The organism is Micromonospora sp. NPDC048170, from assembly GCF_040652795.1.
Taxonomy (GTDB): Bacteria; Actinomycetota; Actinomycetes; order Mycobacteriales; family Micromonosporaceae; genus Micromonospora.
Map to the genome: position 1 here is coordinate 511,848 of NZ_JBEZMR010000002.1, position 54,451 is coordinate 566,298.

At 73.2% G+C, this 54,451-nt stretch carries 59 protein-coding genes and 4 tRNA genes (2 of these 63 only partly in view); 31 read left to right on the forward strand and 32 right to left on the reverse strand.

Features of this window, described 5'->3' with window-relative positions; translation table 11 throughout:
- Positions 1–527 carry the 5' portion of an ABC transporter substrate-binding protein gene (locus tag AB0D32_RS05875; protein ID WP_357085376.1) on the reverse strand. It extends 823 nt beyond the left edge of the window, so 527 of the gene's 1,350 nt are visible here — the first part of the coding sequence; the start codon lies at positions 525–527; the stop codon falls past the left edge of the window.
- A gap of 156 nt (positions 528–683) precedes the next feature.
- Between AB0D32_RS05875 and AB0D32_RS05880 the strand changes: the two genes are divergently transcribed.
- Both AB0D32_RS05880 and AB0D32_RS05885 read left to right on the forward strand, forming a co-directional pair.
- Positions 684–1,073, forward strand: a complete 390-nt coding sequence (locus AB0D32_RS05880; RefSeq protein WP_357085378.1) for a hypothetical protein — start codon at positions 684–686, stop codon at positions 1,071–1,073.
- 42 nt (positions 1,074–1,115) lie between these two features.
- Positions 1,116–1,823 carry a DUF2786 domain-containing protein gene (locus tag AB0D32_RS05885; protein ID WP_357085380.1) on the forward strand — a complete coding sequence of 236 codons (708 nt, stop codon included), beginning with the start codon at positions 1,116–1,118 and terminating at the stop codon, positions 1,821–1,823.
- 86 nt (positions 1,824–1,909) lie between these two features.
- Here AB0D32_RS05885 and AB0D32_RS05890 read toward each other — a convergent pair whose 3' ends face one another.
- Positions 1,910–2,428, reverse strand: coding sequence for an SRPBCC family protein (locus tag AB0D32_RS05890; RefSeq protein ID WP_357085382.1), 519 nt, complete (start codon positions 2,426–2,428; stop codon positions 1,910–1,912).
- A gap of 226 nt (positions 2,429–2,654) precedes the next feature.
- Here AB0D32_RS05890 and AB0D32_RS05895 point away from each other — a divergent pair, with 226 nt between their 5' ends.
- Entirely contained in the window at positions 2,655–3,683 is a 1,029-nt protein-coding gene (locus AB0D32_RS05895; protein ID WP_357085384.1) for a hypothetical protein, read from the forward strand.
- 139 nt (positions 3,684–3,822) lie between these two features.
- Here the strand turns inward: AB0D32_RS05895 and AB0D32_RS05900 are convergent, their stop codons facing one another.
- From AB0D32_RS05900 to AB0D32_RS05940, 9 genes are all read right to left on the reverse strand, one after another.
- Positions 3,823–4,131, reverse strand: coding sequence for a hypothetical protein (locus AB0D32_RS05900; RefSeq protein WP_357085386.1), 309 nt, complete (start codon positions 4,129–4,131; stop codon positions 3,823–3,825).
- Between the two features lie 240 nt (positions 4,132–4,371).
- Positions 4,372–4,445 (reverse strand) — tRNA-Phe (locus AB0D32_RS05905).
- 97 nt (positions 4,446–4,542) lie between these two features.
- Positions 4,543–4,619, reverse strand: a tRNA-Asp gene (locus tag AB0D32_RS05910).
- Positions 4,620–4,651: 32 nt separating this feature from the next.
- Positions 4,652–4,724 (reverse strand) — tRNA-Glu (locus tag AB0D32_RS05915).
- A gap of 154 nt (positions 4,725–4,878) precedes the next feature.
- A complete protein-coding gene (locus AB0D32_RS05920) occupies positions 4,879–5,670 on the reverse strand; it encodes a polysaccharide deacetylase family protein (RefSeq protein WP_357085388.1) in 792 nt (263 codons plus the stop codon).
- A gap of 42 nt (positions 5,671–5,712) precedes the next feature.
- The gene (locus tag AB0D32_RS05925; RefSeq protein WP_357085390.1) at positions 5,713–6,696 is read right to left on the reverse strand and encodes a MerR family transcriptional regulator; all 984 of its coding nucleotides are present in this window, start codon (positions 6,694–6,696) and stop codon (positions 5,713–5,715) included.
- Entirely contained in the window at positions 6,686–7,306 is a 621-nt protein-coding gene (idi, locus tag AB0D32_RS05930) for an isopentenyl-diphosphate Delta-isomerase (RefSeq protein WP_357085392.1), read from the reverse strand. The genes AB0D32_RS05925 and idi overlap by 11 nt, the downstream gene beginning before the upstream one ends.
- A gap of 34 nt (positions 7,307–7,340) precedes the next feature.
- Positions 7,341–8,819: a phytoene desaturase family protein gene (crtI, locus tag AB0D32_RS05935; RefSeq protein WP_357085394.1), complete on the reverse strand. Its 1,479-nt coding sequence runs from the start codon at positions 8,817–8,819 to the stop codon at positions 7,341–7,343.
- Between the two features lie 30 nt (positions 8,820–8,849).
- Complete coding sequence (locus tag AB0D32_RS05940; RefSeq protein WP_357085396.1) at positions 8,850–10,004, reverse strand: polyprenyl synthetase family protein; 1,155 nt, start codon at positions 10,002–10,004, stop codon at positions 8,850–8,852.
- Positions 10,005–10,068: 64 nt separating this feature from the next.
- On the opposite strand from AB0D32_RS05940, the gene AB0D32_RS05945 reads away from it, so the two are divergent.
- Positions 10,069–11,007 (forward strand): phytoene/squalene synthase family protein, encoded by a 939-nt coding sequence (locus AB0D32_RS05945; protein ID WP_357085398.1) that lies wholly within the window; start codon positions 10,069–10,071, stop codon positions 11,005–11,007.
- A gap of 98 nt (positions 11,008–11,105) precedes the next feature.
- Complete coding sequence (locus AB0D32_RS05950; RefSeq protein ID WP_357085400.1) at positions 11,106–12,581, forward strand: FAD-dependent oxidoreductase; 1,476 nt, start codon at positions 11,106–11,108, stop codon at positions 12,579–12,581.
- Between the two features lie 68 nt (positions 12,582–12,649).
- Here the strand turns inward: AB0D32_RS05950 and AB0D32_RS05955 are convergent, their stop codons facing one another.
- Positions 12,650–13,414 (reverse strand): crotonase/enoyl-CoA hydratase family protein, encoded by a 765-nt coding sequence (locus AB0D32_RS05955; RefSeq protein ID WP_357085402.1) that lies wholly within the window; start codon positions 13,412–13,414, stop codon positions 12,650–12,652.
- A gap of 176 nt (positions 13,415–13,590) precedes the next feature.
- On the opposite strand from AB0D32_RS05955, the gene AB0D32_RS05960 reads away from it, so the two are divergent.
- Both AB0D32_RS05960 and AB0D32_RS05965 read left to right on the forward strand, forming a co-directional pair.
- A complete protein-coding gene (locus AB0D32_RS05960) occupies positions 13,591–14,442 on the forward strand; it encodes a Rieske 2Fe-2S domain-containing protein (RefSeq protein ID WP_357085404.1) in 852 nt (283 codons plus the stop codon).
- Between the two features lie 449 nt (positions 14,443–14,891).
- The gene (locus tag AB0D32_RS05965; protein WP_357085685.1) at positions 14,892–15,680 is read left to right on the forward strand and encodes a prepilin peptidase; all 789 of its coding nucleotides are present in this window, start codon (positions 14,892–14,894) and stop codon (positions 15,678–15,680) included.
- Positions 15,681–15,737: 57 nt separating this feature from the next.
- Here AB0D32_RS05965 and AB0D32_RS05970 read toward each other — a convergent pair whose 3' ends face one another.
- The gene (locus AB0D32_RS05970; protein WP_357085406.1) at positions 15,738–16,373 is read right to left on the reverse strand and encodes a phosphatase PAP2 family protein; all 636 of its coding nucleotides are present in this window, start codon (positions 16,371–16,373) and stop codon (positions 15,738–15,740) included.
- A gap of 171 nt (positions 16,374–16,544) precedes the next feature.
- On the opposite strand from AB0D32_RS05970, the gene AB0D32_RS05975 reads away from it, so the two are divergent.
- Together AB0D32_RS05975 and AB0D32_RS05980 are read left to right on the forward strand one after the other, a co-directional pair.
- Entirely contained in the window at positions 16,545–18,938 is a 2,394-nt protein-coding gene (locus tag AB0D32_RS05975) for a glycosyl hydrolase family 65 protein (RefSeq protein ID WP_357085408.1), read from the forward strand.
- Between the two features lie 75 nt (positions 18,939–19,013).
- Entirely contained in the window at positions 19,014–19,505 is a 492-nt protein-coding gene (locus tag AB0D32_RS05980; protein WP_357085410.1) for a GNAT family N-acetyltransferase, read from the forward strand.
- Here the strand turns inward: AB0D32_RS05980 and AB0D32_RS05985 are convergent.
- The 3 genes from AB0D32_RS05985 to AB0D32_RS05995 all read right to left on the reverse strand — a co-directional run bounded on the left by AB0D32_RS05985 (position 19,449) and on the right by AB0D32_RS05995 (position 22,209).
- Positions 19,449–19,955, reverse strand: coding sequence for a hypothetical protein (locus tag AB0D32_RS05985; protein ID WP_357085412.1), 507 nt, complete (start codon positions 19,953–19,955; stop codon positions 19,449–19,451). The two genes, AB0D32_RS05980 and AB0D32_RS05985, sit on opposite strands and share 57 nt — an antisense overlap.
- Before the next feature lie 159 nt (positions 19,956–20,114).
- Positions 20,115–21,311 carry a hypothetical protein gene (locus tag AB0D32_RS05990; protein ID WP_357085414.1) on the reverse strand — a complete coding sequence of 399 codons (1,197 nt, stop codon included), beginning with the start codon at positions 21,309–21,311 and terminating at the stop codon, positions 20,115–20,117.
- Between the two features lie 190 nt (positions 21,312–21,501).
- Positions 21,502–22,209: a TetR/AcrR family transcriptional regulator C-terminal domain-containing protein gene (locus tag AB0D32_RS05995; protein WP_357085416.1), complete on the reverse strand. Its 708-nt coding sequence runs from the start codon at positions 22,207–22,209 to the stop codon at positions 21,502–21,504.
- A 113-nt stretch (positions 22,210–22,322) separates the two neighbouring features.
- Between AB0D32_RS05995 and AB0D32_RS06000 the strand changes: the two genes are divergently transcribed.
- The 6 genes from AB0D32_RS06000 to AB0D32_RS06025 all read left to right on the forward strand — a co-directional run bounded on the left by AB0D32_RS06000 (position 22,323) and on the right by AB0D32_RS06025 (position 27,723).
- The gene (locus AB0D32_RS06000; protein WP_357085418.1) at positions 22,323–23,306 is read left to right on the forward strand and encodes an NAD(P)-dependent alcohol dehydrogenase; all 984 of its coding nucleotides are present in this window, start codon (positions 22,323–22,325) and stop codon (positions 23,304–23,306) included.
- A gap of 215 nt (positions 23,307–23,521) precedes the next feature.
- Positions 23,522–24,784: an ATP-binding protein gene (locus AB0D32_RS06005; protein WP_357085420.1), complete on the forward strand. Its 1,263-nt coding sequence runs from the start codon at positions 23,522–23,524 to the stop codon at positions 24,782–24,784.
- Entirely contained in the window at positions 24,781–25,428 is a 648-nt protein-coding gene (locus tag AB0D32_RS06010; RefSeq protein ID WP_357085422.1) for a response regulator transcription factor, read from the forward strand. Before AB0D32_RS06005 ends, AB0D32_RS06010 begins: the two co-directional genes overlap by 4 nt.
- Before the next feature lie 99 nt (positions 25,429–25,527).
- Positions 25,528–25,995, forward strand: a complete 468-nt coding sequence (locus AB0D32_RS06015; RefSeq protein ID WP_357085424.1) for a hypothetical protein — start codon at positions 25,528–25,530, stop codon at positions 25,993–25,995.
- 214 nt (positions 25,996–26,209) lie between these two features.
- The gene (locus AB0D32_RS06020) at positions 26,210–27,052 is read left to right on the forward strand and encodes a hypothetical protein (RefSeq protein WP_357085426.1); all 843 of its coding nucleotides are present in this window, start codon (positions 26,210–26,212) and stop codon (positions 27,050–27,052) included.
- A 122-nt stretch (positions 27,053–27,174) separates the two neighbouring features.
- Positions 27,175–27,723, forward strand: a complete 549-nt coding sequence (locus tag AB0D32_RS06025; RefSeq protein ID WP_357085687.1) for a tyrosine-type recombinase/integrase — start codon at positions 27,175–27,177, stop codon at positions 27,721–27,723.
- Positions 27,724–27,771: 48 nt separating this feature from the next.
- On the opposite strand, the gene AB0D32_RS06030 is transcribed toward AB0D32_RS06025, so the two are convergent.
- The 4 genes from AB0D32_RS06030 to AB0D32_RS06045 form a co-directional block, all read right to left on the reverse strand.
- Complete coding sequence (locus tag AB0D32_RS06030; protein ID WP_357085428.1) at positions 27,772–28,029, reverse strand: Txe/YoeB family addiction module toxin; 258 nt, start codon at positions 28,027–28,029, stop codon at positions 27,772–27,774.
- On the reverse strand, positions 28,026–28,301 hold the full coding sequence (locus AB0D32_RS06035) for a type II toxin-antitoxin system prevent-host-death family antitoxin (protein ID WP_357085430.1): 276 nt from the start codon (positions 28,299–28,301) through the stop codon (positions 28,026–28,028). The genes AB0D32_RS06030 and AB0D32_RS06035 overlap by 4 nt, the downstream gene beginning before the upstream one ends.
- 165 nt (positions 28,302–28,466) lie before the next feature.
- Positions 28,467–28,538 (reverse strand) — tRNA-Lys (locus AB0D32_RS06040).
- A 167-nt stretch (positions 28,539–28,705) separates the two neighbouring features.
- Positions 28,706–30,028, reverse strand: a complete 1,323-nt coding sequence (locus tag AB0D32_RS06045; protein WP_357085432.1) for a M23 family metallopeptidase — start codon at positions 30,026–30,028, stop codon at positions 28,706–28,708.
- 273 nt (positions 30,029–30,301) lie between these two features.
- Here AB0D32_RS06045 and AB0D32_RS06050 point away from each other — a divergent pair, with 273 nt between their 5' ends.
- Positions 30,302–31,384 (forward strand): NAD-dependent epimerase/dehydratase family protein, encoded by a 1,083-nt coding sequence (locus tag AB0D32_RS06050; protein WP_357085690.1) that lies wholly within the window; start codon positions 30,302–30,304, stop codon positions 31,382–31,384.
- Positions 31,385–31,530: 146 nt separating this feature from the next.
- Here the strand turns inward: AB0D32_RS06050 and AB0D32_RS06055 are convergent, their stop codons facing one another.
- Positions 31,531–32,730: a GNAT family N-acetyltransferase gene (locus tag AB0D32_RS06055; protein ID WP_357085434.1), complete on the reverse strand. Its 1,200-nt coding sequence runs from the start codon at positions 32,728–32,730 to the stop codon at positions 31,531–31,533.
- A 71-nt stretch (positions 32,731–32,801) separates the two neighbouring features.
- The gene (locus AB0D32_RS06060) at positions 32,802–33,521 is read right to left on the reverse strand and encodes a protein phosphatase 2C domain-containing protein (protein ID WP_357085436.1); all 720 of its coding nucleotides are present in this window, start codon (positions 33,519–33,521) and stop codon (positions 32,802–32,804) included.
- 63 nt (positions 33,522–33,584) lie between these two features.
- Between AB0D32_RS06060 and AB0D32_RS06065 the strand changes: the two genes are divergently transcribed.
- A complete protein-coding gene (locus AB0D32_RS06065) occupies positions 33,585–34,622 on the forward strand; it encodes an AAA family ATPase (RefSeq protein ID WP_357085438.1) in 1,038 nt (345 codons plus the stop codon).
- A 100-nt stretch (positions 34,623–34,722) separates the two neighbouring features.
- Here the strand turns inward: AB0D32_RS06065 and AB0D32_RS06070 are convergent, their stop codons facing one another.
- On the reverse strand, positions 34,723–35,283 hold the full coding sequence (locus tag AB0D32_RS06070; protein ID WP_357085440.1) for an XRE family transcriptional regulator: 561 nt from the start codon (positions 35,281–35,283) through the stop codon (positions 34,723–34,725).
- A gap of 55 nt (positions 35,284–35,338) precedes the next feature.
- Between AB0D32_RS06070 and AB0D32_RS06075 the strand changes: the two genes are divergently transcribed.
- Positions 35,339–36,679: a benzoate/H(+) symporter BenE family transporter gene (locus AB0D32_RS06075; RefSeq protein WP_357085442.1), complete on the forward strand. Its 1,341-nt coding sequence runs from the start codon at positions 35,339–35,341 to the stop codon at positions 36,677–36,679.
- Between the two features lie 108 nt (positions 36,680–36,787).
- Here AB0D32_RS06075 and AB0D32_RS06080 read toward each other — a convergent pair whose 3' ends face one another.
- The 4 genes from AB0D32_RS06080 to AB0D32_RS06095 all read right to left on the reverse strand — a co-directional run bounded on the left by AB0D32_RS06080 (position 36,788) and on the right by AB0D32_RS06095 (position 38,750).
- Complete coding sequence (locus AB0D32_RS06080) at positions 36,788–37,162, reverse strand: hypothetical protein (protein WP_357085444.1); 375 nt, start codon at positions 37,160–37,162, stop codon at positions 36,788–36,790.
- Between the two features lie 61 nt (positions 37,163–37,223).
- A complete protein-coding gene (locus AB0D32_RS06085) occupies positions 37,224–37,472 on the reverse strand; it encodes a hypothetical protein (RefSeq protein WP_357085446.1) in 249 nt (82 codons plus the stop codon).
- Between the two features lie 81 nt (positions 37,473–37,553).
- Complete coding sequence (gene mscL, locus AB0D32_RS06090) at positions 37,554–38,027, reverse strand: large conductance mechanosensitive channel protein MscL (RefSeq protein WP_357085448.1); 474 nt, start codon at positions 38,025–38,027, stop codon at positions 37,554–37,556.
- Positions 38,028–38,066: 39 nt separating this feature from the next.
- The gene (locus AB0D32_RS06095) at positions 38,067–38,750 is read right to left on the reverse strand and encodes an FCD domain-containing protein (RefSeq protein WP_357085450.1); all 684 of its coding nucleotides are present in this window, start codon (positions 38,748–38,750) and stop codon (positions 38,067–38,069) included.
- A gap of 209 nt (positions 38,751–38,959) precedes the next feature.
- Between AB0D32_RS06095 and AB0D32_RS06100 the strand changes: the two genes are divergently transcribed.
- A complete protein-coding gene (locus AB0D32_RS06100) occupies positions 38,960–40,114 on the forward strand; it encodes an MFS transporter (RefSeq protein WP_357085692.1) in 1,155 nt (384 codons plus the stop codon).
- A gap of 10 nt (positions 40,115–40,124) precedes the next feature.
- Here the strand turns inward: AB0D32_RS06100 and AB0D32_RS06105 are convergent, their stop codons facing one another.
- Positions 40,125–40,481, reverse strand: a complete 357-nt coding sequence (locus AB0D32_RS06105) for an STAS domain-containing protein (RefSeq protein ID WP_091624489.1) — start codon at positions 40,479–40,481, stop codon at positions 40,125–40,127.
- Between the two features lie 161 nt (positions 40,482–40,642).
- Here AB0D32_RS06105 and AB0D32_RS06110 point away from each other — a divergent pair, with 161 nt between their 5' ends.
- From AB0D32_RS06110 to AB0D32_RS06135, 6 genes are read left to right on the forward strand one after another with little or no spacing between them, the layout of a single operon-like run.
- Positions 40,643–41,500, forward strand: a complete 858-nt coding sequence (locus AB0D32_RS06110) for an STAS domain-containing protein (protein ID WP_357085453.1) — start codon at positions 40,643–40,645, stop codon at positions 41,498–41,500.
- Entirely contained in the window at positions 41,500–41,913 is a 414-nt protein-coding gene (locus tag AB0D32_RS06115) for an STAS domain-containing protein (protein WP_357085456.1), read from the forward strand. Before AB0D32_RS06110 ends, AB0D32_RS06115 begins: the two co-directional genes overlap by 1 nt.
- The gene (locus tag AB0D32_RS06120; RefSeq protein WP_357085458.1) at positions 41,910–42,329 is read left to right on the forward strand and encodes an ATP-binding protein; all 420 of its coding nucleotides are present in this window, start codon (positions 41,910–41,912) and stop codon (positions 42,327–42,329) included. Before AB0D32_RS06115 ends, AB0D32_RS06120 begins: the two co-directional genes overlap by 4 nt.
- Complete coding sequence (locus AB0D32_RS06125; protein ID WP_357085460.1) at positions 42,326–43,345, forward strand: SpoIIE family protein phosphatase; 1,020 nt, start codon at positions 42,326–42,328, stop codon at positions 43,343–43,345. The genes AB0D32_RS06120 and AB0D32_RS06125 overlap by 4 nt, the downstream gene beginning before the upstream one ends.
- The gene (locus tag AB0D32_RS06130; RefSeq protein WP_357085462.1) at positions 43,336–44,706 is read left to right on the forward strand and encodes a sensor histidine kinase; all 1,371 of its coding nucleotides are present in this window, start codon (positions 43,336–43,338) and stop codon (positions 44,704–44,706) included. Before AB0D32_RS06125 ends, AB0D32_RS06130 begins: the two co-directional genes overlap by 10 nt.
- A gap of 2 nt (positions 44,707–44,708) precedes the next feature.
- Positions 44,709–46,244, forward strand: a complete 1,536-nt coding sequence (locus tag AB0D32_RS06135; protein WP_357085464.1) for a SpoIIE family protein phosphatase — start codon at positions 44,709–44,711, stop codon at positions 46,242–46,244.
- Positions 46,245–46,339: 95 nt separating this feature from the next.
- Here the strand turns inward: AB0D32_RS06135 and AB0D32_RS06140 are convergent, their stop codons facing one another.
- A complete protein-coding gene (locus AB0D32_RS06140) occupies positions 46,340–47,128 on the reverse strand; it encodes an AraC family transcriptional regulator (RefSeq protein WP_357085466.1) in 789 nt (262 codons plus the stop codon).
- 82 nt (positions 47,129–47,210) lie between these two features.
- Between AB0D32_RS06140 and AB0D32_RS06145 the strand changes: the two genes are divergently transcribed.
- The 4 genes from AB0D32_RS06145 to AB0D32_RS06160 all read left to right on the forward strand — a co-directional run bounded on the left by AB0D32_RS06145 (position 47,211) and on the right by AB0D32_RS06160 (position 50,625).
- Positions 47,211–47,786: a TIGR03086 family metal-binding protein gene (locus AB0D32_RS06145; RefSeq protein WP_357085468.1), complete on the forward strand. Its 576-nt coding sequence runs from the start codon at positions 47,211–47,213 to the stop codon at positions 47,784–47,786.
- Positions 47,787–47,870: 84 nt separating this feature from the next.
- Complete coding sequence (locus AB0D32_RS06150; RefSeq protein ID WP_357085470.1) at positions 47,871–48,407, forward strand: PadR family transcriptional regulator; 537 nt, start codon at positions 47,871–47,873, stop codon at positions 48,405–48,407.
- Entirely contained in the window at positions 48,404–49,105 is a 702-nt protein-coding gene (locus tag AB0D32_RS06155; protein WP_357085472.1) for an ABC transporter ATP-binding protein, read from the forward strand. Before AB0D32_RS06150 ends, AB0D32_RS06155 begins: the two co-directional genes overlap by 4 nt.
- Positions 49,102–50,625, forward strand: coding sequence for an FtsX-like permease family protein (locus AB0D32_RS06160; protein ID WP_357085474.1), 1,524 nt, complete (start codon positions 49,102–49,104; stop codon positions 50,623–50,625). The genes AB0D32_RS06155 and AB0D32_RS06160 overlap by 4 nt, the downstream gene beginning before the upstream one ends.
- Before the next feature lie 57 nt (positions 50,626–50,682).
- On the opposite strand, the gene AB0D32_RS06165 is transcribed toward AB0D32_RS06160, so the two are convergent.
- Together AB0D32_RS06165 and AB0D32_RS06170 are read right to left on the reverse strand one after the other, a co-directional pair.
- A complete protein-coding gene (locus AB0D32_RS06165; RefSeq protein ID WP_357085700.1) occupies positions 50,683–50,868 on the reverse strand; it encodes a hypothetical protein in 186 nt (61 codons plus the stop codon).
- A complete protein-coding gene (locus tag AB0D32_RS06170) occupies positions 50,865–51,851 on the reverse strand; it encodes a YafY family protein (RefSeq protein WP_357085476.1) in 987 nt (328 codons plus the stop codon). Before AB0D32_RS06170 ends, AB0D32_RS06165 begins: the two co-directional genes overlap by 4 nt.
- A 109-nt stretch (positions 51,852–51,960) precedes the next feature.
- On the opposite strand from AB0D32_RS06170, the gene AB0D32_RS06175 reads away from it, so the two are divergent.
- Both AB0D32_RS06175 and AB0D32_RS06180 read left to right on the forward strand, forming a co-directional pair.
- On the forward strand, positions 51,961–52,398 hold the full coding sequence (locus tag AB0D32_RS06175; RefSeq protein ID WP_357085478.1) for a VOC family protein: 438 nt from the start codon (positions 51,961–51,963) through the stop codon (positions 52,396–52,398).
- Positions 52,399–52,448: 50 nt separating this feature from the next.
- Positions 52,449–53,393: a threonine/serine dehydratase gene (locus AB0D32_RS06180; RefSeq protein WP_357085480.1), complete on the forward strand. Its 945-nt coding sequence runs from the start codon at positions 52,449–52,451 to the stop codon at positions 53,391–53,393.
- Between the two features lie 64 nt (positions 53,394–53,457).
- Here AB0D32_RS06180 and AB0D32_RS06185 read toward each other — a convergent pair whose 3' ends face one another.
- Positions 53,458–54,451, reverse strand: partial view of a S9 family peptidase gene (locus AB0D32_RS06185; RefSeq protein ID WP_357085483.1) — the final stretch only. Its footprint extends 1,103 nt past the window's final position; 994 of the gene's 2,097 nt are visible here — the last part of the coding sequence; the start codon falls outside the window, past its right edge; it ends in the stop codon at positions 53,458–53,460.

Here is a 54,451-nt window from a genome sequence, read left to right on the forward strand (position 1 = left end):
AGGGTGGCGTAGCTGGCGGTGGACGGCTCGCCGGCGTCGGTGAAACCGGCCCGGGTCAGCGAGACGCTGCGGTACTCCACGTCCTCGCCCGCCCGGGCCAGGGCCAGGCACTCCGCCACGGTCTCGCAGCGCTGGCCGTCGTTGGTGACACCGACGATCTGCTGCGCGATGGCGGCCGGGTCCGTCGTGCCCGCGAGCTGGGCGGCGACCGCGCTGATCACCACTGCGTCGTACGCCTCGGCGGAATAGAGGAAGTCGCCCAGCTTCGGGTCGACGGACCGGAGCCGGTTCTTGAAGTCCTCGGGCAGGGGCGTCAGCGGTGTGGTGCCCTTCATGCCGTCGACCAGGCCGGCGCGATCCTTCAGCTCGGCGGGGTACGAGTTCAGCATGTTGCCGTCGGTGCCGTAGAAGCGCACCTGATGGGTGACCGCCTCCTCAGGCTCCTCGGTCCCGCAGGCGCTCATGGCGAGCAGGAACGTCGCGCAGGCAGCCAGGGTGGCGGCCCGCGAGGCGCGTGACTTGAACATGGTCGTCCTTCCTCCGGCGAAGGTCCGCTGCGCACATTAGCGTGCTGGGCCGTGCGGTGGGACCATGGAGGCGACTCAATCCGCAGGTCGCCCGCCCCGACTACGGAATGTCACGGCCGACGGGTCCGCTTGACCCTTCCCCCTACCGTGCTGTGGGTGACGGACTCACCACAGCAGACGCTCGACGACGCGACCGCCGTGCTCCGCTCGGCGCTGGCCGGTGACGGCGACGCGGTGACGGGGACGTTCGACGCGGTCGTCGACCGGTCCGGCCTGGCCGGCGCGTACGGGGTGGCCTGGTGCCTCGCCGCGACGATGGTCGGCGAGCCGGCACCACCGGGCACCTGCGCCCTGGACTTTCCCGGCATCGACGAGGCCGGCTACGACACCCGCTGGGTGGCGCGTTTCGTCAGCGCGTACGCCAACGCCGACGACGACACCGGAGAGGCGCTGTTCGGGGCGGCGGCGGCCGACGGGCTGCTGCCGGAGTGCCTGCTCACTCTCGCCGGCTCGACCGTGGCGACGTTGCGCAGCCGGGCCGCCTGACCGCTCCGGGCGAGGCCGTCCTGGCGTGACAGGCTGAGGGGCATGTCCGACGCCATGCTCAGCAAGGTGCGCAAACTGCTGGCCCAGGCCGAGGATCCGGCCTGCACCCCCGCCGAGTCGGCCGCCTTCACGGCCAAGGCGACCGAGCTGATCGCCCGCTACGGCGTGGACCGGGCGCTGCTGGCCGCCAGGGACCCGGCCACGGACCCGGTGAGTGACCGCGTGGTCGAGGTCGTCGCCCCGTACGCCCGGGACAAGGCCGGCCTGCTGGCGGCGGTTGCCGATCCGCTGCGCTGCCGCTGCGTCCGCCGCCAGGAGGGCGCGGGCTTCGCCATGCACCTGTTCGGTTTCGCCAGCGACCTGGAGCGGGTCGAGCTGCTCTTCACGTCGCTGCTGGTGCAGGCCGCGCACGGGCTGGCCGGCGTCGAGGTGCCGGCCGGCGCGCACCTCGCCGCCTTCCGGCGTTCCTGGCTGGCCGGCTTCGCCCAGGTGGTCGGCGTGCGGCTGCGCGCGGCGGAGGCCGGGGCGGTCGCCGAGGCGGGAGCACCCTCGATGGCGCTGGTCCTGGCCGACCGGTCGGACCGGGTCCGGCACCGCGTCGCCGAGGTCTACCCGCGGCTGCGTACCGCAGCGCCGCGCCGGCTGGCCGGCGGCGGGTTCGGTTCGGGTGCCGAGGCGGGCCGCCGCGCGGATCTCGGTGGCCGGGGCGTCGCCACCGCGCCGGGCGCGCGCCCCGGCATCGCCGGCTGACCTTTCGGCCGTCGTCAGGCGTCCTGCTGTCAGGCGGCGGGGCAGGCCGGGCGGCGGGGCGGTCGGGCGGCGGGGCGCGGAGCCGGTCAGCCGGCGTCGTGGTCGGCCACCCTGGCGGCGTAGCGGGTGAGCAGCTCGTGCCAGCCGGCGGTCAGCGCCTGCCGGTAGCCCTCCGCGGCCTCGCCGTGCCGGTCGAAGTGCCGGTGCTCGACCTCCACCCTGGTCCGCTCCGGCCCATCCGGGTGGAAGAGCACCTCCACCTCGCTCGCCTTCGCGGGATCCGGCACCGGTGCGCGGTCGGCCCCGATCTGCCAGGTGAAGACCAGCCGCTCGGGCGGGTCCCAGGTCAGCACCCGGCCCCAGTCACAGCGAAACCCGTGGGGGCCGATCTCGTAGAGCATGCCACCGGCGCGCGGCTCGATGCCCAGGCCGGCGAGCTGCTCCGGCCCGGACCAGGTGTATTCCACCACCCACCACTGCGCCAGGGAGCCGGTGAACACCGCGAACGCCCGCTCCGCGGAGGCGGGGACGAGGAGGGCGCTGCGCAGTGTGAACTGTTCGAACTCCTGCCGGACGCCGGCCGGGTCAGCCATCGCCTGTCCCATAGGCCCGGACCCTACCGGCTGCTGCCCGGGTGCGCAGCACGCGTTCTGGCCCCGTCTCCCGTACGACGGACAGCAGCCCCGGCCGGCTACGTCGGCCCGTCGTCGCGCGGAACGTCCGGGTGCGCCACCGTTCCGCCACCGCACCCGGCGGGATGTTCGGCCGGATTGCGGGTACCCGCGCCGGACGGTCCCGGCCGGCCCGGCCGGAGGATGCGGAGCGGGGAGCATGAGCGAGAACGTGCAGCAGCGGGATCCGGACCGCAGCGGCGGTCGATCGAACCGGCGCGACGGGGAGGCCGAACCTGTCCGCCGGGACACAGCGGCGGAGCACGCGGGACGGGGCGGGACGGCGGAGCGTGCCGGTCGGGGCGGGGAGGCCGAGCCGGACGTCCTGCTGGACATACCGAAGGTGTCGGTGGACTCGATCCGGCTCGCCGTCGACGGGCTGGACGCCGACGTCTCCCTGCGAACCCGGCTGGCCAACCTTCTCCAGCTCGACGCCGGGGTCCGGGTGCACCTGGAGGGCGTCGAACTGGACATCACCGGGGTGCACGCCGAGGCACTGCTCAAGGTGCGGCTGGAGAAGCTGGTGGAGATCCTCGACCGGGCGCTGACCACCATCGACCGCAACCCGCAGATCATCCAGGCGCTGTCGCGTACGGCGACGGCCTCGCTGGACGACGTGAACCGGGCGACGCAGCAGGTGGGCAACCTGGGCGAGCAGCTTGCGGGCCCGGTGGAACGGGTTGGCGGCCCGGTGGAGCAGCTCGCGGGTCCGGTGGAGCGGGGCGGCGGTGCCACCGACGATCTCGGCCAGCAGGTGGGTGCGATCGGGACGGTCGCCGACCAGCCCCTCGGCGGGCCGGGCGGCCCCGAGGAACGGGAGCGCGGCCAGGCTGCCCCGGAGCAGGGTGGGAGGCGGCCGGGCGGCGAGCAGGGCAGGGCAGGGCCTGGTGGTGGGGAGCGCGGCGGGCGGCGACCGGGGGCTGGTGAGCAGGGCGGGCAGCGGGCCGGTCGCGAGGAGCAGAGCGCGCAACGGCCGGGCGGCGAGAGGGTCGGCGGACCCGGTGGCGGTGGGGGCATGCGCGGAGAGGTGGGCGCGGATCGTGGCACCGGCGGACCGGGCGGGGGGCCGGGCAGCGTGAGCCGTCGGGTGGCCCGTCCGAGGGCGGGCCGGGCCGGCAGCCTGAGACCTCCGGTGGGGGCGGCGTGCAGAGCGCGGCACAGCTCGCCGAGCAGGCGGGGGAGACGTTGAGGCAGGCCGGCCGGAGCGTCTGGGAGGCGATCCAGGACGGGATGGCCCAGCGCCGCCAACAGCGCTGACACCGCAGGGCGATTCCGGGGCATCCTCCCCGCCGCACCCACGGATGGCCTGTCCCCACCCTGGGCCCGGGTTACCTGCTGGCTCGCAGCGCGTCGATCATCCACTCGTCCGGAGGCGTGCCGCGTAGCCCGTCATCCGTGGCGTACACCCGGCACATCAGGCCGTAGGCGTCTCGACCGGCCGCGTCCTGCTCCACGTCGACGCCGTTCACCCGTACGGTGGGCGAGCCGAGGAACCGCTCTGCCCGCGCCTGCTCGTCGGAGTCGATCCGACGATGGATGATCGTCTCCTCGATGCCGGCAGCGGACAACAGTGAACGGATCCGCGCCTCCAGGCCCTCATGGTTCGGGCAACCGTCGAAGTACAGGATCTCGATCATTCGTTACCGACCAATGGCAGCGGGGAAAGCGGCGCTGGCCCGTGCGCAATGCGGCTCCGTGTCAGCGAGCGGGTTGAGGAGTGTGGCACCGCACCGAAATGATACGGCCGGTCTGAGAATCGATGGTGAGCTCGGTCCTCGGCCACAGGGTTGTTGGATCGACGAGGCAGCCCCTGCACGCAGAAACGCCGACCGGCGTTTCCGCTGGTCGGCGCTTCAGTAGCCCGGCGAAAGGCTATGTGGCCAGGGGCGGGGTCGAACCGCCGACCTTCCGATTTTCAGTCGGACGCTCGTACCAACTGAGCTACCTGGCCGTGTTGCTCGGTTCATGCTACCCGCACAGCGGATGCTCCGCCGGGAGGGTCACATGCCCCGATACGCAGAACGCCGCGCATGGCGCGGCGTCAGCGCTGGCGGTCCTGACGGGACTTGAACCCGCGACCTCCGCCTTGACAGGGCGGCGAGCACTCCAACTGCTCCACAGGACCTAGCTTTGTTGCCTCCGACCGAAGCCGGACCGTGCCCCCAACGGGATTCGAACCCGTGCTACCGCCTTGAAAGGGCGACGTCCTGGGCCGCTAGACGATGAGGGCGGCCCCGCCATCATTGCACACTCGCAACTTCAAGCGGACTTGCTCCCATCCGGCCCCGCCGGAGGCTTGGATAGCTTACGTGATGGTCGGCCCCACGACCAAACCGGTATGGCCCTTGCCACGGAAGCCCGTAAAACCGCAGGTCAGAGGGGGGTTAGCGGGGCGGGGCGATGCCGTAGCGGCGCTTCAGGTCGGTGATCAGGTGGGGGGAGGCAGCCAGCGTGGCCGCCCGATTGCCGCCCCCGTCGTGCAGCAGCACGACCGAGCCGGGCCGGGCCGCGGCGCGTACCCGCTTGATGATCGTCGCGGCGGTCGGCTTGCCCCAGTCCTGGGGGTCGACGTCCCAGTGCAGCGACCGCATGCCGAGTTGCTTGGCGACCGTCACCACCTCGGGCGTCCACCGGCCGCCCGGTTGCCGGTAGAACGGCACCTTGGCGTCCGGCACCGCAGCCCGGATCGCCGCGTTGGTGCGGACGAGGTCCCGCCGGATCTCGGCGACCGGCCGCCGGGCGAGGTCCAGGTCGTGGCGCCAACTGTGGTTGCAGAGCTGGTGCCCCTCCCGCACGATCCGTCGGACCAGGTCGGGGTGCCGCCGGGCCTGGGTGCCCACCACACAGAACGTGGCGGTGACCCGGGCGGCCCGGAGGCGGTCGAGGACCTTCGGCGTCCAGACCGGGTCCGGCCCGTCGTCGAAGGTCAACGCCACCGTCCGTACGCCGGTCGTGCGGCGCAGCCCCGCCGGCAGTTTGGTCGGCAACGGGCGGACCAGGCGCCGGGGCGGGGTGGTCCGGGGCGGCTGCGGGCTGGCCGACGGGGCCGGCTCGGTCGGCAGCGGGGCCGAGGCGATGGGGCTGGGGCTGGCGGACGGCCGGTCGGTCGCGTCGCCGCAGCCGCTGCTGAGGAGAAGCAGGGCCAGACCGGAGGCCAGCACGGCGCGTGGGCGCATCGTTCGCTCCCGGAGGGGTCGGGGTCGGCGGACCTCCCGACGCTAGTGGACGCCGTTTTGCCCCGATACCCCCGGTCGGTCCGCCGCCGCCTGGCCCAGCGAGTCGCGTACGGCGAGCGCCAACGAGACCGCCTCCGTGAGGTCGGCCGGCCGCACCACCCCGGCGGGCAGCGAGTCCGCCAGCCAGCCCGGCCCGGCGGCGAGCACCAGCAGCGGCCGGCGGGGCGCGGCGAGCAGCGCGTCGAGCTGGGCGGGGTCGGCAGTCACCTGGGTGTGCGACCAGAGCACCACGGCGGCCGGCCCGGTCCGGTTGACGGCCTCGACCAGCGCGGGCAGCGGCACCCGGGCGCCGAGCATCCGGTAGCCGACCCCGGCTTCGGCGAGCGCGGCGGCGAGCGCCTCCAACGGCAGGGTGTGCTGTTCCTCGTCGGCGCAGGAGAGCAGGACGCGTGGCGGAGCGCCGGGCGCGCCGGCCCGGGTGACCACCGCGAACGCCTCCGAGACGCAGCGCGACACCAGGTGCTCGACCTCGACCAGACCACCGGTGGCGGCGTGCCGCTCCCCGATGCCGACGAGCACCGGGCGCAGCAGCCCGTCCCAGGTGGCGATCACGCCGTCCGCCTGCACGGACCGGGCGATCGTCTCGCCGATCGCCACCGGGTCCAGCCGCATTGCGGCACGGGCCAGACCCCGGGCCGCCGGCCCGGCCCGGCCGACCGGAATGGTCGAACCGCCACCGTCGCGGCCGTCGACGGCGGGCACCTGCGGGCGTACGCCGGTGTCGGCGGGAACGGCGTCCGGTGCCCGGCGGGCCCAGCGGGCCGCCTCCGCCGGGGTGACCCCCTGGGCGGTGAGCCGTCGCATTATCTCCAGGCGCGCGAGGTCGGCCGGCGTGTAGCGCCGGTGGTGCCCGGGGACGTGCTCGCTGGGCCCGAGCCCGTAGCGCTGGTGCCAGGTGCGCAGGGTGGTCACGGCGACGCCCAGCCGCCGGGCGACGGCTCCCGCGCTCAGCGCCTCATCGACCACCCGACCGCTCCGGCGCGTCGTTCGCCGGCGGGCCGGACGGAGTGACGTCCGGGCCCGGCGGGTCGACGGCAGGCCCGGAGGGGTGCAGCAGACGGTTCACCACCCCGCCGAGCCAGGGAGCGTACGCGCGGGGGTCGGCGTCGATGTCGGCCACCAGCGTGACGGGGTCGACCCAGCGCAGCTCGGCCACCTCGTCCGGGTCGGGCAGCAGCGGGCTGCCCGGCCGGAACTCGCCCCGCAGGACGTGGTCGTACTCGAACTCCACCCGGCCGGTGGCCGGGTCCTCGGCGTAGTAGGCGTACACCCCGACCTCGGTCAGCTCGACCGGGTCGGCGCCGAGTTCCTCGCGCAGCCGGCGGTTGGCGGCCTCGGCGGGGGACTCGCCCGGAGCCGGGTGGCCGCAGCACGCGTTGGCCCAGCGCAGGGGGAAGCGGGTCTTCACCGGGGCCCGTCGTTGCAGCAGCACCCGGCCGTCGGGGTCGACGAGCAGCACCGAGAAGGCCCGGTGGAGCTGACCCGGGGGCTGGTGGGCGGCGGCAACGGTGGCCTGGCCCTGCGGTCGCCCGGCGTCGTCGACGAGCTCGACGAGGTGGTGCTCGCGGGTGGTCACGGCAGGTGTCTCCCGGGTTCGAGGGCGGGGGCCATCAGGCGCCCCCGGTGATGCGGCTGGCGGCGAGCTTGCCGGAGATGAGCACCATGGGCACGCCGACGCCGGGCTGGGTGCCCGAGCCGACGAAGACGACGTTCGACAGCGTCCGGTGCAGGTTCGACGGGCGGAACGGGCCGGTCTGGAAGAAGCTGTGCGCGGCGGCGAACGGGGTGCCGGCGGCCATGCCCTGCTCCGCCCACTCGGCCGGGGTCACGGCCCGCAGCACCTCGACGCCGGCACCGAAGCCGACGTAGCCGCGCTCCTCCAGGGTCCCGACGAGATGGTCGGCGTAGCGGTCGGTGAGGTCGCCCCGCCAGTCGAACGGCGCCCGGTCGAGGTTGGGCACCGGGGCGAGCACGTAGTAGGTGTGCCGTCCGGCGGGCGCCACCGACGGGTCGGTCCGGCTCGGGTTGGTGACCAGCAGGGACGGGTCGCTCATCAGCTCGCCCCGCCGGATGACCTCATCGAAGGTGCCCCTCCACGACCGTCCGAAGTGGATGTTGTGGTGGGCGATCTTCCCATATTCCTGCGTCGACCCGATGTGCAGGACCACGCAGGACGGGGAGTAGGTGAGCTTGCGCGGGCGGGTCGGCGGCAGCAGGTCGCGGTAGGCGACCGGCAGGTCGGGATTGAGCACGACCACGTCGGCCGGGATCAGCTCGCCGTCGGCGGTCAGCACGCCGGTGGCCCGGCCGCTCGCCGTCTCCACCCGGGTCACCGTGGTGTCGTAGCGGAGCTCGACGCCGTGCTTCTCGGCGGCGCCCGCCATGCCGCGGGAGACCGCGTGGATGCCGCCGCGCGGGAAGTAGACCCCGGCCACCGAGTCGAGGTACGCGATGACCGCGTAGATGGCCAGCGCGTCGTGCGGCGCGAGGCCGGCGTACATCGCCTGGAACGAGAAGATCCGCTGGGTGCGCGGGTCCCGGAAGAACTGGTTGATCTTCGTCTGGAGTCGGCGGAAGGCGCCGCCCGCCAGCAGCTTCACCAGGTTGCCGGTGAGCAGGTCGGTGGGCGCGTCCAGGTTGCGCTCGATGAAGTCGGCGCGTTCCCACTGCCAGAGTTTCCGGGCGTAGTCGACGAAACGCAGGTAGCCGTCGGCCTCGCGGGGGCCGCAGACCCGGGCGATCTCGGCGGCCATCCGGGTGGTGTCGGTGATGACGTCCAGCGTCGAGCCGTCCGGGTAGTAAGCACGGTAGGCCGGGTCGAGCGGGGTCAGGTCGAGCCAGTCGTCCAACTCCTCGCCGACCGCGCCGAGGGCCTCGGCGATCAGGTCCGGCATGGTGAGCACGGTGGGGCCGGTGTCGAACTCGTAGCCGTCCACGCCGAGCCGGCCGGCCCGGCCGCCCGGCACCGGCTCGCGTTCCAGCACGGTCACCTGCCGACCGCTGCCCGCCAGGTGCAGCGCGCAGGCCAGCCCGCCCAGCCCGGCGCCGACGACGACCACCCGGTCCGTACGCCCGTCAACGGTGCGCACGCGACCACCTCCTTGTTGCGAAGCTGCCCATCATGCCCGCCAGTTGGTGGCGGCGGTGGCGAGACCGGTGAGCGCGGTGCGCGTGGTCTCGTCGATCGACGCGGTGTCGAGCGCGGTCAGCGCCTCGGCGACCCGGTCGGAGACCATGCGCTCGACCCGGTCGACCGCCCCGGTGTCGGCGACCAACTCGGCGAGGCGGGCGACCTCCGTGTCTCCGACGCCCGCGCCGACCCGGTCCAGTGCGCGCCGCTGAGTCGGTGTGGCGAGCTGCCGGGCCAGCATGAGCAGCGCGGTCGGCTTGCCGGTGCGCAGGTCGTCGCCGGACGGCTTGCCGGTGACCGCCGGGTCGCCGTAGATGTCGAGCAGGTCGTCGCAGAGCTGGAACGCCTCGCCGACGGCGAGCCCGTAGCGGGTGTACGCGGCGGCCAGCGGGTCGTCGTCTCCGACGCCGGCCAGGCGGGCGCCGAAGAGCAACGGCCGCTGCACCGTGTAGCTCGCGGTCTTGTAGCGGGCGACCCGGAGCGCCAGGTCGACCGACCAGTTCGCCGCGTCGTTCTCGCCGAGCACGTCGAGGTACTGCCCGGCGACCGTCTCCACGCGCATCTGGTCGTAGCAGCGCCGGACGTCGAGCAGGCGGGCCGGCGGCAGTGCGGCGTGCGCGAGGAGCCGGTCCGCCCAGACCATGCAGAGGTCGCCGATCAGCACCGCGACCGCCTCGCCGAACCGACGCGGATCGCCCCGGTGGCCGGCGGCGGCGTGCCGGGCGGCCAGCGCCACGTGCGCGGTCGGCCGGCCCCGGCGGGTCGCGGAGGCGTCCATCACGTCGTCGTGCACGAGGGCGAAGGTGTGCAGCAGCTCCAGGGCGGCGAAAGCGGGCAGCACCGGCGGCAGCGGATCCGCGCCGCCGGCCGCGCCGCGCCACCCCCAGTAGGCGAACGTGGGGCGGACGCGCTTGCCGCCGGCCAGGACGCAGTCGCGCGCCGTCGCGGCGAATCCGCCCATTGCCGCGTCGATGTCGGTCAGTGCGTCGACCTCGGCGGCGAGGAAGGTGGCGAGGGTGTCTTCCACCGCCGTGATCAGGTCCTTCGTGTACGCGGTCAGGACCGCGCGGACCGGGTCGTCCCTGCCGGTCGGGCTGGCGGGGGCCACACGGAGCGCGTTTCCTGCAACTGCGTCGTTGGCCATGCGGCCGAGCGTACCCTAGGCTACGAGTTGCGTCGATTGGTGCGTCGATAAGTGAGGAGCGTCGGTGGACACGGATCTCACCGCGGCCTATGCCCGCTGCCGTGAGCTGCACAGACGGCACGGCCGCACCTACTATCTCGCCACCCGACTGCTGCCCGCTTGGAAACGGCGACACGTGCACGCCCTGTACGGATTCACGCGCTACGCCGACGAGATCGTCGACCGCACCGAGAAACTTCCCCTGACCGAGCGCGCCGCGCGGCTCGACGACTGGGCCGGCCGCTTCGTCGCCGGACTGCACGGCGAGCCGGTGGACGACCCGCTGCTCCCCGCCGTGCTGCACACGATCGCCGTCTTCGATCTCGACCGGGACGACTTCGCGTCGTTCCTCAAGAGCATGGCGATGGACCTGACGGTCACCTCGTACCGCTCCTACGGCCACCTGCTCGACTACATGGAGGGCTCGGCGGCGGTGATCGGCACCATGATGCTGCCGATCCTGGGCAGCTCGGACCCGGCGGCGGCCCGGGAGCCGGCCCGCCAGCTCGGCTTCGCCTTCCAGCTCACCAACTTCATCCGGGACGTGGCCGAGGACCTTGACCGGGGGCGGACCTACCTGCCCGACGACGACATGGCCCTGTTCGGCGTCACCCGCGAGGAGTTGGCCGAGGCACGAGCCCGGGGCCGCGCCACGTCGCGGATCCGGGAGCTGATCGCGTACGAGGTGACCCGCGCCCAGGCGCACTATGCCGCCGCGGCCCCCGGGATCATCCTGCTCGCGCCCGCCTCACAGGCCTGCATGCGCACGGCCTACGCGCTGTACGGCGGGATCCTGGACGAGGTGGCCGCGCGGGACTACGACGTCTTCGCCGACCGGGCACAGGTGCCGCAGCGCCGCCGCCTGGCGGTGGCCGCCCGCGCCCTGCTCACCCCGGCCGGCACGCCGGTGGTGATCCCCGGACCCGCCCTGGTGCCCGGCCCGGTGGCCGTGCCCACCCCGTGACGGCCCCCGGCCGTTCGCAGGTCCCCACGTCGGCGGGCAGCCGGATTTCCTCCGGCGACCGGCTGGCCGGCCGCCGGGCGGTGCGCGATGCTGGCGGGATGGCGGATCCGGAACTGGTGGACGTGGTCGTGGTCGGCCTCGGGGTCGGTGGCGAGGAGGTGGCCGGGCGGCTCGCCGAGGCGGGGCTGACCGTCGTCGGCATCGAGCGTGACCTGGTCGGCGGTGAGTGCCCGTACTGGGGGTGCGTGCCGAGCAAGATGATGATCCGGGCGGCCAACGCGATCGCCGAGGCCCGCCGCGTCGACGGGCTCGCCGGCAGCGCCGAGGTCCGGCCCGACTGGGCGCCGGTGGCGAGGCGGATCCGCGAGGAGGCCACCGACACCTGGGACGACAGGGTCGCGGTGGAGCGGTTCACCGGCAAGGGTGGGCGGTTCGTCCGGGGCAGCGCCCGGCTCGACGGCCCCGGCCGGGTCCGGGTCGGCGAGCAGGTCTTCCAGGCCAGGCACGGGATCGTGCTCGGCACCGGCACCAGGCCGTCCGTGCCGCCGGTCGACGGGCTGGCCGACACGCCGTACTGGACGAACCGGCAGGCGATCGAGGTCGAGGAGCTGCCGGAGTCGCTGCTGGCGCTGGGCGGCGGGGCGATCGGGCTGGAGCTGGCCCAGGTGTTCGCCCGGTTCGGCGTGCGGGTCACCGTGGTCGAGGCCATGGACCGGGTGCTCGCCGTCGAGGAGCCGGAGGCGTCCGAGGTGGCCGCCGCCGCGCTGCGCGCCGACGGGGTGGAGATCCACACCGGCGTGCGGGCGGAGCGGGTGAGCCACGACGGGCGCGGCTTCACCCTGCACGCCGCCGGCGGGACGACGCTCACCGCCGAGCGGCTGCTGGTGGTGACCGGCCGCCGGGCACACCTGGACGAGCTGGGCCTGGACACCGTCGGGGTGGACGCCGGCCGGCGCTACCTGACCGTCGACGACCGGCTGCACGTCACCGAGGGGATCTGGGCGGTCGGCGACGTCACCGGCGAGGGCGCGTTCACCCACGTCGCGATGTACCAGGCCGGGATCGTCGTCGCCGACGTGCTCGACCACGCCCGGCGCGCCGACGGCGGCGCCGACCCCAGCGGTACCGCCAGCGTGGTGGGCGGCGCGGCGGGCGCGCTCGGTGCGCTCGGCGCGACCGGGTCGAGCGGCTCCGCCGGCTCCGTGCCGCGCGCCGACTACCGGGCGCTGCCCCGGGTGACCTTCACCGACCCCGAGGTCGGCGCGGTCGGCATCACCGAGCGGCAGGCCCGCGAGCGGGGCATCAACGTCCAGGTCGGCCTCGCGCAGCTGCCGTCGTCGGCGCGGGGCTGGATCCACAAGAGCGGCAACGAGGGCTTCGTCAAGCTCGTCGCGGACGCCGACCAGGGCGTGCTGATCGGTGCCACCTCGGTGGGGCCGACCGGTGGCGAGGTGCTCTCCGGGCTGGTGGTGGCGGTGCACGCGGCGGTGCCGCTCGCCGAGCTCCGGCACATGATCTACGCGTATCCGACCTTCCACCGCACCATCGAGGACGCGTTGCGCAACCTGTCCTGACGGCTCCGTAACACCTGCTCGCCGACATGCTCCGGGATCCTGTGCCGGACCGAGCACCCGGCGGCCGATCAGCCGCCGGCAGCGCCGTGCCGGCCCGCGCCAGCGGCGAACCGGGCCGCCCCGGCCGCCGAGTCGGCGGCCAGCGACTCCATCCCGTACGCCAACTCCACCTCCAGCGCCGCCGGCTCCGGCAGGCCGGCCCCGGCGAGCACGGCGGCCCGGTCGTTGCGCAGGCAGGTCCGCGGGTGGCGGGCGATCTCGGCCGCCAGCCGCTCGGCCGCCGCCCGGGACTCACCCGGCGCGACCAGCCGGTTCACCAACCCCATCGCGTACGCCTCCTCGGCCGGCACCGGCCGCCCGGTGAGGATCAGGTCCATCGCCCGGCTCTCGCCGATCAGCCGGGGCAGCCGGACCGTGCCCCCGTCGATCAGCGGCACCCCCCAGCGGCGGCAGAACACCCCGAGCACCGCATCGGACTCGGCGACCCGCAGGTCGCACCAGAGCGCCAACTCCAGCCCGCCGGCCACCGCGTGCCCGGAGATCGCGGCGATCACCGGCTTGCTGAGCGTCATCCGGGTCGGACCCATCGGGCCGTCCCCCTGCGCCTCGACCCGGTTGCCGCTCGGGGTGCCGATGGCCTTCAGGTCGGCCCCGGCGCAGAACGTGCCGCCAGCGCCCCAGAGCACGGCCACCGAGGCGTCGGGGTCGGCCTCGAAGGCGCGGAACGCGTCAGCCAACGCCCGGGCCGTCGGCCCGTCCACCGCGTTGCGGGCCGACGGCCGGTCCAGGATCACCGTGGTCACCGCCGCGGCGCGTTCGACGCGTACCCCCATCGGGACAGCATGCCTCCGGCGGTGCCGGCGGCGCCAGGCACGGGTGCACCCCGGTCCGGCCGGGTGCTTCCGTCGGTCGCGTCCCGTTCCGGGCCGGTGGAGGCGTCGTCACGTACCGCTGCGGATCCGTCACCGCCGACCGGTTTGCGGTCGCTCCTGCCGGGAAATCGGCACAGGTGCGAGCATTACTGACGAAGATCGAGCAGGCATCCGGCCTGGACCGGGCCGGCGACCGGTTGCAGCGTGCCGTCCAGGCCACCCTCCGGCCACAGCGGGTCCGCGACCTGCTGCACGGCGTCTGGCTGGGTCACCCGCTGCACCCCGCGATGGTGCAGGTGCCGGTCGGCGCGTGGATCAGCACGGCGATGCTGGACCTGATGCCGGGGCAGCGCCGGGCCGCCACCACCCTGTGCGCGGTGGGCACGGTCAGCGCGGTCCCGGCTGCGGTCGCCGGCCTCAACGACTGGGCCGCGCTGGCTCGCGACCAGCGCCGGGTCGGCCTGGTGCACGCCGCCTCCAACGGCGTCGGCCTGGCGTTCTACGCCGGCTCGGTGGCCGCCCGGATGGCCGGCCGGCACAACCTCGGCCGTACGCTCGGCTTCCTCGGGCTCGGCGCCGCCAGCATGGGGGCGTACATCGGTGGGCACCTCGCGTACAAGCAGGGCGCGCAGGTCAACCAGAGCATCTCCGAGCTGCACCGGATGACCGACGGCTGGCACTCGATCGCGGACATGGCCGCCCTGCCGCAGCGTAAGCTGATCACCCGGGAGGTCGACGACGTCTCGGTGATCCTCTACCGACACGGCGACGAGGTCACCGTCATGCTGGAGCGTTGCCCACACCAGAGCGGCCCGCTCGGCAAGGGCGAGGTGCAGGAGATCGACGGGCACGCGTGCGTGGTCTGCCCGTGGCACGGCAGCGCGTTCCGGCTCAACGGCGGCGAGGTCGTGCACGGCCCCTCCGGCAACGACCAGCAGATCCTGCCGACCCGGATCGTCAACGGCGTCCTGGAGACCCGCCTCCCCTGACCCGCTCCGCTCCCACCCCGGCCCTTGCGGCCCCTCCTTCCCCCGGTTGATCAAGAGGTTCAGGCTCAAGTCGATCTCCCTGGCGGACCAGAACTTCTTGATCAACCAGCGGGGCGGCGGGTGGGGTGCGCGCAGGTTGCCCTTCGGATGAGCTGCCGGTCGCGCGCGTCCGAGGTGGACCGGATCCGTGTGCTCGCCATGTCGTTTTGCCGCGGGGTTGCGTCGCACCCGATGGGCGAGCATAGGCTGACGCACGCCGATGCAGCAGAGGGTGATTCATCTGAATACCCTGAGTGACTGTGGGTGGGGTGGTGGCGGGTGGTCGCGGCTGGTGAGGGTGGCTCGGGCGGCGAGGATCGGAGATGCCTCCGGCGGGAGTCACTACTCTGTGTGGTTGCCTTCGGTGCCGGGCCCTGGGGGCGATCGTGGCGCTGACCGGGCCGCCGGCAGTGGCGGAGTCGACCGCACCGCCGGACGCCGCACGTGGGGCGCGGCTGCTGGCCGTACTCGCGCTCGCCCCGGCGCTCCGGCTCGCCGTGATCCGGCACGCCGTACCGCCGGGGGTGGCGACCCGGACCGGATGCGACGCGTGCGGCGCCCCGATCGGGCTGACCCGCCCCTGGCCCGCGCTCGGCCCGACGGCGCGGTGCGGGCGGTGCGGTACGCGCGTCGGCCCGCCGCCCGGCGCGATGGAACTCGCCGTCACTGCGGCACTCGGGGCGCTGGTGCTGCTCGGGCTGCCCGCCGATCCTGCTGGTGGTGCGTGGCTCGGAGGCGAACCGGCCGTGCTGGCCGCCACCGCCTGGTGGCTGGGCTGGGCCATCCCGCTGGTCTTCGTCGACGCGGCCGTGCACCGGCTACCGGACCGGCTCACCTGGCCCGCCGCGGCCGGCACCTGGCTGCTGCTCGGGCTGGCCGCGCTCGCCGGGACCGGGCCGACGCCCTGGCTGCGCGCGACCGCCGCCGGCATCGCGCTGGCACTCTTCTTCGCCACCACCACGCTGCTGCTCGGCCAGCGCGGCTTCGGTCTCGGCGACGCCAAACTGGCGCTCGGGGCCGGCGCACTGCTGGGCTGGCACGGCTGGGCGGTTCCGCTGGTCGGTCTGGTGCTCGCCCTGCTGCTCTCCGGGCTGGTCGGCGTCGCACTCCTGATCGCCCGCCGCGTCGACTGGCGCAGCCACCTCCCCTTCGGCCCCTACCTGGCCCTCGGCACCCTCGCCGCCCTCCTCCTACCCTGACCGCCACGAGCGGGAGCGGGAGCGAGGGCGGGCGGCGGAAGCGGGTGGGGCGGGAAGTCAGCGGCGGGCTGGGGTGGCGGGGTCGGGGGCGGGGTGCTCGGCGTGCCGGGCGCGGCGGTGCAGGAGAGCGGCGGCGGGGCGGGCGAGAAGAGGTGTGAGCAGCGCGGCGAACAGGGCGCCGAGCAGGACGCCGGCGACCACGTCGTGCGGGTAGTGCACGCCGACGAAGGTGCGGGAGAACGCGGCCAGGGCGGCCAGCGGCAGTGCGATCAGCCCGACCCGACGGGACAGCAGCAGGGTCGCCACGGCGAGCCCGCCCGCGATGGTGGAGTGGTTGCTGGGGAAGGACCAGTCGCCCGTCGGCGGGCACTCGCTTGCGATGACGGCGACTTCGGTGACGAGCGCCCGGCAGGGGCGCTCCTGGTCCACCAGCGTCTTCGACAGTTCGCTGAACCCGTACGCGAGCACCACCGGCAGCGGCGACACCAGGGCGTACGCCCGGTCGCGCGGCCCGCCCCGGAGCCGGGACACGGCCGCGACCAGCCACAGCGCGCCGAGCAGCAGGATCGCGCCCTCGGTGAAGTGTTCGGCGAACCACTGCACCGGTTGCGGGGTGCCGGCGGCGAAGTCGACGATGTCCCGGTACCACTCGGCACTGATCTCCGGAACATCCGGCGTGTCCGTATCATTCATGATTCACCTCTCCCATCGTTCATACCTCGTTTACCTCGCAGACAACCCTGGAACACCTGGAAGACGCGCGCAGTATGCGTTGGTCGGGCGGCGACCCCGACTTTCGTCTCAGCGACCTCTCAGACCGGTCTGCTTCGATTGGCCTGGTAAGTCGGACTTCCTGGAGGCGCCGTGCCCGACACCCCCACCGCCGATCGACCGCCGACCGGGCACGGGACGGGGGGCGACGAGGCCTGGCGGATCCGGCGTACGGAGGCCGACCTGGAGCGTCTCGCCGAGACCGAATCGATCTTCGCGCTGGGCAACGGCTGGGTGGGCTGGCGCGGAAACCTGGACGAGGGCACGCCCTACGGCATGCCCGGCAGCTACCTCAACGGCTTCCACGAGCGGCGCGAGCTGAACCATCCCGAAGACGGGTACGCCTTCCCGCAGTTCAGCGACACGGTGGTCAGCGCCCCGAACGCCGCCCTGATCCGCCTCTGGGTCGACGGCGAGCCGCTGGACGTGCGCACGGGCACCCTGCGCACCCACGAACGGGTGCTCGACCTGCGCGCCGGAGTGGTCGAGCGGTACACCGAGTGGGTCTCCCCGGGCGGACACGGCGTTCGCGTCCGCAGCATCCGGCTGGTCTCCCTGCCCCGGCGTCCGGTGGCCGCCGTCCGGTGGTCGGTCGAGCCGCTGGACGGCGCGGTCGAGGTGCGGGTCTGCGCCGACCTGATCGCCAACGAGCGGGTCCCCGAACGCTCCGACGACCCCCGCGCCGCCTCGGTGCTCCCCGACCCGCTGACCGCCGAGTACCGCCACTCCGACGGGCACGACGGCGTCCTCGTCCACCGCACCAGCCGCAGCGGGCAACGGGTCGCCGTCGCCGTCGCGCACGAGGTGCGGGCCCCGGACGGCTTCGCCGACGGCGTCGACTGTGCGCCCGACCGGTTGCGCCTCACGCTGACCGGGTCGCTGCGCGCCGGCCAGCGCCTTGAGCTGACCAGGTTCGCCGCGTACGAGTGCACGGCGGTCGACGCGATGCCCCCGGACGAGCTGGCGGGCCTGGTCGTCGCGGAGGCCGGCGCGGCCCGCGCGGAGGGCTTCGAGGCACTGCTCGCCGGCCAGCGCGCGGCGCTGGACGCCGCCTGGCGGACCGCAGACGTGCTGCTCGACGGCGACGAGGAACTCCAGCAGGCCATCCGCTTCGCGGTGTTCCACCTGCTCCAGGCGGGCCGGGCGGACGGCGACCGGACCATCCCGGCGAAGGGGCTGACCGGCAACGGCTACGACGGGCACGTGCTCTGGGACACCGAGGGCTACGTGCTGCCCGTGCTGACCTACCTCGCCCCGCAGGTGGCCCGCTCGGCGTTGCGCTGGCGGCACGCCCACCTGCCGGAGGCCCGCGAGCGCGCGGCGGAGCTGCGACTGGCCGGGGCGACCTTCCCGTGGCGGACCATCGGCGGGCGGGAGTGCTCCGGATACTGGCCGGCCGGCACCGCCGGCCTGCACGTCAACGCCGACATCGCCGACGCGGTGCTGCGCTACGTCGCCGCCACGGGTGACGAGGAGTTCCTCGTCGCGGCGGGGCTGGAACTGCTGGTGGAGACGGCCCGCCTCTGGCACGGCTTCGGCCACTGGTCCGACACCGGCACCTTCCACCTGCACGGGGTGACCGGCCCCGACGAGTACGCCGCGCTGGTCGACGACAACCTCTTCACCAACCTGATGGCCCGGCGCAACCTGTGCGGCGCCGCCGCCGCGGCCGAACGGCATCCCGAGGCGGCGGCCCGGCTCGGTGTCGACCCGGCCGAGGTGTCGGCCTGGCGGGCCGCCGCCGACGCGGTCTTCATCCCGTACGACCGCAAGCGCGGGGTGCACCAGCAGGCGGCCGGCTTCACCGAGCAGCCTGAGTGGGACTTCGCGAACACCTCCGAGGACGACTATCCGCTGCTGCTGCACTTTCCCTATCTGGAGCTGTACCGCAGGCAGGTGGTCAAACAGGCGGACCTGGTGCTCGCCATGCAGCGCTGCCCGGGGGAGTTCACGGCCGACGAGAAGGCCCGCAACTTCGCCTACTACGAGGCGCGGACCGTCCGGGACTCGTCGCTGTCGGCCTCTCCACAGGCCGTCCTCGCCGCCGAGGTCGGGCACCTCGACCTGGCGTACGACCTGTTCGCCGAGTCGGTGCTCCAGGACCTGGCCGACCTGGGCGACAAGACCGGCGACGGGCTGCACCTGGCGTCGCTGGCCGGGGCCTGGCTGGCGCTGGTGCAGGGCTTCGGCGGGATGCGCGACGACCGGGGGGTGCTCTCCTTCGACCCCCGGCTGCCGGCGGCGATCGACCGGCTGGCCTTCAGCCTGCGCTGGCACGGCCACCGGCTGCGGGTCACCCTCACCCGGGACGAGGCCCGCTACGAGCTGCCGGACGCCGAACCGGGGGCGGGCATCGAGGTGTGGCACCACGGCGAGCCGATCCGGGTAACCGGCGCCGGGCCGGTGACGCGGCCGATGCCCGAGGTGCCCGACCCGGGGCCGGAGCCGCCCGCCCCGCCCGGCCGTCGCCCCGCCGCCCAGCACTGAGGTGTAAGGAAGGGCCCCTTCCCATCCCTTTTTGGATGGGAAGAGACCCTTCCTTCACCTGGGTAGGGTGGCGCGATGTCCGAACTCCAGCGGCTTGCCGCCCACCACGCCACCGCGCTGCTGCGCTTCGAGCGGGAGAACCGGGAGTGGTTCGCCAGGTCGGTGCCGGATCGGGGCGACGCGTACTTCGCCGGCTTCGCCGAGCGGCACGCGGGGCTGCTCGCCGAGCAGGAGACCGGTTGCTGCCACTTCCACCTTCTGGTCGACGCCGACGGCACGGTGCTGGGCCGGTTCAACCTGGTCGACGTCGCTGACGGCGAGGCCGAGCTGGGCTACCGGGTGGCCGAGCGGGCAGCCGGGCGCGGGGTGGCGACCGACGGCGTCCGCCGTGTCGCCGCGCTGGCCCGCCAGGCGTACGGGCTGCGCCGGCTGACCGCCGAAACCACCGTGGACAACGCGGGCTCGCTGGCGGTGCTCCGGCGCACCGGGTTCACGCGGGTCGGCGAGGTGTCACTCGACGGGCGCCCCGGGCTGCGGTTCGTCCGCGACCTGACGGCCGACGACTGACGCGCCGGACATCCGCTGCCGGACGGCCTCCAGCGCCTCGAAGGCGTACGCCCAGTTGTGGCACTTGAAGCTGCGCAGCCCTTCGATGGGGGTGCGGCAGTCGGTGCAGCGCACCCCGGCGATCGCGTCGGGGACCTCGGTGTTGACGTACTTGCGGTCGCCGAGGATGACCGTCGCGATCATCATCCGGTCGTGTACGCCGGAGAGGGCGGAGGAGACGATGTCGTACCAGTTGACCCGGCGCCCGCACTTCGGGCAGTCCGGCTCGTCCCCGCTGACCCAGAGCGGGGCGCCGATGCTGCGCAGCGGCATGCCGAGCAGCTTCTCGATGCGTCGCACGTCCGACTCGGGGGTCGTCCACCGGTGCTCGCCGGGCAGTGCGGCGGGCGAGTCGTAGACGGCACGGAACAGGACCGGGTCGACCTCCACGGTTTCGCTCTGGCTGGTCATCGGCGTCCTCCTCCACGGTCGGAGCCCCCACCGTCGTCGCGGTGGAGCGGGCACAACAGGATCAACGACGACCGGGGCCAGTCGTTGTCCGGGCGAGGAGGCGCAGGTCGGCCGGTGGTCTTCGCCAGCGCGCAGCCATTGGTCGCGGCGCAGGTCACGTCACGTCACGTCCGGGGTGCCTTCGAGCTCCGTCGTGACGAGATGCTCGGTGCCGTCCAGGGTCACGAACGCGTTCAGCTTCATGCCGGGCCTGCGCCCCGTGCTCGTGCCGATCCGCCACTGCCACCTGGCCAGACCCTGCGCGTCAGCCGTCGCCGGCCCCAGTCCGCTGGCCCGGCTGGTGCGTCCGCTCGGGTAGACCACCCGCAGGTTGCACGGGGCATTCGCCCGCGTCTGGGCGAGCACTCGGCAGTGTCCACCGATCCACGCGGTGCCGATGGCCACGTCGTCCAGCACGAAGACGTTCAGCTTGTCGCAGATCGCCGACATCGAGTGCCCCCAGGCGCGGACCTCGGGATCCGTGACACTCGCGAAGTGCAGGCCCACCGCAGTGAAGGTCTCCCGGTCCAGCCAGAGCGACCCCGAATCGCCAGGCCCGCCGAGCGCCCCCTGGGGCGGGGGAAGACCGTTGTCGACGACGACCGAGAACTCCAGCCCGTCGGTGCCGTCGATGATGCCGTTGGTGACGCCGGTCCGCAGCCCGGACTTGACCACCCTGAGGCCGACGGTGTGAGGCTTGCTGCCCGCCGCGGGCAGTGGCAGGTCAGCGATCCTGGTGGAGACGCTCCGGCTGCGGGTGCCGTCCTGTTCGCCGATGGAGCAGAGCGCGGCGTCCAGGCCCTCGTCCCAGCGTAGGAGTCGACCGAGGAAACTGTTCGGCGGCTCCGGGTCGGGTGGCACCGGGTCGGGTTGGATGATCGGGTCCATCGCGACAGCTGGATTGGCGACGACGACGTGCCAGTTGGTCAGGGCGAGGGGGCGCAGGGTGCCCCTTTCGAACACGATGGATCCGAGTGTGCCGGGTCCGCCCCCCTTGACGTTTCCGATGCTGATGCCGCCGAGTGCGGGGTCCTGGCGGGAGTGCCGGAATTCGGCGTCGGGCACGGGATTGCTCTCGATGACGTCGACCGGGACGCCGTCGATCTCATCGGGCAGCCGGTCGGCGTCCGGGAGATCCGAGGCCGGCAATTTGCGGTTGACGTGGACCCGGATCGCGAGGCGGTCGGAGGGCCGCTGTCGCTTGAAGGCGAAACCGACATCGACGGCACGAACATTCGGGTACGCCATCAGGCGCTTCCGATGCCGACGCATGAATGTGAGCAGCCGCTCCTGTTCCTGAGGCGTGATCTCGTGCACGGTGCGCTCCCTACGTACGGCCGGCACCTCGGCGCGGCGACGAGGTTCTCCCCGTCCTCATGCCGGAGCGCGTTCCCCACATGCGTCGCCCCATGCCCAGCGGCTCCTCCCGCCCGCAACGGGCCTGCGGTCGACTCCAACGCAGACGGTCATGCAGCAGCGGCTGGGCAGGGATCGCGTCCCGACCGCCTCACCGGGGCCGGCGCGACGACGTCCAGTCCTGCTGTTGCAGCCGTTCGATGCCGTCCAGCAGCAGGTCCAGCGCGAACTCGAACTCGAACTGGTCGTCGCAGCCCTGTCCCACGACCGACGCGTCGTCGTGGGACGCCGCCCCGGAAATCTCCGCGAGGTGCGGGAACCGGGCCGCGACCTCCGGTGGTAGGGCAGTCGGCGGGTCCGGGTCGGCCGTGCCGGACCGGCCGGCGCGTCGGGAGGCGTCGAACAACTCCTGGCTGAAGCCCAGAATCCTGCTGCCCATCGCGTGCATCACGTGGTGGGCGAGGTCGGCGGAGAACCCCCCGGCCCGTAACGTGCCGACCATCGAGTCGAGGTAGGCGAGGACGGCCGGCGTCGCCATGTTCCTCGACTCGATCGCGAGCGGCGCCCAGGGGTGGCGCCGCAGCGCCTGCCGCGCCGAGAGGATGCGGCTGCGGACCGCGTGCTTCCAGCCGGCATCGGGCACCGGCGGGTCGATCTCGCCGACGACGACGTCGATCATGCCGTCGAGCAGTTCGTCCTTGTTGGCCACGTGCTTGTAGAGGGCCATCGGCACGACGCCCAGATCGTGGGCGAGGTTGCGCATGCTGAGGGACTCGATCCCGGCCCCGTCGGCGAGCGCGACGGCGGCGCGCAGGATCCGGTCCCTGCTCAGCGGCGCCCGGCGCAGCGTCTCAGCCATCTCGGTCCTCGTCTTCGGCAGCGGTTGAAACCATAACCGCCTTGACGGGTGTACGGCGTACACCTACATTGGGCTCATGAGGTGTACGCCGTACACCCTGAGGGGAGGGAAAGGTGAAAGCAATCGTCCAAGACCGGTACGGCCCACCGGAGACGCTCAAGCTCGCGGACGTCGACACACCGGTGCCTGCCGCCGACGAGGTGCTCGTGCGGGTCGAGGCCGCCGCGCTCAACGCGTACGACTGGCATGCCATGCGTGGCGATCCACGGATGGCGCGGTTGGCCATGGGCCGATCGAGGCCACGGGCGCGCATCCGTGGCCGCGACTTCGCCGGCCGGGTCGAAGCCGTCGGCAGCCACGTCCGCCAGGTACGCCCTGGTGACGCCGTCTTCGGCGACCTCGGCGACGCCAACGGCGCATTCGCCGAGTACGTGTGCGTGCCTGCGGCCATGGTCGCGCCGAAGCCGGCGAACCTGACGCCGCAACAGGCGGCAGCCCTGCCGCTCGCCGGTGTCACCGCGCTCATGGGACTGCGCGACGTCGGGCAGGTCGAGCCCGGCCACCGCGTCCTCGTCAACGGCGCCTCCGGCGGCGTCGGCACCCTGGCCGTCCAACTGGCCAAGGTGCTCGGCGCGACCGTGACGGGGGTGTGCAGCACCCGTAACGTCGACCTGGTCCGCTCCCTCGGCGCCGACCACGTCGTCGACTACACCCGCGACGACTTCACGCGCGACGCCCGCCGGCACGACGTCGTGTTCGACCTGGTCGGCAACCGCCCACTCACCGCGCTCCGGCGGGCGCTGACCCCGACCGGGACGCTGGTGCTCTCCGGCGGCGGCGTGTACGGCGGCGGCAGCCTCGTCGGACCGGTCTGGCTCCTCGCGCGCGGGCGGCTGCTGGCACCCCTCGTGCGACACCGCATCGTCACACTCACCACGGCACCCAGCCGACAACACCTCGACACGCTCCGCGCCCACGCCGAGGCCGGCCGCCTCACCCCGGTCATCGACCGGACCTATCCGCTCCACGAGGTGCCACAGGCCATCCGGTACCTCGAAGGTGAACACGCGCGGGCGAAGGTGGTCATCACCCTCTGACATGCCATTGTCAGGTGGCGTAAGGAGGACAGCTGGCGTCAGCGGTCGTCGAACCTGGGGCGTGAAGCCGAGGCTGGGCCGTCACACCCGTCGACCAACGTGATCGGCGTGCGGTAGCTGCCGGTGGTGTCGCGACTCCAGTAGCCCCAATCCACAAAGTCGGGCTACCGACGGATGCTGGCCGGTGCCGGTAACCACCGGCAAGATCACGATCCATGGAACTTCTACGGTGGCCGATCCGCGTTGCGACCGCGACGCTGCTGTGCGGACCGCTGCTGGCGTTGTACTGGATGGAACCCTGGGAACTGGTCTGTCTCGCCGTCACCGGGGTCCTGCACGTCGAGGTGGGACTGCGGCTGTGGCGGGAGCGCCCCGACAACCGCATCGGGCTGCTGCTGGTGGCCTGTGGCCTGGCGTGGCTGCTGGACGCCTGGGGCCGCGCCACCCTGCCTGCCCTGTTCACCGCCGGCATGATGCTGAGCATCGTGCAACACCCGATGCACCTGCACGTCGGTCTCATCCTGTCGTCGGGCCGGCTGCGGGGGCGGTGGGAGCGGCTCATCGCCGCAGCCGGCTACGCCTACTGGCCGGTGATCGTTGTCGGGGCGATGGCAGCCGGTGCGCTGAGCACCCATAATCTGCTGCATCTGCGGGCGTTGTCCTATCCGCTGGTCGGCGTGTTCCTCGCCGGAGTGTTCATCGTGCGGTATCGCCGGTCCGGCCGCGTCGAACAGCATGTGTACGCTCCGTTCTGGGCCGCATTGGCGGTCAACGGCCTGTTTACGACGATCCTGAGCACTGTCACCGACGGCTCCGGGCACTGGCCAGCCACGCTCTACGTCCTCGGTGCGGCGCTGATCCCGGTCGGGGCCGCACTCAGCATGCACCGCGCCGAGCGCCGCCACCTGCGCCGGGCTCGCGACCGGGAGCGCCGCCGGGTGGAGCGTGATGTGCACGACGGAGTGCAACAGCGGCTGCTCGCCGCCGCCATGATGCTGCGGCAGGACGATCCCGCGTTGGTCGCGCGCGGCGCGACAGAGGTCGACCAGGCGATTGCCGATCTGCGCGACCTTGTCCGGGGCATGAACCCGGCGGCCCTGGTGTGCCACGGCCTGTCCGGGGCAGTAGCTGCCATCGCCGAGCGCGCCTCGGTCCCGGTCCTGGTCGACGATCGGGTCAGCCACCTCACGCTGCCCGAACCGGTCGCGGTCGCCGCCTACTTCGTCACCATGGAGGCGGTTACGAACAGTCAGAAACACGCCCGGGCGGGCCGGGTGTCCGTCACGCTCGCCACCAGCGGGGGCCGGGTCGAGGTCACCGTCCACGACGACGGGATCGGCGGCGCGCTCCCGGTGCCGGGTGGCGGGCTGCACGGCCTGCGGGAGCGTGTCGAGTCGTGCGGCGGGACCCTGCGGGTGTCGAGCACCCGGGGTCGTGGCACGGCGGTACGCGCCGTCATGCCACTCGCGGCGTCATGACCCGCGCCGTCCTGGCCGACGACTCCGTACTGCTGCGCAGCGGCCTGGCACTGTTGCTGGAGCGGCATGGCATCACCGTCGCGGCCGAGGTAGGCGATGGCGAGCAACTGCTGGCTGCTGTCGCCCAGCACCAGCCGGACATCGCGATCGTCGACATCCGCATGCCGCCCAGCTTCACCGTGGAGGGCGTCCGCGCTGCGCTGGACGTACGCCGTCGTCACCCCGGCGTCGCGGTGCTGTTGCTGTCCCAGCACCTGGAACACCGCGAGGCGCTGGCCCTGCTCCAAGAGCCCGGCGGCGGGGTCGGCTATCTGCTCAAGGACAGGATCACCGATGTCGCCGGGTTCCTGCGCGACGTGCGCGAAGTCGCGGCGGCAGGCACGGCGATCGATCCGATCGTGGTCGACCGGCTGTTGCGCCGACCTCGCGTGTCAGGTGGTGTCGGCATGCTGTCACCGCGCGAGCGTGAGATCCTGGCCCGGATGGCGGCAGGTCGGGCCAACCGGGGCATCGCCGCTGACCTCCATCTCTCCGAGCGCACCGTGGAGACCCACGTACGTAGCATCTTTGCCAAACTCGGTCTGGCCGATGAGCCGGACACCCACCGGCGGGTGCTCGCGGTGCTGACCTTCCTGGCGGACTGACCCCTGGCTGACATCAATTACGTGCTCGCACTGATGTGCCCTGCCGTCCGGATTCCTAGTGTTGATCTCCGTAAGCCCAAGCAATCGAGGGGGGACAACATGAGGTTCGCAACGGTATCGGCCCGGCTGGCGGTGGCGGCGGCCGTGGCAGGCAGCGCGCTGGTCGGTGTGACGCCGGCACAGGCAGCGGCCACCAGCACGATCGTCTGCGAGGAGACCAAGCAGGTCGAGGAGGCGTCGTACGACGTCAACTCCGGCTGCTGGCTGCAGAACGGCGACCGGGTCCAGATCAGCGCTTCCGGGCTGATCTGGGCTGGGGTGTGGCTCACCGGGCAGAACGGTCCACAGGGTTGGACGAACATGGCCAACGACTCGAAGTTCCCGATGACGAACGCCCGCGCCTTCTCGCTGCTGGCCAAGACCAACGGCAACTACCGTTATGCCGGGACTGGCACGACGTTCACCTACTACGGCACCGGCAGCACGCTGTACCTGCGGATCAACGACGACACGCCGGGCAACGGCAACGGTGCTTTCACCGCTGACGTCACGGTCACCCGCGGCTGAGCTGCCGTCACGGCGATCCGCTGCCGACAGTGCGGGTGTGGCTCGGCAGACAACCGTTTTCCGAGCCACACCCCGCTGCCAGCTCCGCACACCGGTCGAAACGCAGGGTCCCGGCGAAACAGGGTGCCCAGCTTGATGTGGAGGCCGTTTCGCTACGGTGTGGGACCGGGGATCTCACTCGCCGCGCTCGCCGTCGGCCGGCAGACTGTCGGTCGTGACAGCCGAGATGATGTTCCCGGGCGATGCTTGGAACGAGATCCGGTTCGGCTTGTACGAGCCGACTCTCGACTACAGCGGCAGCGGGTGGGGCCGGGACGTACTGGAGCCCTGGATCGCGGCCAACTCGCCCATCTTGGCGGCGCTGCGGCAGGTCGGTCAGGTGGAGATGGCTGCCGTCGCGCTCGTGCAGGAGGACCGGTGGGCGTTGTACGCGCTGAGCCGGGTGGTGGAGTTGCTCATCCTGCCCAGCCAACCGCCCGCCATCGGCCCCGACGTCTGCACCGATTGGCTTCCCTGCTCGGCGTACCGGCAGTTCGTCACCGCGATCGGTGGCACGTTCCCCGAGGGGGAGGCGTTCCATCCGTTCCTGCACGAGATCGTCGAGGTCACGCCGGCCGACGATCCGCAGGAGACTCCCCTACTGGTCGAGCAGTGGTGGCCGGGCTGCCTCATCGGATCGCTACTGCTGGTCCGTGGCGGCGTGAGCGTCCGCGCCGGTGCCCACCACCTGGATCCCGCACTCGCCACGACCTCGACCCTGTACTGGGCATGGCGGCGGCGGTACCGGCAGGTGGCTGACCTGTCCCACGGCTGGGGCAGCAACTCGCAGTGGCGCACGGAGTTCCGCCGTGACTACTGGTTGTCGGACCGGTTCGTCTACAACGCGGATGCCGCCCTGAACGTGACGCCGTCGCACCCCGGCGGTCCGCCTCCGAACACGGACGTGGATTTGCTGCGCTACCGGTGCAGCACCCTGGTCGACCACGGCGACGATCAGTGGGTCTGGGACAGCCACCACACCGAACCGGCCGTTCCCACCCCCACTGTGCCCGGGTGACCGATCCACTGCGCGTGGGAGCCGCACCGCGCGAAGGTCGGCAGGCCCGACAACAGGCTTCGATTCGCCTCCCGCCGTCTCAGGAGGCTCCCGTGGCCAGTCGTAGTTCGGGAAGGCGTTCGGTGGCGGCGTCGATCACCGTACGGGCGAGGGGCGCCGGGAGACCGGCCTGCACTGCCAGACTCTCTGACGTGGACCTCGACGCGGGGGAGTTGACCATCGACCGGCAGCTCCAGCGAGTTGGTGCCGAACTGCTGCACCGGGAGACGAAGACCGCCGCCTCGGACGCCACCCTGCCGCTGCCGGACATCTGCACCGTGGCGATCGACCGTCGCCGCGCCGCCCAAGCCACCGCCCGGGACGCCGCCGGCCCGGCCTGGCACCCCTCCGACCTGATCTTTACCACTCGATACGGCCGTCCCGTCGAGCCACGGAACTTCAACCGTTTCTGGGACCGGCGCTGCGACACTGCCGGAGTCCGGCGGATCACCGTCCGGGACGCCCGGCGGACCTGCGCCTCGCTCCTGGCCGACCTGGACGTCCACCCCCGGGTGGCGATGCAGATCCTCCGGCATGCCCAGTTCGCCATCACGATGGAGATCTACACGGTGGTCTCCTCGGCGGCCACCCGCGATGCGCTCAAGCGGCTCGGCAGCGCGCTGGACCGGTAGGCCGTACGGCCTCGGGACGGGCGACGCTCCTGGCCCCAGCCCGGTCCGCTACCGGTCGCCGTAGTGGTAGCGGCAGGCGATGATCTCGACGTTGTCCTTGGTGATCCGATACACCAGCCGGTGTTCGCGATCGATCCGGCGGGACCAGAAGCCGGACAGCTCTCCCCGCAGGGGCTCCGGCTTGCCGATTCCCTCGTATCCGTTGCGCATCACGTCCGCGATGAGATCGTTGATGCGCTTGACCAGCTTCCGGTCGGTGTGGCTGAGGTACTGGTTCCAGGCCGTCGCGGTGAAGACCAGCCTCACGCGACGTCCCGCACGGTGGCCGGGTCGATCAGGTCCCGCTCGGCCGTGTCGCTCTCCTCAAGCTCCGCGATCGAGCGGCGCAGGGCTGCGGCGTTGGCCGGGTTGCGAAGGAGGTACTCGGTCTCCTTCATCGCCTCGTACTCGGCGAGCGGCACGATGACCACCGGCTCGTGTCCCGACCGGGTCACCACCACTTCCTCCGCGTCGTTGATCACGCTGTCGAGTTCGGCGGCCAGGTTCTGCCGTAGCTGGGTGAAGTTGACGGTCCGCATGACCACCTCCAGAGCAAGTACAGAAAAGTGTACCTCGGTTGGCCTGGCATCTCGTCCGTGGTCGACCCTGACGGAGGATCCAGGGTGCTGCTGTACTTCGTAGCTGTACGAGCCAAGATCACGGCGCAATCGGCCCTACGAAGGGGCCGGTGACCTGCGGAGGAGTGGGCCGCCAGGGACTCGAACCCTGAACCTATGGATTAAAAGTCCACAGCTCTGCCATTGAGCTAGCGGCCCGCGCGCTCAGGTTACCGGACGACGGCCGAACGCGACTCTTGGCTTTCGTGTCGTGATCGACAGGGCGGCTCAGGAGCCGGCCGGGCCCGTTGCCGGAGGCGCCCGTCTGCACAGGACAGGTGCCTCCGGGCGTACGGAAGATGGTCAGGCCTGCCAGGCGGTTGTGGCTACTGGTTGGCGAGGGCTACCTGCCGGGCGTTGACGACGATGTCCCACCAGGATGAGTTCAGGTGCGGTTCCTTCACCCGGGCCCAGCCGCCGGAGACCACGGCGATCCGGGTGCCGGCGACGTCGAGATCCGTGGCGCCGGTGGCGACGAGATCCCAGCCCGCGTTGAGCGGTCCGGCCTTCACGTAGGCGTTGCCGCTGTTGTCCCGCACTGCGACCCGGTAGCCCTCGACGACGACCTCCCGGCCAGCAGCCTGGTTGACCCAGCCCGCGTTGAGCGGACCCTCCTTCACCTTGGCGGTGCCGCCCTCGACGACACCGATCCGGGCTCCGTCGAGGGACAGGTCGGTCGCGCTGGCCGCGACCGTGTGCCAGAGCGCGTTGATGGACCCTTCCTTGACCTTCGCGACGCCGCTCTCGATGACCCCGATCCGACCGTCGGCCGCGTCGATCACGGTCGTGTTGCTCGAGATGTGCGCCCAGTTCGTGGCGTAGAGGCCGTCCTTGGCCCAGGCCCTGCCGTCGGTGCCGAGCACGACGTAACGGTCACCGTCGACGACGACGTCCTTGGCGTTGTGGAACAGTGTCACCCAGGCTGCGGTGAGACCGCCGACCTTCACCTCCGCAGTCCCGTTCGTGCCGATGACGGCGATGCGGTCGCGGTCGGCGGAGACCTTGGTGACGTTGGTCTTGAGTTCGTGCACGGTCCCGTTGAGCGACTCCTTGGCCGCGAGCGTCCCGTTGGTGCGTACCACGAGGACCCGGTCGGGAATGGCGTTGGCCGGCGGCAGGTCGGCGAACGGAAGGTTGATCGGGGCGCCCTTGGTGACCGTGCCGCCGCAGGCGTACGCCGGGGAGATGTTGTAGACCGCGCCGTTGCGCCGGATCTCGAAGTGCAGGTGGGGGCCGGTGGAGTTGCCGGTGCTGCCGACGTACCCGAGCACCTGCCCCTGCCCGACCTGCTGCCCGACCGCCACCGAGGCCGGCCGGACCATGTGCAGGTACCGGGTCTGGTAGCCGCTGGCGTGGTTGACCGTCACCATGTTGCCCCCGCCGGCGGACCAGCCGGCGAAGGCGACCGTGCCGGGGTAGGCGGCGCCGATCGCCATCCCGTTGTTCCCCGCGATGTCCACCCCGTAGTGGTCGCCGTCGATGCTGCCGCACCTGCTCGACAGCACCCCGGTGACCCGTCCACCCACCGGCTGGATCATGGCGCCGGTCTGCGCTGACGCCGGCTGCGCCGGAACGACCGTGATTCCCAGCAGGATGCCTGCCGCCACTCCGACCGCTCGCAGTCGACTCCACACGCTTGCTCTCGTCACGCCTCCACCTCTCGTCGATATTCATGAACATCGTGATGCTGTGACATCGGGTGGAGTTTTCACAAGGTCGGAACCTGTCGGGTCAGGTGAGACGTACTTATGCTCAGGTGCGCTGTAGATCAGCGGGTTGAGCTGCCGGTTTGTTGATCCACGCGCCTTCCTCGTCCGCCCGCCCATCCGGCCTGAACGCCGGCCCATCCCGGCCCGGGCGCCCGTCCGGCCCGGCTGCCCGCGCGGGTGATTGAGGTGCGGCTGACCGGGTACGGGGCGGAAATGCGGATCGTGGTGGTGGGGGCGACCGGCAACGCGGGCACCGCCCTGTTGCGCCGGCTGCGGCGGGAGCGCGGACTGGACCTCGCCGGGGTGGCCCGTCGGCTGCCCGGGCCGGACTGCGGTGAGCCGTACGACCAGGTGGAGTGGCACTCGTGTGACATCGGCCTGCCCGGGGCGGCCGGCCAGTTGGCCGAGGTCTTCGCCGGGGCCGATGCGGTGGTGCACCTGGCCTGGCAGATCCAGCCCAGCCACGACCAGCGGGTGTTGCACCGGACCAACGTGGGAGGCAGCGCGGCCGTGATCGACGCGACGGTCGGCGCGGGCGTGCCGGCTCTCGTGTACGCGTCGTCGGTCGGCACCTACGCGTCCGGCCCGAAGGACCGTCCGGTCTCCGAGCGCTGGCCGGCGACAGGGGTGCCCGGCTCGTCGTACAGCCGGGACAAGGCCGAGGTGGAGGCGCTGCTCGACCGGGCCGAACGCGAGCACCCGGGGCTGCGGGTGGTGCGGCTGCGGCCCGGCCTGAACTTCCAGCGGGCGGCGGCCACCGAGATCACCCGCTACTTCCTCGGCCCGTTCGCGCCCGTCCGGCTGCTCCGCTTCGGCCGGATTCCGCTGGTCCCCACGAATCCCCGGCTGCGGATGCAGGCGGTGCACACCGACGACGTCGCCGACGCGTACGCCCGGGCGGTCCTCGGTGACGCGCGCGGCGCGTTCAACGTCGCCGCGGACCCGGTGCTGACCCCGGAGTTGGTGGCCCGCCACTTCCATGGCTGGACGGTGCCCGTGGCCGCCCCGGTGCTGCGCGCCGCAGCTGCGCTGACCTGGCGGGCGCGGCTGCAACCGATCGACGCCGGCTGGGTGGAGCTGGCACTGCACGCGCCGCTGATGTCGAGCGAGCGCGCCGAGACGGAGCTGGGCTGGCACCCGCGCCACGACGCGGTGAGCGCGCTGAAGGAACTCCTCACCGGCATGGCCGACGGCGCACACGCCACCAGCCCACCGATGTCGGCCTCCGCCGCCCACCCTGGCCGCCCAGCGGCCCTGCTACGCGGCCGCCCCGCCGGCCACGGCAACCCCTACTGACCCGCGCCGCCCTGCCTCCCCCTCCGGCGACCCGCCACCGCTCGGATCGATCAAGAGGTTCGTGTTCCGAACCGGCGCTCCGGGGGACGCAAACCTCTTGATCGACTGCGGGAGCGGGCCCGGGCGGGAGGGAGCGAGCGGGGCCGTCAGAAGTCGGTGAAGAGGTACGGGACCTGACGGGGGAAGAGGCGGCGCAGCTCCGTCGCGGCGTCCGCCGACACGTCGCCCAGCCCTCGCAGGCCCACCTCCACCGGGTCCAGCACCCCGTACGCCAGGGCGGAGATGCCGGCGGCGGTCAGTGTGGCGGCCGGCGGCGAGCCGGCGGTGGCGGCGGCGCCGGTGACCAGCTCCAGCACGCCGGTCGTGCCGTCCAACAGGTACGACCCGGCCAGCCAGCGGTCGCCGGTCAGCTCCACCCGCACCCGGCCCGGCCCGGCGGGCAGCCCGGCCAGCGCGTCGACGGACAGCAGCCGGGCCATCGGCGCGGCGGCGTTCGGCCGAGCCACCCGAGCCTCGACGTGCACGGCCAGGTCGGTCAGCCACAGCTCCGGCAACTCGTCGGCGGGGAGTTGGACGGTCACCCGCTCCACCTGGTCGACGTGCCGGGCGAAGAACTGCAACAGCAGCGCCCGGGCGACCGGGTCGGCGGCGAGCAGGTCGCCGGCGGTCAGCGTGCCGCCGTGGTCGTCGATCCGGTAGAGCACCGCGCCGGTGACCGTGCCGCCCGAACGGGCCGTGAGCAGCCAGTGCTCGTCGCGGTCACGCAGCCCCACCGCCCGGTAGCCGGGAAAGATCGCGAAGCCGTGCCGCTCGTTCAGGCACCGCTCGGTGAACGTGCGCCAGTCCTGGTAGCCCTCGCCGATCCGCTCCCAGCCCACCTCGCCCGGCAGGTCGGCGCCGAGCAGCTCGCCCATGTCGGTCGGCGAGAACGTGACGGTACGCGGCTTGGGCAGCCCCACGTAGCCGAACCGGGCGTAGAACGACGGCCGGAACGGGTAGAGCGCGCTCAGCTGGTGCCCCTCGTCGCGCATCTCGTCGAGGAGTTGGTGCAGCAGGGCGCGCACGTGCCCCCGGCGGCGGGCCAGCGGGTGGGTGGCGACCCCGGCGACGCCCGCCATCGGCAGCACCTCGCCGCGCAGGTTCTGCCGCATCGGGATGGCCGAGGCGGCGGCCAGCGCGACGCCGTTCTCCTCGACGACCAGCGTCCGGTTGCCCTCGTTGTAGGGCAGGTAGCCACGGAACTCGTCCGCCCGGGCCACGCTTCGCGGCGACGCCTCGAAGGCGTACGCGCCGAGCGCGAAGCTGGTGGACAGTCGTTCCTCGGCGTTCACCCGGCGGACGGTCATCCGCCCATCCCATCCCGGCCCGACGGTCCCCGCAACCGTAATCGCCGGTCGGCGGGCCGGTGCGGGCCGTCTCAGACGGCGACGACGTCGGAGACCACGACGGTCACGTTGTCCGGCGCGCCGGCCTGGTGGGCGAGCTTGACGAGTTGCTCGCCGCACTGCTGGCGGTCGCCGTACGTGCTCAGCGCCGCGGCGATCGTGCCGTCCTCGACGTAGTCGGAGAGCCCGTCGCTGCACAGCAGCAGCCGGTCGCCGGCGACCACCGTGAGTACCCCGACCGCCGGGGGCGTGTCCGAGCCCTGCACCGCCCGGGTCACCAGGGACCGCTGCGGGTGGTACCGCGCCTGCTCGGGCGAGAGCGCCCCCTGGTCGACCAGCGCCTGGACGAAGGTGTCGTCCCGGGTGAGCTGGGTCAGCTCCCCGCCACGCAGCAGGTAGCAGCGGGAGTCACCCACCTGGGCCAGCACCAGCGCGTCACCGGCGAGCAGGGCGGCGGTCAGCGTCGTACCCATGCCGTCGCGTGCCGGGTCGACGGTGATGGCGGCGTGGATGCGCCGGTTGGCGGTGCTCACCACGGCCCGTAGCGCGCCGGCCGCCTCGTCGGGGTTGGTCGGTGGGCTCAGCTCGTCCAGGATGCGGATGACGATCTCGCTCGCCACCTCGCCGGCGGGCAGGCCGCCCATGCCGTCCGCGACCGCGACGAGGCGGTCACCGGCAAGGGCGGAGTCCTCGTTGTTGGTGCGGACCAGGCCGATGTCGTTGAGGATGGCCGAGCGGAGGATCAGCGTCATGGGGTCAAGCTTGCCAAGAACACCCTCCCGCCGTCTCTACGCACTACTGCGTAGGGTTGGGGAATGATGCCGGTGTCCATGGTCGGGCGTGCCGGCGAGCTGGCCGAGCTCGACCGGGCATGGTCCACCCTGGTCACCTCCCGGCGGCCCGCGTTGACCGTCGCGGTGCTCACCGGCACCGCCGGGGTAGGCAAGTCTCTGCTGGTCGCGGCTGCCCTGGAGGCATTCACTCCCGGGCCGGCGGTGGTGCTCTCCGGTGCCGCCCGGGTGCACAGCCCCGCCCCGTACGACTGGCTGGCCGCCGTCCTCACGGGTCGGGACACGAGCCGGCTCGACCTGCCGCCGGACGCGTTGGCCTGGCTCGCCCAGCACCCCACCGCCCCGCGCGAGCGCTATGCGCCGGGCACCCTGCTGCGGCTCGCGGTGCGGGTCGTCCGGCTGCTGGTCGCTGCCGGCCCGGCCGTGCTGGTGGTGGAGGACCTGCACGCCCTCGACCCGGCCAGCCTCAACCTGGTCGGCGAGCTGGCGACCGCCGCCGACCTGCCGGCGCTGCTGGTGGTGGCCAGCCGGCCCGCCGAGGACGCGGTCGCGCCGGATCTCGCGGTCCGCGCCCTGGCCCGGCTCTGCGGCGCCCGCGGCGCCGTCCGCCAACACCTCGGGCCGCTGCTCCCGGCCGAGGTCGCCGAGGTACTGACCCAGGTGTACGCGGACCCGCGCCCGTCGGCCCGGCTGGTGCGCGCCGTCTGGCAGCGCACCGGCGGCAACCCGTACGCGCTGACCGAACTGCTCGCCGCACACGCCGGCCGGGGGCCGGAGGCGTTGCTCCGTCCGCCGCCCGCTCCGCGCCCGCCGAGGGTGGTGCCGCAGCGGCCGGCCGAGCCGGTCGACGCCGAGCTGACCGGGCGGGAGATCGAGGTGCTGGGCTGCCTGGTCGCCGGGATGTCCAACAAGCAGGCGGCGCGGGCCCTCGGCATCTCGGTGCGGACGGTCACCGTGCACGTGTCGAACCTGCTGCGCAAGACCGGGTCGGCGTCGCGTACCGAGGCGGCGATCTGGGCGGTACGGCGGCGACTGCCGGTGCCGACCCCGGTCGACGGCTGACCCCGGTCGCCGGGCCACGCCGCCGGGTGCCGCTGTCGGGGCGCCGTCGCCGGGCGCCGTCGTCGGGGCACCGCCGTTGGGGTGCCGCCGTCGGTGGGGTTCAGCGGAGGGGGTAGCGGAGCAGGAGGCTGGCGGCGACCTCCTCGTCGCCGACGGCGGCGTACACGTGCGGCACGTCGGACGTCCAGCGCAGGTGACCGCCGGCGCCGGCGGTCAGTGGCGCGTCGACCGGGCCGGCGCGCAGCACACCCGCGAAGACGGTGATGTGCTCGGTGACGCCCCGCTGGTGTGCGGGGGAGAGCTGTTCCGGGCCGGGCGCGACCAGCATCCGGTACAGCTCGTAGGTGGCGTCGGTGTCCTCGAAGACCTCCAGCAGGATGGCGCTGACCGCGACGCCCCGGACGGTCGGCCCGGAGGCCGGGCCGGAGAGCACGGCCGTCAGCGGTACGCCGAGCTGCGCGGTGATCGCGTAGAGCGTCTCCAGGGTCGGGTTCCGGGTGCCGTTCTCCAGGCCGGAGAGGGTCGCCTTCCCCACCCGGGCGAGTCGGGCGAGGGTGGACAGCGACATCCCCCGTTCCTCGCGCAGGGCGCGTACCCGGCGACCGACGGCCTCGGCGCCCGGGTCGGGGGCCGAATGGTGGACTGGTGGCGTCTGCGGCACCCCGCTATGGTGCTACAGGTTTTGTTCCGTAAACGGAACGGGTCGGGGAGGCGGGATGGCAGGACGGTCGCAACCGGTGCTGGCGGGCGTGGTCACCGCGCTGGTCGGGTTCGCCAGTTCGTTCACCGTGGTGCTGGCCGGCCTGCGGGCCGTCGGGGCCTCGGACGCGCAGGCCGCGTCCGGGCTGCTGGCGGTATGCGTGGCCTCCGGGGCCTCCGCCGTCTGGCTGGGCCTGCGGCACCGCATCCCGATGAGCATCGCCTGGTCCACCCCGGGCGCGGCGCTGCTGGTGGCCACCGGCGCGGTGCCCGGCGGGTGGCCCGTCGCCGTCGGGGCGTTCCTCGTCTCGGGCGTGCTGATCGTGGCCGCCGGGCTCTTCCCCGCGCTCGGGCGGGCCGTCGCGGCGATCCCCCGGCCGATCGCGGGCGCGATGCTCGCCGGGGTCCTGCTGCCGCTCTGCACCGCCCCCGTCCGCGCGCTGGTCGAGGTGCCCCGGCTGGCCGTCCCCGTGGTGCTGGCCTGGCTGCTCCTGCACCGGTTCGCCCGGCGCTGGGCGGTGCCGGGCGCGCTGGTCGTCGCGGTGGCGGCGATCGCGCTGACCACCCCCGTCACCGGCCTCGGCGGCGCGCGGCTGCTGCCCGCGGTCGAGCTGACCGCCCCGGCCTGGAGCGTCTCCGCCCTGATCGGCCTGGCGCTGCCGCTCTTCCTGGTCACCATGGCCGCGCAGAACGTCCCGGGGATGGCGGTGCTGGTCGGCTACGGCTACCGGCCGCCCTTCGGCGCCGCGCTGCGGGCCACGGGGCTGACCACCGTGGTCGCCGCCCCCGCCGGTGGGCACGCGGTGAACCTCGCCGCGATCACCGCCGCGCTGGCCGCCGGCCCGGACGCCCATCCGGACCCGGACCGTCGCTGGATCGCCTCGGTCACCGCCGGGATCGGGCTGGCCCTGCTGGGACTGGGCGCCGGGGCGGCCACCGCGCTGGTCGCGCTCGCCCCGCCGGTGCTGATCGAGGCGGTCGCCGGGCTGGCGCTGCTCGGCGCACTGGCCACCGCACTCACCTCGGCGCTGGCGGAGCCGGCGGCCCGCGAGGCCGCGGTGGTCACCTTCGTGGTCACCGCCTCCGGCGTGACCCTGGTCGGCGTGGGTGGCGCGTTCTGGGGCCTGGTCGCCGGCGGGGTGATGCTCCTGCTCTTCCGTACCCGCTCCGCCGGACCGGCCGCGCCGCAGCCGGCATCCGAACCCCCGACCGAGCCACGCCCGGCTCCGGCCGCGTCCGACCCGCCCGGCTCCGACTCCGGCTCGCCTGGCCCTGGCCCGGCCGGCTCCGGCTCGCCCGGGGTGGACCCCGTCGGGGTCGCCTCGTCGCCGAGCGGTGGCCAGGCCGGCGGCCACTGACCGTCCGCGCACTGTGGAGCTGAACCGTTTACGACATCAGCTCCGCAGCGTGCGGCGGGTGTGCGTCGAGTGCCGGCGCCGTGCCGTGCAGGGGGCGGTGGGAGTGTGTCATTCCTCGGGAGGCAGGTCGCGGGCCGGGACGTCGAGGCGTACCTGGCCGTCGGTGACGGCGTCGATCTGCTCGGCGAGCACGTAGACCGCGCCGGTGCGGGCGAGATCGGTGGAGACCTTGAGGTAGCCGCTGTGCAGCAGCCGGGCCGCCAGGTCGGCCGGCACGTCCGGTTCCTCCACCGCCGTCGACTCGATCAACTCGTCCAGGCTGCTGCCCGGGTCGGCGGTCGGCGTCTGCACGGTCACCGCGTTCGGGTCGCCGCGCTGGACGAGGTCGACGGTGCCGACCTCCGTGCCGTCGACGTCGATCACCCGCATTCCCGTGGTGACCCCGGAAACTGTGGCCTGTCGCTCGATGCCCTGCTGCTCCATCCTGGCGCGGTTCCCGGCCGGTGCTCCGGCTAAACCGCCCGGGCCCGCCGTCGGGCCTTCCTCAGCGCTCCGGGGACCAGGCGCTCGGCGGGCGGGGGGAGAGCTCCCGCCACGTGTCGGTGCCGTGGAGCAGCGCCCGGACCGTCTCCTCGGCCTCCTCCGTGGTGTCGTACTCGTAGAACCGGGAGACGCCCTCGGAGCCGCCGGCGCGCTGCTCGACGTGCCACCTGTCCGCGTCCACCCGGAGGAAGACGTCGCGCCGGGCCAGCCGGCCCCATTTCCCGTTCCACCAGTGCTTCCGCTGCTCCATGGCCGGACTCTATCGAACATGCGTACGAAAAGGTCCGGCCCCTGCGGGATTCCCGCAGGGGCCGATGTGCGTGCGTCGGGTTCAGCGCCAGGTGGGCGGTTCCTCCCGGCGGCCGAGCGCGTCGTCGAGCGCGCCGCGCCGCTGCCCGGGGGTGGTGTGGCCGGCGGCGACCAGGGCGTCCCGGATCTCGGTGAGCAGTTTGACCTCCTCGCTCGGCGCCTTCGGCGGCGGCTCCTCGCCCCGCTTGCGCCGCTCGGCCAGCTTGTTCATCGGGTAGACGACCAGGAAGTAGAGCGCCGCCGCGGTGAGCAGGAAGGTGATCAGCGCGTTGACGAACGCCACCCAGTCGAACGGGATGCCCCGGAACTTCGGCGTCGAGCCGGTGAGTCCGTCCTCACTGCCGGTGAGCAGGGCGATGAGCACCCGGACGAACGGTTCCAGGAACGACTTGGTGAGCTGGGTGACCACACCCGTGAACGCGGCGCCGATGACGACACCGACGGCCAGGTCGACGACGTTCCCGCGCATGATGAAGTCTTTGAAGCCCTTGAGCATCCGTACTCCCGAGGTATCCGGTCTTCCGTCCGGCCCAACCTATGCCCTGGGTGGGGGCTCCAGAAAAGCGCCGGCCTCGATCGCCGCCCGGCCCGGGTCGCCGGCCCGGATCGCCTCGACCAGCCGGGAGTGGTCGACGTAACGCTCCGGCTCCAGCGCGTCACCCATCGACTGGGTGATCGCGCTGCGCAGCGCCGTGCCGACCGAGGCGTACAGCTCGGCGAGCATGCCGTTGTGCGCCGCCGCGACCACGGCGGTGTGCAGCGTCGCGTCGGCCTCCACGAACTCGTCGATCCGGCCGCCGCGCCAGGCCGCCTCGCGGGCGGCGAGCGCGGCGTCCAGGGTCGCCAGGTCCTCGGTCGTACGCCTCAGCGCGGCGAGCCGGGCGGCCTCCACCTCGAAGGCACGGCGCACCTCGACCACCTCGGCCATCCGGTCGACGGTGAGCCGGCGGGCCACCACCGGGGCCAGTTCGTCGGTCGACACCACATACGTCCCGGAGCCCTGCCGGCACTCCAGGACCCCGGCGTGCACCAGTGCCCGTACTGCCTCGCGGACCGTGTTGCGCCCCACACCGAGCGCCGCGACCAGCTGTGGCTCGGTGGGGATCCGCCCGCCGATCGGCCACTCGCCCCCGAGGATCCGCTCCCTGAGCTGCGCGATGGTCTGCCGCACCCGGTGCCCCCGGGGCGGCGCGACGGCGGAATCAACCGGCGGTGGCACTGGTTACATCACCTGCCTGGAATTCATCCCATGATTGTAGGTTCGGACGCATGACCCCGCCAACCGCCGCGGCCCCGGCCGCTCCCGTCGACGGCGGCACCCCGTCGTCCTCCGCCGACCCGGCGCCGGACGCGGACACCCGGCCGGACGGCACGCCCGCCGCCGCCCCGGCCGGCCCGGTCGCCGGTGGCCTGCTCGTGCTCGTCGGCATGTTGCTCGTCGCGCTCAACCTGCGGGCCGCCATCACCAGCCTCGGCGCACTGCTCGACGAGGTACGCGGCGGCCTGGCCCTCTCCGGCGCGTTGGCGGGTTTCGTGACGACCCTGCCCGCGGTGGCCTTCGCCGTCTTCGGGGCGCTCACCCCCCGGCTGGTCCGCCGGCACTCGTCGGCCCGGGTGCTGGTGGTGGCGATGCTGATCCTCGCCGCCGGTCAACTCGCCCGCGTCGGCACGGACTCCGCGCTGGTCTTCATCGCCGGCAGCGCCCTCGCGCTGGCCGGGATCGCGGTGGCGAACGTCCTGCTGCCGCTACTGGTCAAGCAGTACTTCCCGCACCGCATCGGGCTGGTCACCGGGGCGTACTCGATGACGTTGACGGTGGGGGCGGCGGTGGCCGCCGCGGCGGCGGTGCCGGTGGCGCACCTGTTCGGCACCTGGCGGGCGGGGCTCGCCGTCTGGGCCGGGCTGGCCCTGGTGGCCGTACTCCCGTGGGTGCCGCTGGCGCTGCGGGCTCGCGCGGCCCGACGGGTGGCGACCCCGGCGGCGGTGGCGGCCCGTGCCCCCCGGATCCGGCCGGGGCGGACCCGGCTCGGCTGGGCGATGGCGGTCTACTTCGGGACGCAGTCGCTGGGCGCCTACGCGATCATGGGCTGGCTGGCCCAGCTCTTCCGCGACGCCGGCTACCGGCCGCAGGACGCCGGCCTGCTGCTCGCCGGGGTGACGGCGCTGGGTGTGCCGATCGCGCTGCTGATGCCGACCCTGGCCGGGCGGCTGCGCACGCTGCACCCGCTGGTGCTGACGCTCTCCGCCGCGATGGCCCTCGCCTACGTCGGGATGGCCGTCGCGCCGCACGACGGGGCGCTGCTCTGGGTGGTGCTGCTCGCGATCGGGCAGAGCGCCTTCCCGATGGTCCTGGCCACCATCGGGCTACGCGCCCGAACCGCCGAGGGGACGGTGGCGCTCTCCGCGTTCAGCCAGAGCGTCGGCTATCTCATCGCCGCGCTGGGGCCGCTGCTGGTGGGCATCCTCTACGGCACGACCGGGGGCTGGACCGTCCCGATCGGGTTCCTGATGGTGGCCCTCGCGGTGCAGACCGGTGCGGGCATGGTGATCGCCCGCCCCCGGCACATCGAGGACGAGGCGTGAGGGGGAACCGTCAGGAGGTGGCTGGCGTGGGATCGCCGGCCACGGCCTGGTCGACCGTCGGATAGGTGTGCAGCACCTCGACGAGGCCGCTCACCTCGAGGATGCGCAGCACGCCCCGCTGCGGGGCGGCCAGGCGCACCACGCCGCCAGCCTCGTCGCAGCTGTTCTTGGCACGGACGAACACCGACAGCCCGGTGGAGTCGCAGAACGAGACGTTCGCCAGGTCGAAGACGAGCCGGCTGCGGCCCTTGTCGAGCAGGTCGGTGATCTGGTCCTGCAACTGCGGTGCGGTCGCCATGTCCAGCTCGCCCGCGACCGACACGACGACGACGTCGCCGCGTTGTTCCGTGTGCACCGTCAAGGACATTCGCCAGACCTCCTGTTATCGGGGAAACGGTATCCCACGATCGGGGTGGTATGCAGAACGGGAGCAGGCTCCGGTGGCCATCCTCATTCGCTTGCCATGCGGCAAGTAGCTTCGTGGCCTCCGGTGATAGAGTCCGCCGTCCAGGTCGAAGGGGGTTCACCATGACGCTGAGCGTCGAGGAAAGCAGCCGGCTGTCCGGTCTGCTGACTGGTCACGCCGAGCGGATCATGCAGCGCTGGACGGAGATCATCGCGAGCTCGCTACGCGGGCGGCTCAGTCAGGGAGAGCTGCGTCGGCAGGTGCAGGAGCTGCACTCTAGCATGATCACCGCCAGTGATCAGGGTGCCGGCGACCTCGACGCCGAGCAGGCCGCGGAGCTGCGCGCCGTGCTCTCCGAGCTGTCCCGGGGCCGCGCCCGGCAGGGCTTCTCCGCCTCCGAGACCGCCATCAGCGTGTTCTCCCTCAAGGACGTGCTGCTGGAGCTGATGGAGGCCGAGGACAGCCCCTACACGCTCCGCGACTACGTCGCCTTCTCCGGGCTGATCGACCAGATGGGTCTGTTCACCTTCGAGAGCTACGTACGCACCCGCGAGAGCCTCATCGCCGACCAGGCGGAGCAACTGCTGGAGCTCTCCACGCCGGTGGTGAAGCTCTGGGAGGGCGTGGTCGCCGTGCCGCTGGTCGGCACCCTCGACTCGGCCCGGGCCCAGGTGGTGATGGAGCGACTGCTCCAGACCCTGGTCGACACCAGCTCGCCCTACGCGATCATCGACATCACCGGCGTACCGGCGGTGGACACCCAGGTCGCCCAGCACATCCTCAAGACCGTGGTGGCCGCCCGCCTGATGGGCGCCGACTGCATCATCTCCGGCATCCGGCCACAGATCGCGCAGACCATCGTGGCCCTGGGCATCGAGTTCGGCGACATCGCCACCAAGGCCAGCCTCGCCGACGCGCTGCGGCACGTGCTCCGGCTCACCGGGGCCGACACCGGCCGCCGCCACCGCCGGGAGGTCTGATGGAGCGGGTGCCGATCCTCAAGATCGGCGACATGCTGCTGGTCTCCATCCAGGTCGACATGTCCGACCAGACGGCGGTCCAGCTCCAGGAGGACCTCGCGGAGCGGATCGTCGCCACCGGCTGCCACGGCGTGATCATCGACATCACCGCGCTGGACATCGTCGACTCCTTCGTCGGGCGGATGCTGTCGACCATCGCCTCGATCTCCAAGGTGCTCGACGCGGAGACGGTCGTGGTCGGGATGCGTCCCGCCGTCGCCATCACCCTGGTCGAGCTGGGCCTGTCGCTCAACGGCATCCGGACGGCGCTCAACGTCGAGCGGGGCATGGAGCTGATCGCGGCGGCCCACGCCGACGAGGACGAGTTCGCGTTCGACGACGAACCGGACGCCGAGACGACGGCGTCGTCATGACCGCCGGAGTCGACCTGGGCCAACCGCAGGCGCAGGCGATCCGCAGCGACGAGGACGTGGTACGCGTCCGGCAGCTGGTGCGTACGGTCGCGGTGGCTGTCAAACTCTCGCTGGTCGACCAGACCAAGCTGGTCACCGCGGCGAGCGAGCTGGCCCGCAACACCCTGGTGTACGGCGGCGGCGGCACGGTCGAGGTGGACACGGTGGACAACGGCCGGCGGCGGGGCGTGCGGATCGTCTTCGCCGACTCCGGCCCGGGCATCGCCGACCTCGACCTGGCGCTGACCGACGGCTACACCACCGGTGGCGGGCTCGGCCTCGGGCTCAGCGGCGCACGCCGGCTGGTCGACGAGTTCGACATCCAGACCGCCGCCGGTGAGGGAACCCGGATCACGGTCACCAAGTGGTCCCGATGAACGACGACGCGGTCTCCGACCGCGGAGTCTGGTTCCGGGTCGAGAACGGCAGCGCGGCCAGCACCGTACGGCGGGCCGCCGAACGGCTCGGCGTCCAGCTCGACCTGGGTGCCGCCCGCACCGCCGACCTGGCCATCGTCGCCGCCGAGCTGACCAGCAACCTGGTCAAGCACGCCGACGACGGCGTCCTGCTGCTGCGGCCGGTGCGGCGTGACGGGGAGGCCGGCGTGGAGCTGGTCGCCCTCGACACCGGGCCGGGGATGGCCGACCTCACCGCCTCCTCCCAGGACGGGCACTCCACCGCAGGGACGCTCGGCATCGGCCTCGGCGCCATCGTCCGGCAGGCCAGCTGGTTCGACGGCTACTCCCGGCCGGAGCACGGCACCGTCCTCGCCGTCCAGATCTGGCCGAACCGGGACGTCGAACCCGAGCGGCCCTGGGTCGGCGCCCTCACCCGGCCCCTGGCCGGGGAGTCGGTAAGCGGCGACGGTTACGCCTGGCGGGTCGTCGACGGCCGACGGCAGGTGATGGTCTGCGACGGCCTGGGGCACGGCCCGCTCGCCGCCGCCGCCACCGACGCCGCGCTCGACGCGTTCCGGAAGGCGCCGGCGGGGCCACCGTCGGCGGTCGTGGCGCACCTGCACCGCTCGATGTCACACACCCGGGGCGCGGCGCTGGCGGTCGCCGAGCCGGATCTTGCGGCCGGGGTGCTGCGCTACTCGGGGCTGGGCAACATCTCCGCCGTCGTGATCGGCGCGGACGGCAAGCGGCGGGGCCTGGTGTCGCTGCCCGGCATCGCCGGGCACCAGCGGCCCGTGGTCAGGGAGTACGACTACCCGCTCGACCCCGGCGCCCTGCTGGTCATGCACAGCGACGGCGTGGTCGACCGCTGGCAGCTCGCCGACCGTCCCGGTCTCGTCGACCGGTCGCCCCTGGTGGTGGCCGCGACGCTGCTGCGTGACGCCGGCATCCGTCGCGACGACGCCTGCGTCCTGGTCGTACGGGCATGCCCGTGACCGGGCCCACCGGGACGGCGCCGCTGCTCCAGATGGCGCTGCGGGTCGAACACGACATCTTCGTCGTCCGGCAGCGGGGTCGTGAGGTCGCCGCCGCGGTGGGGCTGGAGCATCAGGACCAGGTACGCATCGCCACGGCGCTCAGCGAGGTCGCCCGGGACCTGCTGCGCGCCGTCGGCGGGGCGGATGTGACGTTCGCCCTCGCCGACGACGCCGTCCACGGCAGGCGGCACCTCCGGGTGGACCTCGCCCCGGTGCGTCCGCTGCCCGACGACCGGTACGAGCCGCAGTCCGGCGCGGTGGCGAGGCTGGTGGACAAGTTGGGCGTGGTGACCGGGGAGGGGGATACGGTCGTGAGGATGTCCCGACGTGTCCCGGTCACCGCAGCGGCGCTGACCCCTGAGCGTCTCGCCGAGCTGCGCTCCGAGCTCGGCCGGAACGCCCCGGGCAGCGCCCTGGACGAGTTGGCCGCCCAGAATGCCCAACTGATCGCGGCCCTCGACGAGGTACGCAGCCAACGCGACGAACTGGCCGTCCTCAACGAGGAACTGGCCGAGACCAACCGTGGCGTGATGGCGCTCTACAACCAGCTCACCGAGGAGCTGGAGGAAACCAACCGCGGCGTGGTGGCTCTCTACGCGGAGTTGGACGAGAAGTCCGCCCAGCTCCGGGCGGCGAGCGAGTCGAAGAGCCGGTTCCTGGCGAACGTCAGCCACGAGCTGCGGGCACCCGTCACGGCGATCATCGGGCTGGGCCGGCTGCTGGACGACTCCGCCTCCGACCCGCTCACCACCGAGCAGGCCCGCCAGGTCGGGCTGATCCGTTCCTCGGCGAGTGACCTCCTCACCCTGGTCAACGAGCTGCTCGACCTGGCCAAGGCCGAGTCGGGCCGGATCGAGCCCGACTGGGCGGAAATCGACCTGCGGCCGGTGTTCGGCCAGTTGCGCGGCACGCTACGGGCCCTGGCCACCCGGCCGGGGGTCGAGCTGGTGGTGGAGGAGCCGCCCGCTCCGGCGACGCTGCGTACCGACGAGGTGCTGCTCGCCCAGGTCCTGCGCAACCTGCTGCACAACGGGATCAAGTTCACCGAGCACGGGGAGGTCCGGCTGCGGGCGGAGCGGCGGGACGACCAGTGGTCACTCACCGTCTCCGACACCGGCGCGGGCATTCCCCCGGAACTTCACGGGCGGATCTTCGAGGAGTTCTACCAGGTGCCCGGCGCGACCCGGATCGGCGGCACGGGGCTCGGCCTGCCGTACGCGCGGCGGCTGGTGACCCTGCTCGGCGGCAGCCTGCTGGTGTCCAGCGAGCCGGGCCGGGGCAGCACGTTCACGGTCACCCTGCCCGTGGGCGGAGCGTAACGGTGGAGGGCGGCCCGGCGACCGTGCTGGTGGTCGACGACAGTCCCACCAAGCGCTACCTCCTGGTCAGCTGGCTCTCCCGGGCGGGTTTCACCGTGCTGGAGGCGGAGAACGGCGGCGAGGCCCTGGCCCGGGTCGGGGTGGACCCGCTCGACCTCGTGGTGCTCGACGTGCGGCTGCCCGACATGAGCGGGTTCGAGGTCTGCGAACGGATCAAGGCCGCCCACCCGGCGATGCCGGTGATCCACGTGTCCGCGCACGCGGTGGACGTGGTGGACCGGGCGCAGGGGCTGACCCGGGGCGCGGACGCGTACCTGGCCGAGCCGATCGAGCCGGAAGAACTGGTCGCCACCTCCCACGCGGTGCTGCGCTACTACCGGGCCCGGCAGCGCGCGGAACTGCTCGCCGAACGGCTGCTCGGACTGGCCGACACCACTGTGGCGGTGCATTCCGCCCCGAACTTCGTGCGGCTGCTGGAGGCGGCGGCGGCCGGCGCCGCGGAGATCTTCAAGAGCCCGGCGGCGGTGATCGCCGAGACGTTCGACGGCGACTGCGTCGCCGGGGTCTCGGCCGGCCCGGACGCCACGTCCACGACCGTCGGGTGGACCGTCGACGACACGGGGGTGCCGACGGGGACGACGGTCCGGGTGGACGAGCCGGCCGCCTGGGACCTGGTCGACTGGCCGGCGGACACGGTCACGGTGGCCGCCGCCCGGCTGCGTGAGGACCGCGCGCCGCTCTACGTCGTCGTACCCACCGCCACGCAGACCGCCCGCACCCCCGTGCTGCGGCAGCTCGCCCAGGCGGTGGCGGCGGCGGTGGAGGCACAGCGCTCCTTCGACGAGGAGCATCGCATCGCGGTCACCCTCCAGCGCAGCCTGCTGCCGCGCCGGATACCGGAGATCGACGGGCTGGACCTGGCCGTCCGCTACGAGCCGGCGAGCGCACAGACCGAGGTGGGTGGCGACTTCTACGAGCTGGTGATGCTCGACGGTCACCTGCTGCTGGCGATCGGCGACGTGGCCGGCCACTCGCTGCACGCCGCGACGGTCATGGCCGAGCTGCGGCACGCCGTGCGGGCGTACGCGGTGGAGGGGCACCAGCCGGGCGAGATCCTGAACCGCGTCAACGAACTGATGCGCGCCCTGCTGCCCAACGAGCTGGCCACGATCTGCGTGCTGCTGCTGCACCCGCCCACCGGTCGCATCCGGCTGGCCAGCGCCGGCCACCTGCCGCCCGCGCTCAGCCTCGACGGCAAGGTGGAGTTCGTGCAGCACTCGGCCCCGCTGCTCGGGATCCGCGCGCAACGGCCACCCGACCTGGAGTTCGTGCTGCCGGCCGGGGCGACGCTGGTGTTCTACACCGACGGCCTCATCGAGCGGCGGGACGCCACGATCGACGACGGGCTGGCCGCCCTGGCCGTGGCCGCCGGCCGGGTCGACGACGACCTGGACCGGTTCTGCGAGCGGCTGCTGGTCGAGCTGGCCCCGCCGGAGATCGGCGACGACGTCGCCGTGGTCGCCCTCCGCCGCCACTGACGCCACCCTGCCCCGCAGTGCAAGGAAGGGCACCCTGTCAACGGATTCTGTCCAGGAAGGGGCCCTTCCTGACAGGTTCGGCGGCCGGGGCGGGGTCAGCCGAGCGAGCGGACGTACGCGGCCGGGGATGTGCCGGTGACGGCGGTGAACTCCCGGATCAGGTGGGCCTGGTCGCTGTAGCCCAGGTCGGAGGCGAGCGACGCCCAGTCCTGCGGCCCGTCGGCGGCCTGCTCGATCGCCTCCTGGAGGCGGTACCGCCGGATGACCCACTTGGGGCCGACGCCGACGTACTCCAGGAAGAGCCGTTGCAGCCGGCGTACGGAACTGCCGTGGCGTCGGGCGAAGTCGTCGACCCGCAGGGTGCTCCGGTCGCCGCGGATCTCCTGCACCAGCGCGATCACCTCGTCGGCGACGGGGTCCGGCTCGGGCGCCCAGGCGGTGAGGAAGGCGTCCAGTGCGGCGCAGCGCTCGTCGTCCGTACCCCCGCAGACCGGGCCGCCGCCGACGACGCCGGACGCTCCGACGGGGGCGGGCCCGGCCGGGTCGGCAGCGGACGGCCCGATGGGGAGCGGCCGGCGCTGGCCGGTCAGCTCGGCGACCGGCCGGCGCCAGAACGGCCGGAAGCCGCCCGGGCGGAACTGGACCCCGCAGACCCGGCCGCTGCCGGCCAGCGTGATCGAGAACAGCCGCTGCCCGACGCCGGCGATCTCGGCGGTCTCCGGGGCGTCGCCGAACCGGGTGAAGACCACGTTCACGGCGGGGTGCGGCACCACCCGTTGCGCGAACGGCTCGGTCAGCTCCCAGTCGATGAGCCAGTAGTGCTCCACGTAGGACCGTAGCGCGGGGGCCGGCAGACGTCGGCGGAACCGGACCTGCCGCAGCAAGCGCTGAGGGTCGAGGATGCCTCGACTGTCGCGGCGCGGCTGGTGTCGCATTTCTTCAAGACCATCCTCGTACGCTTGTCCTATGGCCACAAACACTAGCGATCTGCTGGCAGCAGCGGCACCCTGTGCCGTCGCGGTGGTCCGGGGGATCTCGGACGACCAACTGGACCTGCCGACCCCGTGCAGCGACTACACGGTGCGCGACCTGCTCAACCACCTCTACGACGTGGTGGTCAACTTCCAGGCCCTCGCCGGCCGGCGGCAACCGGAGTGGGCGGAGAAGCCCGACCACCTGGCCGAGGGCTGGCGGGACCGGTTCGAGGCGGAGACCGCGAAACTCGTCGAGGCGTGGTCGGATCCGGCCGCGCTGGACGGCGTCTCACCGGGAATGGGACTGCCGCAGGAGACGGTCGGCACGATGGTGCTGCTCGACGTGACGGTGCACGCGTGGGACCTGGCTGTCGCCACCGGTCAGCCCTACCGGCCCGCGCCCGAGGTGCTGCCCCCGCTGTACGCCCTGACCGAGCAGATGGGGCCGATGGCCCGGGAACAGGGCGTCTTCGCGGAGCCGGTGGGGACGTCGTCGTCGGACGTTCCGGAGATCGACCGCCTGCTCGCCCTCACGGGTCGGGACCCCGGCTGGTCCGCGGGCGCCTGAACGGATTCTCCTCCGGCCCGCGCGGCAGCCCCGCCGCGCGGGCCTCCTTGACAGTCACTATTCACCCGGTGAATAGTTGCCCGGGTGTCCACACCGCACGTCCTGCTCGGGCTGCTCGCCGCCGGCAACCGGCACGGCTACGAACTCAAACGCGCACACGACGAGCGCCTGCCCCGAGCCCGGCCACTGGCGTTCGGGCAGGTCTACGCGACCCTCGGCCGGTTGCAGCGGGACGGCCTGGTGGCGCCCGCCGGACAGGAACGCGAGGGCGGCCCGGACCGCACCGCGTACGCGCTGACCGGCGACGGCCGGGCCGCGTTGGAACGCTGGCTCGCCGAGGTCGAGCCACCGATGCCGTACGTCGCCAGCACGCTCTTCGCCAAGGTGGCCGTGGCGCTGCTGGTGGCCGACGCGGACCGGGCCCGGGCCTACCTCGTCGCCCAGCGGCAGGCCCACACCGAGCGGCTGCGCGAGCTGACCGCCGTGAAGACGGCACCCTCGGCCAGCCTCGACGACGTCGTCGCGGCCGACTTCGCCATCGCCCATCTCGACGCCGACCTGCGGTGGTTGCAGACCACCATCGACCGGGTCGCCGACTGGCACCGGGAGGTGCACTCGTGACGCAACTTAAGGCTCGCGGCGTGGTCAAGGCCTACGGGCGGACACCCGCCCTGCGCGGCATCACCCTCGACGTCGCCGAGGGCGAGATCGTCGCCGTCACCGGCCCGAGCGGCTGCGGCAAGTCCACCCTGCTGCACTGCCTCGCCGGCATCCTGCGCCCGGACGCAGGAGAGGTGAGCTGGAACGGGCACCGGATCGACACCTGGTCCGAGGCGGCGCGGTCCCGGCTGCGGCGCACCGAGTTCGGGGTGCTCTTCCAGTTCGGCCAGCTCGTCGCCGAGCTGACCGCCGCCGAGAACGTCGCCCTTCCGCTGCTCCTCGCCGGCACCCGGCGGCGGGAGGCGCGGACGGCGGCACTGTCCTGGCTGGAGCGGCTCGGGGTGGCCGAGCTGGCCGACAGCCGTCCCGGCGAGATGTCCGGCGGGCAGCAGCAGCGCTGCGCCACGGCGCGCGCCCTGGTCACCGAGCCCCGCGTGCTGTTCGCCGACGAGCCGACCGGCGCGCTCGACACGCTCACCGGCGAGCAGGTGCTCACCCAACTGGTCCGGCTCGCCCGCGAGCAGCGCACCATGGTCGTGCTGGTGACCCACGAGCCGCAGATCGCCGCGTACGCCGACCGGGAGGTCATTCTCCGCGACGGCATGGTCGACCACACCGGGCTCGGCCTGGACACCTCGCTGCCGGGCGGTCGCCGGTGAGGCCGTCGACGCTGGTCCGCCTCGCCCTGGCCGGCACCCGCACCGACACCGTCCGGGTGGCGCTGACCGCGCTCAGCGCCGCCCTGGCCACCCTTGTCGGCCTGGCCGCGCTCACCGTGCTGGCGATCCCCACGCCGCCCGCCACCGCCGACAACGGCAACCGGTGGTCGCAGCAGTACGCCAACCAGTTGCTCGTCGAGCCGGGGCTGCGCGGCGGCACCGCCTTCGCCCTGCTGCTGCTCACCATTCCCGTGCTGGCGCTGGCCGGGCAGTGCGCCCGGCTCGGCGCCCCGGCGCGGGACCGCCGGCTGGCCGCGTTCCGGCTGGCCGGCGCCACCCCGGGCCAGGTGACCCGGATCGCCGTACTGGAGACCGGCCTGGCAAGCCTGCTCGGCACGCTGGCCGGCACGTCGGTCTACTTCGCAGGCCGGGAGCTGTGGAACCGGCCCGACGCCGACGGCCGGCTCGCCCTCCCCACCGACGTACTGCCCCCGACGGGCGCGCTGGTGGCCGTGCTGGCGGGGCTGCCGGTCGTGGCGGCGCTGGCCACCGCGTTGATGCTGCGCCGGGTGAGCGCCACCCCGTTCGGCGTGCTGCGTACGCACCACCGGAAACGCGGCCCCCGACCCTGGGCGGGCGTCCTCATCGGCGCCGGGCTCGCTGCCTTCGTCGCCGTCGAACCGGTCGCCCGCTGGTACGGCCGACGTGACGCCGACCCGCCCTCGTGGCTGGTGCCGGCGTTGCTGGTCGGCGGCGGGCTGGCCGCGATGGTCGGGGTGGTCGTCGGCACCGGCTGGATCTCCTGGACCGCCGGCCGGTTGCTGCACCGCTACGGCCGGGGTCCGGCCGCGTTGCTCGCCGCCCGCCGGCTGACGGCCGACCCCTGGGCGGGTAGCCGCACCTTCGCCACCCTGCTGGCGGCCGTGCTGCTCGGCGCGGGGGCGGCCGGGCTCCGGGAGTACTTCGTCGCGGCGGGCGAGCTCCACCAGCGGACCGGCTCCGGGCTGGCCGGTGGCGGCGACTTCTACCTGCAGACCATGGACCTGGTGGACCTGGCGGTGGCGGTGGCGCTGGTGGTTGCCGCCGGTGGGTTGGTCGTCGCGGTGGTGGAGGGGATCACCGCCCGGCGGCGGGCGTACGCGGCCCTGGTGGCGACCGGGGTGCCCCGACCCACGCTCGGCCGGTCCGTCGCCTGGCAGTCGTTGGCCCCGGCCGTGCCGGCGGTGGCCGTCGCGCTCACCGTCGGCCTGCTGCTGGCCCGGGGGGTCTTCCGGGCGCCGAGCAGCAGATACCACAGCGAGGTCTGCGACGCCACCGAGCAGCTCTGCGCCGACCCCGCCACCCGGCAGCGGTACATCCGGATCGTCCAGGGGCCGGAGGTGACCGTGCCGCCCGACGTACCCCTGGAGCAGTTGGCGCTGCTCGGAGCCGGCGCGCTGGCGGCGGTGCTGGTGACGGTCGGCGTCGGCCTGCTCTTCCTGCGCGCGGGCACGGCCGTGGAGGAACTGCGGGCAACCTGAGCTGGCGCGCGATGCGGCCCACCGGGGCTGCCCCGGGCCGCCCGACGACGCGGCGGCTCAGGCGGCGAACAGGCCGGCCGAGAGCGCGAGCAGCGTCCCGGCGGCGGCGGAACAGCAGCACACCAGCAGGAACGCGACCACCGCGAGGATCGCCCAGACGCGCCGGTCGCGCGCCGCCGCCCGCCACCCCGGCGGTACGTCCTCGGCCGGCTCGTCGTCGTCCACCTCGCCGGCCCCGGTCACCCCGGCAGTCTAGGCGTCGAGGGCCGGACATTCCCGGCCATCGCGGTGAGGCGGTGGGCGAGCCGGACGAGGGCCTCCCGCAGTGCCGGAGGCTCCAGCACCTCCGCCTCGAAGCCCAGTCGGGCCACGTGCCCGGCGAGCCAGTCCAGGTCGTCCCCGCCGACGACGAGCACGCACCACCCGTCGCGATCGTCCTCGACGCGCCCCACCTGGGGCGGCACCAGCTCCCGCACCTGGTCGGGGCGGGCGTGCACCCGCACCCGGGCGAGATACCGGTACGGCGCCTCGGCCACGGACCGCTGCACGTAGGCGGCCGGGTCCGGATGCTCCCGCGCCCGGAAGCGCCAGGTGGTCGCCGCCACCTCACGCATCCGGTCCAGCCGGAAGGTGCGCCAGTCGTCGCGGCCGACGTCCCAGGCCATCAGGTACCAGCGGCGGCCGGTCGTGACCATCCGCACCGGCTCGACCGTGCGCTCGCGCTCCCCGCCGTCGCGGCCGGCATACCGGAACCGCACCCGTACGGCGTCGCGACAGGCTCGCGCGAGCGTCACCAGCAGCTCCGCGTCGATCTCGACCCCGGGGCCGACAAGGGTCTCGGTGGCGCCGTGCACCGCCCGCACCTCGGCGCGCAGCCGGGCCGGCATCACCTGGTCGAGTTTCGTGAGCGCCCGCAGTGCCGCCTCGCCCGCCCCGGCGACCGTGCCTCCCGACGCCAGCCGCAGGGAAACCGCTGTCGCGATCGCCTCCTCGTCGTCGAGGAGCAGCGGCGGCAGCCGGGTGCCCGCGCCGAGCTGGTAGCCGCCGCCGACGCCCGCCGTCGCGTGCACGGGATAGCCGAGCGTACGCAGCCGCTCCACGTCGCGGCGCACCGAGCGGTCGGTGACCCTCAGCTCGGCGGCCAGCTCGGCGGCCGTCCAGGAGGCCCGCCGCTGCAACAGCGCCAGCAACCGCAGGACCCGCTCGGTCGTTGCCTCCACGGTCACGCGCCCATCGTTTCACGGATCGCGGAACGATCCTGTCCGCTATCTGCGGGAGGCTGGGGCCATGACCGACCAGACACTCGTCAGCAGGCCCGACAGGAGGCGAGCTGAGATGGCGCGCGACCTCCAGATAACTTTCGACTGCGCCGACCCGGCCGGGTTGGCGGCGTTCTGGGCCGAGGCCCTCGGTTACCAGTTGCAGGCCCCACCCGGCGGCTTCGAGTCGTGGGAGCAGGCGCTGGAGGCGATGGGCGTACCGCCTGAGAACCGCAACGACGCCTCCGGGCTGGTCGATCCGGAGGGCTCCCGGCCGCGGTTGTTCTTCCAACGGGTGCCGGAGGGGAAGCAGGCCAAGAACCGCGTGCACCTCGATGTGCGAGCCGCCCCCGGGGTCGAGGGCGAAGCGCGGATGGCGGCACTGGAGGCGGAGGCCGAGCGGCTCGTCTCCCACGGCGCCACCCGGCTCAGGCGCTTCGAGCCCGATCCCCCGCTCGGCGCCGGTCACATCGTGATGGCCGACCCCGAGGGCAACGAGTTCTGCCTCGACTGACAGGCGTCGCGGGGACCGCCGGGAGAACCCGGATCGGGCAGGATGGGCCGATGGATCATCTGGTCTCGATCACCGACGTCCGCAACGCCGCCGCCGACATCGCGGGCACCGTGTCGCGTACCACGCTGCTGAGGACCGGATGGGACGCGGAGCTGTGGCTCAAGCCGGAGAGCCTGCAACCGGTGGGGTCCTTCAAACTGCGCGGCGCCACCCACGCCGTCGCCCGGCTGACACCCGACGAGCGGGCGCGCGGCGTGGTCACCCACTCCTCGGGCAACCACGGCCTTGCCCTGGCGTACGCGGCACGGGCGGCCGGCGTGCCGTGCCGGATCGTGGTGCCGGAGGGCGCCCCGGCGGTCAAGGTGGACCGGATCCGTGCGCTGGGTGTGGAGGTGCTGCTGGTGCCGCCCGCCCGACGCGGCCCGGAGGCGGAGCGGATCGCCGCCACGACGGGCGCGGTGCTGGTGCCGCCCTTCGACGACCGGCGGATCATCGCCGGGCAGGGCACGGTGGGGCTGGAGATCGTCGAGGACCTGCCCGACGTCGACGTGGTGCTGGTGCCCGTGGGCGGCGGCGGGCTCTCCTCCGGCGTCGCCACCGCGGTGAAGGCGCTGCGGCCGGCGACGACCGTGATCGGCGTCGAGCCGGAGCTCGCCGCCGACGCCCGGGACTCGCTGGCGGCCGGGTCGGTGGTGGTGTGGGGCGAGGAACGCACCTATCGGACGATGGCCGACGGGCTGCGCCTGCCGCCGTCCGAGCTGACCCTCGCCCACCTGCGGGCCCGGCTCGACCGCATCGTCACGGTGACCGAGGAGGAGATCCGCGCCGCGATGGGGCGGCTGGTCGCCGACGCCCGCCTGGTCGTGGAGCCGAGCGGCGCGGTGGCCGTGGCCGCCCGGCTGTTCCACGCCGCCGAGCTGCCGTCCGGTCGTACGGTCGCCGTGGTCACCGGCGGCAACGTGGACCCGGCGGTGCTGGCGGGCGTGCTCCGCTGAGATGTCAGGAAGGGCACCTTCCTGTGCAGAATCCGTTGAGAAGGTGCCCTTCCTTACACCCGGGTCAGGCGCGGTCGAGGCGGTCGAGGATCCAGGCGCTGACGAACGCCTCCTCGCGCCAGGAGTCGTAGCGGCCACTCGGGCCACCGTGGCCGGCGCCCATCTCGGTCTTCAACAGGAAGTCGCCACGCGGGGCGACCGCCCGCAGCCGGGCGACCCACTTCGCCGGCTCGTGGTAGAGCACCCGGGTGTCGTTGAGGCTGGTCACCGCGAGGATCGCCGGGTAGTCCACCGCCCGGACGTTCTCGTACGGCGTGTAGGACTTCATGTACGCGTAGACCTCCGGGTCGGCCAGCGGGTTGCCCCACTCCTCCCACTCGGTGACGGTCAGCGGCAGCGACGGGTCGAGGATCGAGGTGAGCGCGTCCACGAAGGGCACCTGCGCGACGATCCCGGCGAACGCGTCCGGGGCGAGGTTGGCGACCGCGCCCATCAGCAGCCCGCCGGCCGACGCGCCCCGGGCGACGAGCCGGTCGCCCGTCGTCCAGCCCGCCTTGACCAGGTGCCGGGAGCAGGCGACGAAGTCGGTGAACGTGTTCTTCTTGGCCAGCAGCTTGCCCTGTTCGTACCAGCGGCGGCCCAGTTCACCGCCGCCCCGGATGTGCGCCACGGCGAAGATGACGCCGCGGTCCAGCAGGGACAGTCGGGAGATGGAGAACCACGGGTCCATGCTCGCCTCGTACGAGCCGTAGCCGTAGATCACGCAGGGGGCGGAGCCGTCCTTCGGCGTGCCGGCCCGGCAGACCAGCGAGATCGGCACCCGGGTCCCGTCGTCGGCGAGCGCCCAGTCGCGGTGCTGCTCGTAGTCGGCCGGGTCGTACGCCCGCCCGTCCGGCCCGGGCTTCACCGGCTTCTGCCGGCGCAGCACCATCTGCCGGGTGACCAGGTCGTAGTCGTAGACCGAGTCGGGGGTGACCAGCGAGGTGTAGCGGAGCCGGATCTGCCCGGTGCGGTACTCCGGGTTGCTGTCCAGCCCGACGCTGTAGAGCGGCTCCGGG

Excerpts from the sequence above, each read along its gene's own strand:
- AB0D32_RS05885 (WP_357085380.1), top strand. The coding sequence starts at position 1,116 with ATGTCCGACGCCATGCTCAGCAAGGTGCGCAAACTGCTGGCCCAGGCC.
- AB0D32_RS05890 (WP_357085382.1), bottom strand. The coding sequence starts at position 2,428 with ATGGGACAGGCGATGGCTGACCCGGCCGGCGTCCGGCAGGAGTTCGAA.
- AB0D32_RS05895 (WP_357085384.1), top strand. The coding sequence starts at position 2,655 with ATGAGCGAGAACGTGCAGCAGCGGGATCCGGACCGCAGCGGCGGTCGA.
- AB0D32_RS05900 (WP_357085386.1), bottom strand. The coding sequence starts at position 4,131 with ATGATCGAGATCCTGTACTTCGACGGTTGCCCGAACCATGAGGGCCTG.
- AB0D32_RS05920 (WP_357085388.1), bottom strand. The coding sequence starts at position 5,670 with ATGCGCCCACGCGCCGTGCTGGCCTCCGGTCTGGCCCTGCTTCTCCTC.
- AB0D32_RS05940 (WP_357085396.1), bottom strand. The coding sequence starts at position 10,004 with ATGGCCAACGACGCAGTTGCAGGAAACGCGCTCCGTGTGGCCCCCGCC.
- AB0D32_RS05950 (WP_357085400.1), top strand. The coding sequence starts at position 11,106 with ATGGCGGATCCGGAACTGGTGGACGTGGTCGTGGTCGGCCTCGGGGTC.
- AB0D32_RS05955 (WP_357085402.1), bottom strand. The coding sequence starts at position 13,414 with ATGGGGGTACGCGTCGAACGCGCCGCGGCGGTGACCACGGTGATCCTG.
- AB0D32_RS05970 (WP_357085406.1), bottom strand. The coding sequence starts at position 16,373 with ATGAATGATACGGACACGCCGGATGTTCCGGAGATCAGTGCCGAGTGG.
- AB0D32_RS05980 (WP_357085410.1), top strand. The coding sequence starts at position 19,014 with ATGTCCGAACTCCAGCGGCTTGCCGCCCACCACGCCACCGCGCTGCTG.
- AB0D32_RS05985 (WP_357085412.1), bottom strand. The coding sequence starts at position 19,955 with ATGACCAGCCAGAGCGAAACCGTGGAGGTCGACCCGGTCCTGTTCCGT.
- AB0D32_RS05995 (WP_357085416.1), bottom strand. The coding sequence starts at position 22,209 with ATGGCTGAGACGCTGCGCCGGGCGCCGCTGAGCAGGGACCGGATCCTG.
- AB0D32_RS06005 (WP_357085420.1), top strand. The coding sequence starts at position 23,522 with ATGGAACTTCTACGGTGGCCGATCCGCGTTGCGACCGCGACGCTGCTG.
- AB0D32_RS06010 (WP_357085422.1), top strand. The coding sequence starts at position 24,781 with ATGACCCGCGCCGTCCTGGCCGACGACTCCGTACTGCTGCGCAGCGGC.
- AB0D32_RS06015 (WP_357085424.1), top strand. The coding sequence starts at position 25,528 with ATGAGGTTCGCAACGGTATCGGCCCGGCTGGCGGTGGCGGCGGCCGTG.
- AB0D32_RS06035 (WP_357085430.1), bottom strand. The coding sequence starts at position 28,301 with ATGCGGACCGTCAACTTCACCCAGCTACGGCAGAACCTGGCCGCCGAA.
- AB0D32_RS06050 (WP_357085690.1), top strand. The coding sequence starts at position 30,302 with ATGCGGATCGTGGTGGTGGGGGCGACCGGCAACGCGGGCACCGCCCTG.
- AB0D32_RS06055 (WP_357085434.1), bottom strand. The coding sequence starts at position 32,730 with ATGACCGTCCGCCGGGTGAACGCCGAGGAACGACTGTCCACCAGCTTC.
- AB0D32_RS06060 (WP_357085436.1), bottom strand. The coding sequence starts at position 33,521 with ATGACGCTGATCCTCCGCTCGGCCATCCTCAACGACATCGGCCTGGTC.
- AB0D32_RS06065 (WP_357085438.1), top strand. The coding sequence starts at position 33,585 with ATGATGCCGGTGTCCATGGTCGGGCGTGCCGGCGAGCTGGCCGAGCTC.
- AB0D32_RS06075 (WP_357085442.1), top strand. The coding sequence starts at position 35,339 with ATGGCAGGACGGTCGCAACCGGTGCTGGCGGGCGTGGTCACCGCGCTG.
- AB0D32_RS06080 (WP_357085444.1), bottom strand. The coding sequence starts at position 37,162 with ATGGAGCAGCAGGGCATCGAGCGACAGGCCACAGTTTCCGGGGTCACC.
- AB0D32_RS06085 (WP_357085446.1), bottom strand. The coding sequence starts at position 37,472 with ATGGAGCAGCGGAAGCACTGGTGGAACGGGAAATGGGGCCGGCTGGCC.
- mscL (WP_357085448.1), bottom strand. The coding sequence starts at position 38,027 with ATGCTCAAGGGCTTCAAAGACTTCATCATGCGCGGGAACGTCGTCGAC.
- AB0D32_RS06100 (WP_357085692.1), top strand. The coding sequence starts at position 38,960 with ATGTTGCTCGTCGCGCTCAACCTGCGGGCCGCCATCACCAGCCTCGGC.
- AB0D32_RS06105 (WP_091624489.1), bottom strand. The coding sequence starts at position 40,481 with ATGTCCTTGACGGTGCACACGGAACAACGCGGCGACGTCGTCGTCGTG.
- AB0D32_RS06110 (WP_357085453.1), top strand. The coding sequence starts at position 40,643 with ATGACGCTGAGCGTCGAGGAAAGCAGCCGGCTGTCCGGTCTGCTGACT.
- AB0D32_RS06115 (WP_357085456.1), top strand. The coding sequence starts at position 41,500 with ATGGAGCGGGTGCCGATCCTCAAGATCGGCGACATGCTGCTGGTCTCC.
- AB0D32_RS06120 (WP_357085458.1), top strand. The coding sequence starts at position 41,910 with ATGACCGCCGGAGTCGACCTGGGCCAACCGCAGGCGCAGGCGATCCGC.
- AB0D32_RS06125 (WP_357085460.1), top strand. The coding sequence starts at position 42,326 with ATGAACGACGACGCGGTCTCCGACCGCGGAGTCTGGTTCCGGGTCGAG.
- AB0D32_RS06130 (WP_357085462.1), top strand. The coding sequence starts at position 43,336 with ATGCCCGTGACCGGGCCCACCGGGACGGCGCCGCTGCTCCAGATGGCG.
- AB0D32_RS06145 (WP_357085468.1), top strand. The coding sequence starts at position 47,211 with ATGGCCACAAACACTAGCGATCTGCTGGCAGCAGCGGCACCCTGTGCC.
- AB0D32_RS06175 (WP_357085478.1), top strand. The coding sequence starts at position 51,961 with ATGGCGCGCGACCTCCAGATAACTTTCGACTGCGCCGACCCGGCCGGG.
- AB0D32_RS06180 (WP_357085480.1), top strand. The coding sequence starts at position 52,449 with ATGGATCATCTGGTCTCGATCACCGACGTCCGCAACGCCGCCGCCGAC.